This window comes from Pseudomonas sp. S07E 245, from assembly GCF_019599025.1.
Lineage (GTDB): Bacteria > Pseudomonadota > Gammaproteobacteria > Pseudomonadales > Pseudomonadaceae > Aquipseudomonas > Aquipseudomonas shirazensis.
The window spans coordinates 1,761,611-1,818,465 of record NZ_CP080625.1; the positions used below are offsets into that span (position 1 = coordinate 1,761,611).

At 61.8% G+C, this 56,855-nt stretch carries 53 protein-coding genes (2 of these 53 running past the window's edge); 25 read left to right on the top strand and 28 right to left on the bottom strand.

Annotated features, from left to right (window positions below; translation table 11 throughout):
• The 3 genes from K3F44_RS07855 to K3F44_RS07865 all read left to right on the top strand — a co-directional run.
• On the top strand, positions 1–1,663 hold the 3' portion of the coding sequence (locus K3F44_RS07855; protein WP_220634159.1) for a TonB-dependent siderophore receptor. Its footprint begins 461 nt before the window's first position; 1,663 of the gene's 2,124 nt are visible here — the last part of the coding sequence; its start codon lies off the left edge, out of view; its stop codon occupies positions 1,661–1,663.
• Between the two features lie 257 nt (positions 1,664–1,920).
• Entirely contained in the window at positions 1,921–2,514 is a 594-nt protein-coding gene (locus K3F44_RS07860; protein ID WP_220634160.1) for a GNAT family N-acetyltransferase, read from the top strand.
• Complete coding sequence (locus K3F44_RS07865) at positions 2,511–2,870, top strand: cupin domain-containing protein (protein ID WP_101319833.1); 360 nt, start codon at positions 2,511–2,513, stop codon at positions 2,868–2,870. Before K3F44_RS07860 ends, K3F44_RS07865 begins: the two co-directional genes overlap by 4 nt.
• Before the next feature lie 93 nt (positions 2,871–2,963).
• On the opposite strand, the gene K3F44_RS07870 is transcribed toward K3F44_RS07865, so the two are convergent.
• The 11 genes from K3F44_RS07870 to pstS all read right to left on the bottom strand — a co-directional run bounded on the left by K3F44_RS07870 (position 2,964) and on the right by pstS (position 13,720).
• Complete coding sequence (locus tag K3F44_RS07870) at positions 2,964–5,375, bottom strand: TonB-dependent receptor (RefSeq protein WP_220633719.1); 2,412 nt, start codon at positions 5,373–5,375, stop codon at positions 2,964–2,966.
• A gap of 85 nt (positions 5,376–5,460) precedes the next feature.
• Entirely contained in the window at positions 5,461–6,408 is a 948-nt protein-coding gene (locus tag K3F44_RS07875) for a FecR domain-containing protein (RefSeq protein ID WP_220633720.1), read from the bottom strand.
• On the bottom strand, positions 6,408–6,917 hold the full coding sequence (locus K3F44_RS07880) for a sigma-70 family RNA polymerase sigma factor (RefSeq protein WP_220633721.1): 510 nt from the start codon (positions 6,915–6,917) through the stop codon (positions 6,408–6,410). Before K3F44_RS07880 ends, K3F44_RS07875 begins: the two co-directional genes overlap by 1 nt.
• 174 nt (positions 6,918–7,091) lie before the next feature.
• Positions 7,092–8,189 (bottom strand): catalase family protein, encoded by a 1,098-nt coding sequence (locus tag K3F44_RS07885; RefSeq protein ID WP_220633722.1) that lies wholly within the window; start codon positions 8,187–8,189, stop codon positions 7,092–7,094.
• Positions 8,190–8,246: 57 nt separating this feature from the next.
• A complete protein-coding gene (locus K3F44_RS07890) occupies positions 8,247–8,420 on the bottom strand; it encodes a hypothetical protein (RefSeq protein ID WP_220634222.1) in 174 nt (57 codons plus the stop codon).
• 112 nt (positions 8,421–8,532) lie between these two features.
• A complete protein-coding gene (locus K3F44_RS07895) occupies positions 8,533–9,174 on the bottom strand; it encodes a hypothetical protein (RefSeq protein ID WP_220633723.1) in 642 nt (213 codons plus the stop codon).
• Positions 9,171–9,872 carry a hypothetical protein gene (locus tag K3F44_RS07900; RefSeq protein WP_101319849.1) on the bottom strand — a complete coding sequence of 234 codons (702 nt, stop codon included), beginning with the start codon at positions 9,870–9,872 and terminating at the stop codon, positions 9,171–9,173. The genes K3F44_RS07895 and K3F44_RS07900 overlap by 4 nt, the downstream gene beginning before the upstream one ends.
• A 54-nt stretch (positions 9,873–9,926) precedes the next feature.
• The gene (gene pstB, locus K3F44_RS07905) at positions 9,927–10,688 is read right to left on the bottom strand and encodes a phosphate ABC transporter ATP-binding protein PstB (RefSeq protein WP_217862385.1); all 762 of its coding nucleotides are present in this window, start codon (positions 10,686–10,688) and stop codon (positions 9,927–9,929) included.
• Between the two features lie 74 nt (positions 10,689–10,762).
• Positions 10,763–11,656, bottom strand: coding sequence for a phosphate ABC transporter permease PstA (pstA, locus tag K3F44_RS07910; protein ID WP_101319853.1), 894 nt, complete (start codon positions 11,654–11,656; stop codon positions 10,763–10,765).
• Complete coding sequence (gene pstC, locus K3F44_RS07915; RefSeq protein ID WP_101319855.1) at positions 11,656–12,621, bottom strand: phosphate ABC transporter permease subunit PstC; 966 nt, start codon at positions 12,619–12,621, stop codon at positions 11,656–11,658. The genes pstA and pstC overlap by 1 nt, the downstream gene beginning before the upstream one ends.
• Positions 12,622–12,688: 67 nt before the next feature.
• Positions 12,689–13,720, bottom strand: a complete 1,032-nt coding sequence (gene pstS / locus K3F44_RS07920; protein ID WP_150569102.1) for a phosphate ABC transporter substrate-binding protein PstS — start codon at positions 13,718–13,720, stop codon at positions 12,689–12,691.
• A gap of 398 nt (positions 13,721–14,118) precedes the next feature.
• On the opposite strand from pstS, the gene K3F44_RS07925 reads away from it, so the two are divergent.
• The 3 genes from K3F44_RS07925 to K3F44_RS07935 are packed head-to-tail and all read left to right on the top strand — an operon-like array spanning position 14,119 to position 17,166.
• Entirely contained in the window at positions 14,119–15,369 is a 1,251-nt protein-coding gene (locus K3F44_RS07925; protein WP_220633724.1) for an MFS transporter, read from the top strand.
• Positions 15,370–15,376: 7 nt separating this feature from the next.
• Complete coding sequence (locus K3F44_RS07930; RefSeq protein WP_220633725.1) at positions 15,377–16,630, top strand: arsenic transporter; 1,254 nt, start codon at positions 15,377–15,379, stop codon at positions 16,628–16,630.
• Positions 16,631–16,674: 44 nt separating this feature from the next.
• Entirely contained in the window at positions 16,675–17,166 is a 492-nt protein-coding gene (locus tag K3F44_RS07935; protein WP_220633726.1) for a DUF1543 domain-containing protein, read from the top strand.
• Between the two features lie 9 nt (positions 17,167–17,175).
• Here K3F44_RS07935 and K3F44_RS07940 read toward each other — a convergent pair whose 3' ends face one another.
• Together K3F44_RS07940 and K3F44_RS07945 are read right to left on the bottom strand one after the other, a co-directional pair.
• Positions 17,176–18,027 (bottom strand): response regulator transcription factor, encoded by an 852-nt coding sequence (locus K3F44_RS07940; protein WP_150569098.1) that lies wholly within the window; start codon positions 18,025–18,027, stop codon positions 17,176–17,178.
• Between the two features lie 33 nt (positions 18,028–18,060).
• Positions 18,061–19,551, bottom strand: a complete 1,491-nt coding sequence (locus K3F44_RS07945; RefSeq protein WP_220633727.1) for an aldehyde dehydrogenase — start codon at positions 19,549–19,551, stop codon at positions 18,061–18,063.
• Between the two features lie 241 nt (positions 19,552–19,792).
• Here K3F44_RS07945 and K3F44_RS07950 point away from each other — a divergent pair, with 241 nt between their 5' ends.
• Entirely contained in the window at positions 19,793–21,175 is a 1,383-nt protein-coding gene (locus K3F44_RS07950; RefSeq protein ID WP_220633728.1) for an aspartate aminotransferase family protein, read from the top strand.
• Positions 21,176–21,313: 138 nt separating this feature from the next.
• Positions 21,314–22,681: an APC family permease gene (locus K3F44_RS07955; protein ID WP_220633729.1), complete on the top strand. Its 1,368-nt coding sequence runs from the start codon at positions 21,314–21,316 to the stop codon at positions 22,679–22,681.
• A 69-nt stretch (positions 22,682–22,750) separates the two neighbouring features.
• Here the strand turns inward: K3F44_RS07955 and K3F44_RS07960 are convergent, their stop codons facing one another.
• From K3F44_RS07960 to K3F44_RS07970, 3 genes are all read right to left on the bottom strand, one after another.
• A complete protein-coding gene (locus K3F44_RS07960) occupies positions 22,751–23,644 on the bottom strand; it encodes a dihydrodipicolinate synthase family protein (RefSeq protein ID WP_220633730.1) in 894 nt (297 codons plus the stop codon).
• 45 nt (positions 23,645–23,689) lie between these two features.
• Complete coding sequence (locus K3F44_RS07965; RefSeq protein ID WP_150569093.1) at positions 23,690–24,925, bottom strand: SRPBCC family protein; 1,236 nt, start codon at positions 24,923–24,925, stop codon at positions 23,690–23,692.
• 147 nt (positions 24,926–25,072) lie between these two features.
• On the bottom strand, positions 25,073–26,041 hold the full coding sequence (locus K3F44_RS07970; RefSeq protein WP_220633731.1) for a LysR family transcriptional regulator: 969 nt from the start codon (positions 26,039–26,041) through the stop codon (positions 25,073–25,075).
• Positions 26,042–26,370: 329 nt separating this feature from the next.
• Here K3F44_RS07970 and K3F44_RS07975 point away from each other — a divergent pair, with 329 nt between their 5' ends.
• The 9 genes from K3F44_RS07975 (at position 26,371) to K3F44_RS08015 (ending at position 36,593) form a co-directional block, all read left to right on the top strand.
• Positions 26,371–27,525: a glycine betaine/L-proline ABC transporter ATP-binding protein gene (locus tag K3F44_RS07975; RefSeq protein WP_150569091.1), complete on the top strand. Its 1,155-nt coding sequence runs from the start codon at positions 26,371–26,373 to the stop codon at positions 27,523–27,525.
• Positions 27,526–27,554: 29 nt separating this feature from the next.
• Complete coding sequence (gene proW, locus K3F44_RS07980) at positions 27,555–28,508, top strand: glycine betaine/L-proline ABC transporter permease ProW (protein WP_101319881.1); 954 nt, start codon at positions 27,555–27,557, stop codon at positions 28,506–28,508.
• A 63-nt stretch (positions 28,509–28,571) separates the two neighbouring features.
• On the top strand, positions 28,572–29,594 hold the full coding sequence (proX, locus tag K3F44_RS07985; protein WP_259407042.1) for a glycine betaine/L-proline ABC transporter substrate-binding protein ProX: 1,023 nt from the start codon (positions 28,572–28,574) through the stop codon (positions 29,592–29,594).
• Between the two features lie 57 nt (positions 29,595–29,651).
• A complete protein-coding gene (dddP, locus tag K3F44_RS07990) occupies positions 29,652–30,998 on the top strand; it encodes a dimethylsulfonioproprionate lyase DddP (protein WP_220633733.1) in 1,347 nt (448 codons plus the stop codon).
• Between the two features lie 158 nt (positions 30,999–31,156).
• Complete coding sequence (locus K3F44_RS07995; RefSeq protein WP_220633734.1) at positions 31,157–32,167, top strand: GlxA family transcriptional regulator; 1,011 nt, start codon at positions 31,157–31,159, stop codon at positions 32,165–32,167.
• Positions 32,168–32,213: 46 nt separating this feature from the next.
• Entirely contained in the window at positions 32,214–33,530 is a 1,317-nt protein-coding gene (locus K3F44_RS08000) for an FAD-binding oxidoreductase (protein ID WP_220633735.1), read from the top strand.
• Positions 33,531–33,598: 68 nt separating this feature from the next.
• A complete protein-coding gene (locus tag K3F44_RS08005) occupies positions 33,599–34,126 on the top strand; it encodes an MFS transporter (protein WP_220633736.1) in 528 nt (175 codons plus the stop codon).
• Between the two features lie 72 nt (positions 34,127–34,198).
• The gene (locus K3F44_RS08010) at positions 34,199–35,101 is read left to right on the top strand and encodes a dihydrodipicolinate synthase family protein (protein WP_220633737.1); all 903 of its coding nucleotides are present in this window, start codon (positions 34,199–34,201) and stop codon (positions 35,099–35,101) included.
• 1 nt (position 35,102) lies between these two features.
• Positions 35,103–36,593: an aldehyde dehydrogenase gene (locus K3F44_RS08015; RefSeq protein WP_101319896.1), complete on the top strand. Its 1,491-nt coding sequence runs from the start codon at positions 35,103–35,105 to the stop codon at positions 36,591–36,593.
• Positions 36,594–36,652: 59 nt separating this feature from the next.
• Here K3F44_RS08015 and K3F44_RS08020 read toward each other — a convergent pair whose 3' ends face one another.
• Positions 36,653–37,882: a benzoate/H(+) symporter BenE family transporter gene (locus K3F44_RS08020; RefSeq protein ID WP_220633738.1), complete on the bottom strand. Its 1,230-nt coding sequence runs from the start codon at positions 37,880–37,882 to the stop codon at positions 36,653–36,655.
• Positions 37,883–37,973: 91 nt separating this feature from the next.
• On the opposite strand from K3F44_RS08020, the gene K3F44_RS08025 reads away from it, so the two are divergent.
• From K3F44_RS08025 to K3F44_RS08040, 4 genes are all read left to right on the top strand, one after another.
• Complete coding sequence (locus tag K3F44_RS08025; RefSeq protein ID WP_188036103.1) at positions 37,974–39,479, top strand: PLP-dependent aminotransferase family protein; 1,506 nt, start codon at positions 37,974–37,976, stop codon at positions 39,477–39,479.
• 275 nt (positions 39,480–39,754) lie between these two features.
• Entirely contained in the window at positions 39,755–41,641 is a 1,887-nt protein-coding gene (gene mrdA, locus K3F44_RS08030; protein WP_220633739.1) for a penicillin-binding protein 2, read from the top strand.
• Positions 41,642–41,866: 225 nt separating this feature from the next.
• On the top strand, positions 41,867–43,084 hold the full coding sequence (locus K3F44_RS08035) for an acyl-CoA dehydrogenase family protein (protein ID WP_101319904.1): 1,218 nt from the start codon (positions 41,867–41,869) through the stop codon (positions 43,082–43,084).
• Between the two features lie 10 nt (positions 43,085–43,094).
• Positions 43,095–44,198, top strand: coding sequence for a sigma-54-dependent Fis family transcriptional regulator (locus tag K3F44_RS08040; RefSeq protein WP_101319906.1), 1,104 nt, complete (start codon positions 43,095–43,097; stop codon positions 44,196–44,198).
• 33 nt (positions 44,199–44,231) lie between these two features.
• On the opposite strand, the gene K3F44_RS08045 is transcribed toward K3F44_RS08040, so the two are convergent.
• The 6 genes from K3F44_RS08045 to K3F44_RS08070 are packed head-to-tail and all read right to left on the bottom strand — an operon-like array spanning position 44,232 to position 49,664.
• Entirely contained in the window at positions 44,232–46,184 is a 1,953-nt protein-coding gene (locus K3F44_RS08045) for a response regulator (RefSeq protein WP_220633740.1), read from the bottom strand.
• Positions 46,174–47,046: a sensor histidine kinase KdpD gene (locus K3F44_RS08050; protein WP_220633741.1), complete on the bottom strand. Its 873-nt coding sequence runs from the start codon at positions 47,044–47,046 to the stop codon at positions 46,174–46,176. Before K3F44_RS08050 ends, K3F44_RS08045 begins: the two co-directional genes overlap by 11 nt.
• Entirely contained in the window at positions 47,039–48,055 is a 1,017-nt protein-coding gene (locus K3F44_RS08055) for an ATP-binding protein (protein ID WP_409035074.1), read from the bottom strand. The genes K3F44_RS08050 and K3F44_RS08055 overlap by 8 nt, the downstream gene beginning before the upstream one ends.
• The gene (locus K3F44_RS08060) at positions 48,046–48,450 is read right to left on the bottom strand and encodes an anti-sigma regulatory factor (RefSeq protein WP_188036106.1); all 405 of its coding nucleotides are present in this window, start codon (positions 48,448–48,450) and stop codon (positions 48,046–48,048) included. Before K3F44_RS08060 ends, K3F44_RS08055 begins: the two co-directional genes overlap by 10 nt.
• Positions 48,447–48,809, bottom strand: a complete 363-nt coding sequence (locus K3F44_RS08065) for an STAS domain-containing protein (protein WP_101319914.1) — start codon at positions 48,807–48,809, stop codon at positions 48,447–48,449. The genes K3F44_RS08060 and K3F44_RS08065 overlap by 4 nt, the downstream gene beginning before the upstream one ends.
• Before the next feature lie 3 nt (positions 48,810–48,812).
• On the bottom strand, positions 48,813–49,664 hold the full coding sequence (locus tag K3F44_RS08070; protein WP_188036107.1) for an STAS domain-containing protein: 852 nt from the start codon (positions 49,662–49,664) through the stop codon (positions 48,813–48,815).
• Positions 49,665–49,925: 261 nt separating this feature from the next.
• Here K3F44_RS08070 and yghU point away from each other — a divergent pair, with 261 nt between their 5' ends.
• A complete protein-coding gene (gene yghU, locus K3F44_RS08075) occupies positions 49,926–50,765 on the top strand; it encodes a glutathione-dependent disulfide-bond oxidoreductase (protein WP_220633742.1) in 840 nt (279 codons plus the stop codon).
• A gap of 34 nt (positions 50,766–50,799) precedes the next feature.
• On the opposite strand, the gene K3F44_RS08080 is transcribed toward yghU, so the two are convergent.
• Positions 50,800–51,798 carry a bile acid:sodium symporter family protein gene (locus K3F44_RS08080; RefSeq protein WP_220633743.1) on the bottom strand — a complete coding sequence of 333 codons (999 nt, stop codon included), beginning with the start codon at positions 51,796–51,798 and terminating at the stop codon, positions 50,800–50,802.
• A gap of 123 nt (positions 51,799–51,921) precedes the next feature.
• On the opposite strand from K3F44_RS08080, the gene ampC reads away from it, so the two are divergent.
• Together ampC and K3F44_RS08090 are read left to right on the top strand one after the other, a co-directional pair.
• Positions 51,922–53,061 carry a class C beta-lactamase gene (gene ampC / locus K3F44_RS08085; RefSeq protein WP_101319922.1) on the top strand — a complete coding sequence of 380 codons (1,140 nt, stop codon included), beginning with the start codon at positions 51,922–51,924 and terminating at the stop codon, positions 53,059–53,061.
• Between the two features lie 296 nt (positions 53,062–53,357).
• Positions 53,358–53,687: a hypothetical protein gene (locus tag K3F44_RS08090; protein ID WP_101319924.1), complete on the top strand. Its 330-nt coding sequence runs from the start codon at positions 53,358–53,360 to the stop codon at positions 53,685–53,687.
• A 47-nt stretch (positions 53,688–53,734) separates the two neighbouring features.
• On the opposite strand, the gene K3F44_RS08095 is transcribed toward K3F44_RS08090, so the two are convergent.
• From K3F44_RS08095 to K3F44_RS08110, 4 genes are all read right to left on the bottom strand, one after another.
• Positions 53,735–54,028 (bottom strand): hypothetical protein, encoded by a 294-nt coding sequence (locus K3F44_RS08095; RefSeq protein ID WP_150569077.1) that lies wholly within the window; start codon positions 54,026–54,028, stop codon positions 53,735–53,737.
• A gap of 182 nt (positions 54,029–54,210) precedes the next feature.
• Positions 54,211–54,399: a hypothetical protein gene (locus K3F44_RS08100; protein WP_101319928.1), complete on the bottom strand. Its 189-nt coding sequence runs from the start codon at positions 54,397–54,399 to the stop codon at positions 54,211–54,213.
• A 138-nt stretch (positions 54,400–54,537) separates the two neighbouring features.
• Positions 54,538–54,858: a YbjQ family protein gene (locus tag K3F44_RS08105; protein ID WP_101319930.1), complete on the bottom strand. Its 321-nt coding sequence runs from the start codon at positions 54,856–54,858 to the stop codon at positions 54,538–54,540.
• 53 nt (positions 54,859–54,911) lie between these two features.
• Positions 54,912–55,796 (bottom strand): EamA family transporter, encoded by an 885-nt coding sequence (locus K3F44_RS08110; protein WP_101319933.1) that lies wholly within the window; start codon positions 55,794–55,796, stop codon positions 54,912–54,914.
• Positions 55,797–55,989: 193 nt separating this feature from the next.
• Here K3F44_RS08110 and K3F44_RS08115 point away from each other — a divergent pair, with 193 nt between their 5' ends.
• Positions 55,990–56,855, top strand: partial view of a substrate-binding domain-containing protein gene (locus K3F44_RS08115; protein ID WP_188036110.1) — the 5' portion only. It continues 442 nt past the right edge of the window; 866 of the gene's 1,308 nt are visible here — the first part of the coding sequence; it begins with the start codon at positions 55,990–55,992; the stop codon falls past the right edge of the window.

Sequence of the window (56,855 nt, forward strand, 5' to 3'; positions counted from 1 at the left end):
CGGCCAGCTCTCGCCCGGTGGCATGGTAAACGGCGTCAGCAAGCGCCCAACCGAGGCGCCGCTGCATGAGCTGAATCTGCAGGCGGGCTCCAATGACCGCAAGCAGCTCTCCGCCGATTTCAGCGGGCCACTGGCCGGTAGCGACACCCTCAGCTATCGCCTTACCCTGCTCAGCCGCAACAGCGACACCCAGCAGGATCATCTGAACGACGACAGGTTCTACATCGCCCCGGCGCTGACCTGGCGCCCTGACGAAAACACATCGCTTACGCTGCTGTCCTTCTACCAGAAGACCGATACGCGTTTCCCCGCGCCTCTGGCCTATCAGTTGGTCGAAGGTGTGGGCAAAGGTGCTTTCACTATCGGTCGCCACGACTTTATCGGCGAGCCGGACTACGGCGACATGAACGGCGAGATGTCGGCCTTGGGTTACGAGTTCAGCCACAACTTCAACGAGCACTTCACGGTCAATCACAAGCTGCGTTATTCCGAGTCCGATGTGAAGTGGAGATACCTGCAAGCGCAGACGTCCGCGGCTGCTATCCGCAATGCCGCCAATACCGGCATCCTTGCACGGCAATACAGCGATCGCCATGAGCGTGCGCGAACCTTGGCCACCGATACCAACATCGTATCCAAGTGGCAGCTCGGCAGCGTCGAGCACACTGCTCTGGTCGGTTTCGACGGCTACGATATCTCTTACGACTCGCATAACTTCCGAGGGGCAGCCCCCAGCCTGGACTTGAGCCGCTACAACTATGGTCAACCCGTAGTGGTCAACAGAAACCCCGCCACAGACCGTGGCTCGCAGCTCGATACGCTGCAAAAAGGTGTCTATTTCCAGGATCAGATCAAGTTCGACGACAAGTGGGTCTTGCAGTTGGGTGGCCGCCACGACTGGGCCGACCAGCAGCAGAAGGCGCACCGCAATGACGCCAAAGCCAGCCAGAGCGACGAGGCCACCACTTGGCGCGCCGGCCTGGTTTACCTGGCGGACAATGGCCTGGCGCCCTACATTAGCTATAGCGAGTCGTTCTTCCCGGTTTCCGTTGCGGAAGTCACTGGCCAGAGATTTGATCCCACCGAAGGCAAACAGTACGAAGTGGGTGTGCGCTATCAGCCCAAGGACAGCAATCTGCTGCTAAGCGCAGCAGTCTATGAGCTGACCCAGACCAATGTACTCAAGCAGGATCCAGCCACCGAAGAGTACCGCCAGACCGGCGAAGTGCGCTCACGCGGCCTGGAGCTGGAAGCCAAGGCGGATATCACCTCGGCACTCAGCATGATCGCTACTTACGCCTATACCGATGCACGCACCACCAAGAGCGCTATTGCCGCCGAAGTGGGTCAACGTACCGACGAGACCCCATACCACCAGGCAGCCCTGTGGACCAGCTATGACTTCGTCAACTGGGGCATTGCGCAACTGACTGTGGGGGCCGGCGCCCGTTACATGGGTACAACACAGGCCTCGGGCGTCGATTCGGCCACCCCAGCCTATACCCTGTTCGACGCCATGGCACGCTACCGGATCGACGACAACTGGGCCGTGACCGTCAACGCCAACAACCTGACCGACAAGCGTTACGTACAGTGCAGCTTCACCTCCTGCAGCTACGGTGACGAGCGCACCCTGCTGACCTCGGTGAACTTCACCTGGTGATCTGCAGCGCCGCGCGCTGAGCAAGCAACTTGCTGCAGCGCGCGGCCTTACCTGCCTAATGCAAGGCAGCGCGACCGATCAAGAATAGCCAGGCACAGCGACTCCTCAGATAACCATGAGCATGAGCGCAACGTCGCAGGTCGTGCTGACGGTGTTCGCCCAGAGCATGATGGGTAGCGTCCAACTCGCCTACCCTGCCCGCTGCTAAAGGCGCAATCCTTCAAAACTAACCACCCGAGCCCATGGAAGCACCCCACATGTCTATCGACTTCAGACCCGCTCACGCCTCGGACGCGCACGACATCGCGCGCTTCTTTCAACTGACTTCGGAGGGCATGGCCGACTACATCTGGAGCAAGCTCGGCGCACCAGGGGAAGCGTTGCTGAGTGTCGGTGCGGCTCGCTATGCCAGGGAGCAGGGCGACTTTTCTTACAAGAACTGCCTGATGGCCACGTCCGACGGGCGCGTCATCGGCATGATGCATAGCTATGCGTTGCGCGCGAGCCTTGATGCGCCTGCCGAGGCCGACCCGATCCTCGCGCCTTATGCCGACATGGAAATACCCGACACCTTGTACATCTCCAGCCTGGCGCTGGATGAGGCATGGCGCAGCCAGGGGCTGGGCGTCGAGTTTCTGCGCCACGCGCAGCAGCGCGCCGACGACGCTGGGCTGGATGGGCTATGCCTGATCGACTATGCGGAAAACCACGGTGCCCGCCGCTTTTACGAACGTCACGGTTTTCAAATCGTCAAAACCTGCCAGATCGTTGCGCACCCGATGCTGCGCGTGAGCGGTGAAGCCCATTTGATGTATCGCCCTATCCACAACGTGCCCGAGAACAATCAATGAACAAGAGTCTCACCGTATTCCGCGAACTGGATATCCAACCGGTACGCGACCTGCCCTTTTTCGAAGAAGTCCTGGAAGGCACCCCGCACACGTTGACGTCCAAGTACTACCACGATGAACAGCAAGGTCGCATTTGCGGGGAATGGCAAGCCAGCATCGGCGCTTGGCGCATCGACTACAAAGTCTGGGAGTTCTGCCACGTCCTGAGCGGCCGCTGCGTCATCGAGCTTGAGGGCTGCGCCCCGGTCACATTGGCCGCTGGCGACACGTTCATTATCGAACCGGGCGCCAAGGGCAAGTGGACTGTGCTGGAAGACATGAAGAAGAACTTCGTGATTCTGGTGCCGGCGGGCTAGGTTCTGCACGAAAACCAACCTGACCACGACTCGGTCACGGACACCCGCCCGGCGCCACACTCCCGCGCCGGGCCAGCCCTTCAAGCCTATCGATCAAAACCCAACAGTCGCCGAAACCAGATACGTCCGCGGCGTTGACAAGCTCAACCCAGGCTCACTGTCATCCGACGCCCCGGCCGAAACCCAGTAGCGATCATCCAGCACGTTCTCGACGCTGGCTCGCACCGTCACATCCTTGTCCGAAACCTTGAAGGCGTAGCGCGCACCGAGGTCGAAGCGCTCCCAGCCGTCGATCTTCTTGCTATTGGCCTGGTCGAGGTACTGCGAGCTGGAGTGAATAGCGCGCGTGGTCAGGGTCAATCCTTGCAGCGCAGGTACGTCCCATTCGGCGCCCAGGCTGACGTTGTATTCAGGCGTGGCCGGGGCGCGGTTGCCGTCGGCAATGCCGCCGACCGTGCCGGTCAACTCGCTGTCGATGAACATCACGCCACCGAGCAGGCGGACGCCCTCGAGCGGCTCGCCGAACACACTTAGCTCGATGCCCTTGTTTTCACGCTTGCCGTTGGGGCCAAACACGCGCGTGGCAGCGTTGGTTTCGTAGGCAGGTTGCTTGATGCGAAAGGCGCTGGCGGTCAGGCCGAAGGTACCGAGGTCGTACTTTGCGCCTACCTCGATCTGGCGGCTGATGAAGGGCGCGAAGATGTCGTCAGAATTGCGCGAGGTCGAGGGGGCGATCTTGCCCTGGCTCAGGCCTTCCAGGTAGCTGGCGTAAAGCGACAACTGCTCGCTGAGCTTGAACACCACACCACCCGACGGCGAAAGCTTTTCCTCGTCATAGCCGGTGAGGCCCTTCGCACCATTGCGCCAGTCGTCGACTTTGACCCGCTGCCAGCGCGCGCCCAGGGTCAGTAATACACGGTCGTCGAAAAAGCCTAGCGTATCGGCCAGGGCTATGCCGGTGAACCGGTTTTCGGTGTACACCTCGGCATCAGGGCGGGTCGGGGTGCCGGGTGTTGGGATGGCGCCCGGGTTGTACAGGTTGCTGGGGCTTGCGGCGTAGCGTGCGCCGCCGTTGGTGAAGTCCATGTAGAAGTAGCTGGCTGACAGGTTCAGTTCATGGCTGACCGGGCCGGTAGTGAACCAGTTGCGCAGTCCGGCCATTGCAGTGCGCACCGATTCGTCGCGGGTAAAATCGCGCGGCAGCACACTGAAATCGCCGGCGTCATTGCTGACCGGCACGTTGTGGCGCAAAAAATCGTGGTTGCTCTCGCGCGCGCCGAACGCGGCGTAGGCCATCAGCGAATCGCTCAAGTCATATTCGCCGTTCACCGTGCCGAAGGTGTCCTCGGTACGCGCCTTGGTCCAGGCCTGGGCGTAGTTGCGGTGTACATCCCTGGCGTCTGGCACCTTGGCATCGGCACCGATCAGCACTCGCTCCTGCGGGGCGTCGGTGTCGCGCTGGGTGTGGCCGAGGTCGGTGGACAGGCGCAGCCGCTCACCGCGAAAATCCAGGCCCAGCACGGCCATTTCACGGTTGACGCTCTGGTGATCCCAGGTGGTGTCACCGGACTGCTTGACCGCGTTGAAGCGCAAGCCGAACTGATCACCCTCACCAAAGCGTCGGGCGATATCCACGGCGCCGCCCGCCTGGCTGTCCGAGGCGTAGCTGCCGGTAAACTCGGTGAGCGGTTTGTCCCCTGCCCGCTTGGGTACGACGTTGATGCCCCCGCCGACGCTGCCACGCGGCGAAATGCCATTGATCAGTTGGCTGGGGCCTTTGAGGATATCGACGCGGTCGGCCATTTCCATGTCGATGGAATACGTTGGCAATACACCGTACAAGCCGTTGTAGGAAACATCGCTGTTGAACAGGCTCAGGCCACGGATGGTGAACTGCTCGAAGCGGCCACCTGCAGGGTTGGTCGCGCGCACGGAGGGGTCACTGGCGACCAGATCGTTGAGGGTGCGCGCCTGCAGGTTCTTCACCGTCTGGCTGGTGTAGGTGGTCATGCTGAACGGCGTGTCCATGAAGTCACGCGAGCCAAGCAGGCCCTGCGAGTTGCGGCGAGCGACCTGGCCACCGGCGTAGGGCACGCCGTCATCGGCCACGTGCCCACTGCTGATCGTGGTCGGCGCAATTTCCAGGGTACTGGCATCCTGCGTTACTGGCACCACGGTGTACGCATCAGCGCCTGTCGACTGCAGCCGCAATCCGCTGCCTTGCAGCAATTGGGCGAAGCCTTCCTCGACGCTGTAGCTGCCCGAAAGCCCGGCACTGGAGCGCCCATTGACCAACTCAGGGCTCACCGACAGGCTCACCCCTGATTGCGTGGCAAAACGGGTCAGCGCGACACCCAGGCTACCAGCTGACACTGCGTAACTGCGCCGGTCAACGTCATCGGCCCAACTGACCGGGACGAAAAGTGGTGTAGCACTCAGGCTCAGCACCAGGCTTACGCGCAACAAAGACTCACGGCCTGAACGGCCAGGCATCACGACGGACATAGCGGGCAAGCTCTCGTTTTCAGTTCACTTACCTGGAATGACCGGTGAGGCGAAAAAAAGGGACATGGGTTACGCCTGAGTTTTGTTACACATGAGCGTTGAGGGGCAGCAAGGTGACCCAATAGCGGGTGCGTGACTGCACCTCGAGCGGCAGGCTCGCCGCCAGCAGAGACAGCACACGGTCGGTATCGTCCAGGCGAAAGCTGCCGATCACCCGCAGGTTTTCCAGTTCAGGCGCCCAACGCAACAACCCCGGGCGGAAGCGCCGCAGCTCGCGCAGGAAATCGCCCAGCGGCTGGTTCTGGGCAATCAGCACACCCTCGCGCCATCCGGGCAGCGAAGCATCGAAGCGACCGACCTCACCCGCCCCGCCAGGCCGCAACCTGACCTCCTCACCTTCACGCAAGAATAGCGCCGGCCCCTGCAACGGGTGTAATTGGGCTGCACCGCTGGCGACTTTGATCTGGCAGTCGCGGTCATTGAGGCGCACGCACACATCACTGCGGCCAACCACAACCCGACCGTACGGCAAGTGAATGGTCAGCCCAGCGCTGTCATTCACCCTGAGTGCCATCTCACCGCGCACCAAGGTCAGCTCACGCTTACTCAGGTCGACGTTGACCGCGCTGTCGGTGTTCAACTGCAGCAGGCTGCCGTCGGCCAGTTGCAGGGTTTTCTGTTCGCCGATGGCGGTGTGCACATCGGCCAGCCAAACCTGCACGGGCACCTGACGGGCGATCAACCAAGTGGTTGGCAAGACTGCGGCAATACCCAATGCGCGCTTGATTGCGGCACGGCGCGCAAGGTCGGGACGATCCAGTGAAGCCATGGCCAAGGCCGGCGGCAGCGCTTCAAATCGCTGGCGCAGTTGCTGCGCTTTCTGCCAGATGTGTTCATGGTTGGCGCTGCTGTTGCGCCAGTGCTGGAGGCGAATGTGATCTGCTTCGGTAGCCGTGCCTGACTCCAGCAACGCCAACCAGCGCGCCGCTGCGCGGGCAACCTCTTGCATCTCGCTGGTGGACGCCGTGCGCATCAAAGCTGCACCAGCAAGCAGTGTTTGTAGGCTTGTGCCATATAGCGCTTGACCGTGCGCTCCGACACGTCGAGCCGCTCGGCGATCTCGCGATAGCCCAGGCCGTGCAATTGGCTCCAGAGAAATGCCCGGCGCACCAGCCGTGGCAGGCCATCCAGCAGTTCGTCCAGCGCCTGTAGCGTTTCCAGCAGCAGCCAGCGCTGTTCTGGAGACGGCACGCACTCCTCGGGCAGTTGCGCCAGCGCTTCGAGGTAGGCCGCCTCCAGGCTACGCCGGCTGTAGAAGTTGCTCAGCAGACGCTTGCCCACGGTCAGCAGATAGGCCCGTGGCTCGCGTAACTCCTCGAGTTTTTGCGCGCTGGAGAGTACCCGCAGGAAGGTATCCTGACTCAGATCGGCCGCATCCCAGCTATTGCCGACGCGGTGGCGCAACCAGTTCTCCAGCCAACTGCGATGCTCGCGGTACAGGACGCTCAGGCGCTGATCGGGTGGCGTTACGGCGTCAACCATGGAGTGAGGCTCTGCACTTCAATGAATGGTATTGATTCTATTTAACAATAGAGTCGGTTACCAGATCATTTCCTCCACCGGGTCAGCTACTCAACCAGGGCGGTAAGCCGGATGCTCATGCGCTGCTCGCTGGTAGCCCGCACTGATGCAGTGCTACCAGCGCGTACAGCACTTCTAACGGGGTTCGTGAATAGGACAGCCGTTATGGCTACCCCTGAACTCCGACGACATCTCGTACGAAGGCTTGCGCACTCGCATTACGCCCCCGAGCGGACGATGGGCAGCCAGACCATGCCAAGGACTGAAAGCCATGCCATCGTCGATTTCATGAACCTTGGCGTCATCCCACGAAGGCTGCGCTTCGACCTCCAGTCGAGCGACCGTGAGATACGGGCTGAGATCCTCAGGCCATTCAACCGAAGCGTCCTCGATGGGCATTTTATCCAGATCGGTCGCCAGTTGGACACGGATCTCCCAGACCCCGCCGTGTGTATTGAAGTGCTCGGCAACAGCCGCACGCAGGCCGTCAGGGTTGTCGTCCAGATCTACCTTCAGATCGGTCAATGCCGTCAACTCGGGCGAAACAGGCACTATGGCAAGCTTGGCATAATAAGGACCGTACAGCACAGGCACCACAGTGGTGAAGGTCTCACCGAGGACATGAGTCTGCGGATGGCCGCCGAGGCTCTTTAGTGTGCCGCTCTCCCCGCCCATGGCCTCGACCACCGACTCGACGCCGCGCAAAACCGCTGAAAGCGCTTTCTTCATGCCTGGCGCTCGGTCAGTAGTCTTGGCCAGAAGTTTCAGCGTCTTGAGAAACGCCTTTGGGTCAGCCGCAGTGAAAGCCTTGGCGTTCTGCATCACGAAATCCTGAGTCACCTCGCCCTCACTACCAGGCAAACGAGGTCCATCAACGCCGACAATCTTCAGCGCCAACCCCCTGGGAGTGGACACCTTGTCGTCGAGGATATCGCCGGGGTTGGTCGAGAACCGTAGATAGGCAGAATAACTGCCAGCGCGAGCGAATGCGCCTTGAGCCAAGGCAGGCGGTAAGTCGCCAATTACGACCACACGCCCGCGCAGCAAGCCATGGGCCTTGGCGTGGACACTGCGGTTGGCGTGGCCCTCATCGGCGAAGGTTTTTTCCATGATGTCGTGAAGCGTCTGCGCCAGTTCCTTGCTGGTCTGCGCCTCGTCGTCGGGGATCTGCTCGAACGAGGGCTGGAACATGAGCGGCGCAGTGGCGACAGTTACTTTGGATTGATCACTCATCACAATTCTCCGGCCAAGCTCACGGCTGAAACTTGGCATTTTCATAGAGCCAAAAGTTTACTTGCCCAGATCAGCCTCCAACCGCTGCCCAGCATAGGCCTGCGCCTCGGCGGCATTTTTCACCACTGCAGCGGTGCCGAAAAACTCGTGTGTCACGCCATCGGCGTATTTCTGGTAGGAAGGCGTATTCGTACTGGACTGAGCTGCAGCCAGCAAAAGCTTGTTCTGCATGGTGACCTCCAAGGTTGAGGCGAAAATGTTCGCCTCTACTAACCTCAGGGCCATAAGCGGGAATGACGTTCAATTATCCGACGTTGGCTCAGACGAATGGATGCTGCTCGATCTACTGCCCAAGCGACTGATTTGCAGACCACTGCGGCTCCACACTTTGGCGAGTCAGCTGGCCGTAGCGCTGCGGTTGATGCCAAGCCAGCTGCGCATGCACCTTGGCAGTGGCCTCCAGGACCTTCTGCGTCCAGTTGTCATCCTGCGGAGAGACGACCACGACGCGGAAACCGTGATCGATACCCTCAGCCCGAACTCCGTCAGAATCATCCACATGCAGATCGATGTCGAACAGGCCCGGATGCTTGGACGGTGGCCGTGACAGCCCATGCTCGGCCATCACATGCAAATGCCGGTCATTGTTGACCACGCCGTCGACGCGGATGCCATACAGCAACAGCCAGCGCTTGATATAGGCCGGGGTGCGGCCAGACGAGGTATAGATCCACACGCTGCAATTCTGCCGGCGCAGATCGCGAATCAGCTCACGAGTACCAGCGCGCAGCGGTTCACCCAGCCAATCATGCATGAACCCTGGCAGCTTGCTGCTCTCGGCTGGGCAATTGTGGTGGTGGCAGGCCAAGGTGTCGTCGATATCAAACGAAATACGAACCTGTGGGCGGCCCAGCAGGCGCGTTGCCGCTTGCCAGCCACGAGAGATGCCGGCCTGGCACTGTTGCAGCACTGGCGAGCGGCTCATCGGTGAGTCCCCTGATAACGGCGCGCAGGCGGCGTGTTGAGGAAGAACACCGTAGCGGCCGGTGCTTTGGCCTCGAGGAAGGCGGCGTACTTCTTTTTGATCTTGGGCAATTCGTACAAGGCTTTGACACCGTGTTTGGCGGAGTTGCGGATGACCGAGGACGGGTTGAAATAACCCTCGGCGTTGTCCAGCGTCAGCACAAACGGCGGCAGCCCTTCGCGCATCAACAGGTAACTGACCAGGAGCGAGCCCGTGCGGTTGTTACCTTCGATAAACAGCTGCGGCTTGCTGAGGATGCGCACATACACACCGGCTGCGCGCTTCCACACCGAATCGCTGTGGTACGAGCAGTACCAGTTGTACAAATCCTTGATGCCGCCTTCGACGTTGTTGAAGAAATGTTCTTCAGTTGCAGCCAGGTGCTGAGCGAACTCCACCCGCCGTGCCGGGTCACTGCCACAAAGCACGGTGGCGTTGATCTCGAGCATCAGGTTCAGCTGCTGCAGGTCGAACAGGTCGATGCCGCGGGCAACATAATCGTCTACCAGGGCATAGCCTTCCAGCACATTCTGCAGCACCTCGTCGGTGAACGGATCGCGCTGCTCGGTGAAGTGCTGGCTGAGCTCGCCGAAGCGGCTCTGCACCTCCCGCAGTGCGCGCTCTATAGCGCGTAGATCAAGACGACGTGTTGCAGACATTGGCAATCCCGAGAAACAATTTAACAAAGGCGACAGCGCTGAGACTGGCTCGAATCAACTGAACTTGCCGCTGATGTAGTCATTGGTCAGCTGCTCACGCGGGCTTTCGAAGATCTGCGTGGTCGGCCCCATCTCGACCAGATAACCAGTGCGTGTGCCTTGGGAAATGTCCACCGAGAAGAACGCCGTGGTATCAGCCACACGGATCGCCTGCTGCATGTTGTGGGTCACCAGGGCGATGGTGTAGTCCTTCTTCAGCTCGACCATCAACTCTTCCACCCGGCGGGTTGCAATCGGGTCCAGCGCCGAGCACGGTTCATCCAGCAGCAGCACTTCAGGCTCTGTGGCAATGGCACGGGCAATGCACAGCCGTTGTTGCTGGCCACCGGACAGCGACAGGCCGCTGGCCTTTAGCTTGTCCTTGACCTCGTCCCACAGCGCAGCGCCCTGCAGCGCGTGCTTGACGCGATCGCCGAGGTCACCCTTGTAACGATTCAAACGCAGACCGAAGGCAACGTTGTCGAAGATGCTCATCGAGAACGGGTTGGGCTGCTGGAACACCATGCCGATGTAACGGCGCACTACCACCGGGTCGACGCCTTTGCCATAGACGTCCTGGCCAAGGAAGTGCACGTGGCCTTCGAAGCGGAAGCCTTTGACCAGGTCGTTCATGCGGTTGAGGCTACGCAGCACAGTACTCTTGCCACAGCCAGACGGGCCGATGAAACCGGTGATCTTGTTCTTCTCGATCGGCACGTGGCTGTCGCGCACAGCGAGGAAGTTGCCGTAGAAAATCTTGTCCAGTTTGCAGTCCATTACCACGGGTGCCTGGCTGACAAACGGAGCGGCTTTTCGCGCAGTGGATACGTTCAATTCAGTTGCTCCTGAGTTCAGTACTTGGGCTTGCCGAAGATACGGCTGACGACATTGACTACCAGCACGATCATCACCAATACCAACGAGGCGGCCCATGCCAGTTCGAGCTGATTGTCGAAGGGCATGCCGGAGAAGTTGTAGATAAGTACGGCAAGCGATGCCGTCGGGTTCATCACGGCCAGGCTGCCGTCATGGTAGATCCAGTAGTTGCTGAACAGCGCCGTGAACAGCAGCGGTGCGGTCTCGCCGGCAGCGCGGGCAACCGCCAGCATGACGCCGGTGAGGATCGCCGGCAGGCCGGTGGGCAGGACGATCTTCCAGACCACCTGGGCGCGGGTGCAGCCCATGCCGTAGGCGGCGTCTTTCATGATCTTGGGCACCATCTTCATGGCTTCTTCAGCGGTCAGCACCACGATCGGCAGCATCAGTACCGCCAGTGCCACGCCACCGGCAGGCGCCGAGTAGGTGCCAGTGGTCATGACCACCAGCGCATAGGCAAATACCCCAGCCAGGATCGACGGCAGGCCGGTGAGCATCCGCGCAGCAAAGCGCGAGGCGTTGGCCAACTTGCTCTCAGGGCCAAGCTCGGCGAGAAACACAGCGGCGATGATGCCCACTGGCACTGCGATGGCTGCGGCGATGCCGACCATGACAAAGGTACCGGCCATGGCGTTACCGAAACCACCGCCCATTTCGAAACCGGTGGGTGGCAGCTCGGTGAACACTTCAAGATTCAGGCGAGCACCGCCACGCATGATCAGCATGTACAGCACGGAAATCAGCGGCACGCTGGCCAGAAACGCTGTGCACCAGACCAGCGTGGTCAGGCTCAAGCTGCGCAGGGCGCGCCCTTCGAACCGGCGTTGCAGGCTTGGCACTGCAGCTGTTGGCGACGAGAGGTCAGTCATTATTTGTTACCCCGTTGCGCGTAGAGCATGATCATCGAGCCGAGCACGTTCACCAGCAGGGTGATGAACATCAGCACCAGTGCGGCGTACATCAGCACCTCGACCTCGTTCGGCCCGGCTTCCGGGAAGTTCAGCGCGAGCAAGGCGGCCAGGGTGTTGGCCGGGGCGAACAGCGACAGGGTGATGGTGTTGGCGTTGCCCACCAACATCGCCAAAGCCATGGTTTCACCCAGGGCGCGGCCCAGACCAAGCACCAGCGAGCCAAAGATGCCGGTTGCAGCGGCTGGCACCATCACCTTGAGGATGGCCTCCCAGTGGGTGGTACCCATGCCGTAGGCGGCCTGCTTGGTTTTCATCGGCACGCTGGTCAGGGCGTCCTGGGACACAGCGGCAATGGTCGGCAGAATCATGATGGCCAGTACCAGCGCCGCAGGCAGCAAGCCTGGGCCGCTCAGGGACGAGCCGAAAAAGGGGATCCAGCCCAGTTCGCTGTTCAGCCACGCGGTCAACGGACGGATCGCCGGGATCACCACGTAGATGCCCCACAGGCCGTAGACGACGCTGGGGATCGCGGCGAGCAGCTCGACGATGGTACGAAACACGGCTGCAAGCTTTGCAGGGAGGAAGTCCTGGGTCAGGAAAATGGCCATGCTGACGCCGAAAAAGCCTGCGATCAGCAAGGCGATCAGGGCGCTGTAAAGCGTGCCCCAAATAGCGGGAAGAATGCCGTACTTGCCTTGGTTGACATCCCAGACGGTGCCGAACAGCACGTCGAAACCGTGCTTCTCCATGCCGGGCAGTGCCTTGCGGCCGACTTCGAAAACCAGCGCAACCACCAGCGCCAGGATCAGCACCACGCCGATGCGGGCGAGCGCACGGAAGGCGCGGTCAACCAGAAAGTCCTTGGTGGACGGTGGCCGGCACGCTGAGTCGGGGTTATCCGGTATGGCAAAAGGTGTGTTCATTGGCGAGTTCCGGGACAGGGAGCAAACGCTGCGGGCTGAACGCTCAGTCCGCAGCGACCTGGCAGTGTTACTGGATGTTTGCGGAAGCTTTGCGTACTTGCTCTACAACCGACGGCGGCAGCGGGATGTAGCCCATCGAGTCAGCAATCTCCTGACCCTTGGTCAGGCTGTACTCGACCATTTCACGCATCGCCTTGGCCTTAGCCGGGTTGCCGTTGTCCTTGCGGAACAGCATCCAGGTGTAGGAAGTGATCGGGTACGACTTGGCACCGTCCGGATCCGGCAGCCAAGCGACCAGGCTTTCCGGCATTTTCACCGCAGCCAACGCTTCGGCACCGCTCTCGGCGTTTGGCACGACGTATTTGCCGGCTTTGTTTTCCAGCTGGGCGAAGTCGACCTTGGCCAGTTTGGCGAAGCCATATTCGATGTAGCCAATGGCGCCTGGGGTCTGACGAACAGTAGCGGTTACGCCGTCGTTTTTCGGCGACTTGATGAACTTGTCAGTGGCTGGCCAGTTGACGGTGTTGCCTTCACCCAGTGCTTCTTTGAACGCAGGGTTGATTGCCGACAGGTGTTTGGTGAACACCGCGGTGGTACCGCTGGAGTCAGCACGAACAACTACGGTGATCGGCGTGGCAGGCAGCTTCAGATCCGGGTTGGCGGCAACGATCTGTGGGTCGTTCCACTGGGTGACCTTGCCGAGGAAGATGTTCGAATACACTTCACGCGACAGTTTCAGCCCCTTGGGATTGCCTGGCAGGTTGTAGGCCAGAACGATTTCGCCGGCGGTCATTGGCAGCATTTGTACGCCTTCGCCGACCTTGGCGATGTCTTCGTCTTTCATCGCCGAGTCACTGGCGGCGAAGTCGACGGTCTTGTTCAGGAAGTCCTGAACCCCTGCCCCGCTCCCCTTGGATTGGTAGTCAACGGTGACGCCAGCAGTGTTCTTGCTGAAATCCTTGAACCAGGTCAGGTAGATCGGTGCTGGGAAACTGGCGCCGGAACCGGTCAGGCGCACGTTTTCTGCGGCGAAGGTTGCCGAAGTGGCGCTAAGAGATACCGCAACGGCAAGTGCAGCAGACTTCATCAGGCGTATCATGGAAAAGCGCTCCGTGTGATGGCCCGCACACATTGCAGCACTCTTGTTACAGCTTTGTGACGGTTGAGTGGCATACGAAGTGTTTATCGCTGAAACAGGCGTTTCAGAGGTGCTGGTGTAGGTCGAGACTCGCGCCATCACGCAGACCTGTGTAGGAGCGGCCTTGCCGGGGCGCCGGACCGGTCGCGAAAGGCCCGCACAGCGGGCCCGGAGATTTCGGCGGCGAAGCTGAGATCTGGGGCCGCTGCGCAGCGCTTTCGCGACACAAGGCCGCTCCTACAGGCGCTGTGGGTCTGGAACCTATTGCTCATTACACCAGTCATTCTGCTCAAGTGAGGTGTGATCTGACGGGTGTCGATAACGCTTCATCCCCACGCCCCCCCTGCGAGACTCAAACCTTGGACAACCTCCGGCAAACCGACTCTCATGATCGTGCGCTCGACTGGCTGAACTTCTTTCTGGCTGATGTTCGCGATGGCCTGGGGCCGTATCTGGCGATCTATCTGCTCGCGGTGCATCAATGGCAGCCGGCAAGCATCGGCCTGGTTATGACCATCGCCGGGGTCACCGCGCTGCTGGCGCAGACACCGGCGGGTGCATTGATCGACCGCACGCCCGCCAAGCGCGCCGTGGTGGCGATTGCGGCACTGCTGGTTACCGGGAGCTGTTTGCTGCTGCCGCTGATCTCATCGTTCGGGCTGGTGGCCTTGACCCAGACCATCAGCGCGATCGCAGGCTCCGTGTTCGCCCCGGCAATTGCCGCCATTACCCTGGGTATCACCGGCCCGAAGGCTTTCACCCGACGCGTGGGGCGCAACGAAACCTTCAACCATGCCGGCAACGCCTGCTCGGCGTTGCTCGCCGGCGGCCTGGCCTACCTCTATGGACCAGTCGTGGTGTTCTACCTGATGGCCGCGCTGACCATCGCCAGCATTATCGCCGTCAAACGGGTGCCAGCAGCGGCCATCGACCACCAACTGGCCCGTGGCCTGCCCCACACGCCAACCGGCGACACTCAGCCAGCCGGACTGAGCCTGCTGCTGCACAACCGCACACTGCTGCTGTTCGCCGTGTGCTGCGCGCTTTTCCACCTGGCCAACGCAGCAATGCTGCCGCTGGTAAGCCAGAAGCTGGCCCAGGTGGACCTGCGCCTGGCCACACCGCTGACCTCGGCCTGCATTGTCGCGGCGCAACTGGTGATGGTGCCGATGGCACTGCTGGTTGGCGCCAAGGCCGAGCAGTGGGGGCGCAAGCCGTTTCTGCTGGTGGGATTCTTGATCCTGCCTCTACGAGGCGCGCTGTACGTCCTCTCGGACAATCCCTTCTGGCTGGTCGGCGTGCAGCTGCTCGACGGCATCGGCGCAGGGATCTTCGGCGCGCTGTTCCCGATCGTGGTCAAGGACCTGACCGAGGGTACCGGGCGCTTCAATGTCAGCCTCGGCGCATTGACCGCGGTGTTCAGCCTCGGCGCTGCACTAAGCCCGGGCATCGCTGGTTTGGTGGTACAGTCGGCCGGTTATGACGCAGCCTTCCTGACCCTGGCTGGCATCGCCGCTGCGGCGTTCGTGCTGGTACTGGTCGCGCTGCCGGAAACCTCCTCCCGCTCGGCCGAAGCGCCGACGGTCGTCCCTACTGTGGCAGGAAGCTGAATCCACCATGCCTGTTGTTGATACTGCGCTGATCATCTGGTTGGTGGCGGCCCTCGCCACTTGTGGCGTCATCCTGCGCCCCTGGCGTATCCCCGAATACGTCTGGGCCATGGGCGGCGCGCTGCTGCTCACCGTGCTCGGCCTGATTGCGCCACAAAAAGCCTTGGCTGCGATGGCCGAAGGGGGTGATGTATACCTGTTTCTGATCGGCATGATGGTGCTGGCCGAACTGGCGCGTCAGGAAGGCTTGTTCGATTGGCTGGCGCGCTATGCCGTAAGCCACGCCCGCGGCTCCGGGCAGCGCTTGTTCGACCTGGTGTTTCTGGTCGGCACCCTAGTCACCGTATTCCTCTCCAACGATGCCACCGCCGTGGTGTTGACCCCGGCGGTGTATGCGGCGTGCAAGGCGGCCAAGGCCGAGCCCCTGCCCTATCTGTTCATCTGCGCATTCATCGCCAACGCCGCAAGCTTCGTTCTGCCGATTTCCAACCCGGCCAACCTGGTGGTCTTCGGCAGCCAGATGCCGCCGCTGCTGGAGTGGCTGAGGCAGTTCAGCCTGCCGTCGCTGGCAGCGATCAGCCTGACCTACATAGTGCTGCGCCTGACCCAGCGTAAACAGATCATGCAGCCACTGGCCCTGACCGTTGACTCGCAGCCGCTGACTCCCGGGGCCAAGCTGTGCGCGCTGGGCATTGTCCTGACCGGGGCACTGCTGCTGACCGCCTCGGCGCTGGACACTGCGCTGGGCCTGCCAACCTTCTGCGCTGGCCTGACCACCACCGCCTTGATTCACCTGAGCCAGCGCCGCAGCCCGATGCCGGTGCTGCGCCATGTCGCGTGGGGCGTACTACCTTTGGTGGCCGGGTTGTTCGTGCTGGTCGAAGCCGTGGCCCAGACCGGCGTCATCGATCATCTGGCGCATGCCCTGGCGGCACTCGCCGAACAGTCGCCAGCGCAAGCCAGCTGGGCTGCCGGGGTCGCTGTGGCGATTGCCAGTAACCTGATGAACAACCTGCCCAGCGGGCTGATCGCAGGCTCGATGGGGCACATGGTGCAGTTGCCTGGGCAAACCACGGCGGCGCTGCTGATTGGCGTCGACCTGGGCCCCAACCTGTCGATCACCGGTTCGCTGGCGACCCTGCTGTGGCTGGTAGCCATCCGCCGTGAGGGGGAGAATGTCAGCGCCTGGCGCTTCCTGCGGCTGGGCTTGCTGGTCATGCCGCCGGCATTGGCGGCTGCGCTGTGGGCCGTGAAGTTTTGAGCGGGCGCTGGCGAAAGCCGCAGCGCCCAGCACGAGGATAATTCATGCTTTACGTTGTCATGCTCGGCGGGCGCCATCCGCGCGCCAGCATCGAAGTTCACGATGTAGTCTTTGCCCAGGGCGACTCGCTCGAGCAGCTCTACCCTGAGCTACGCAATGCCTGGTTCGGCAGCCTGAAAGGGCTGCACATCGACTCCTGGCTGGAAGTGCACGGCATCGACAATTACCGCGTCGAGTTCAGCCAGGCAGCGCCGCAACCCGGCGCAGTGCGCTTGTTCTTCCTCAATCTGGGCGGTTACGAGCGGCAGGTATTCGGCGAAGCGCACCGTTATCTGCTGGTGGCTGCCAGGGACAAAGCCGAGGCCAAGCAGTTGGGTAAACGGCGCATGGCCGCTGGCTGGTTGAAGCCGCATACCGACGCAATACTCGACGTTGATGATTGCCTGCCGATCGACCTGTTGGCTGGGCGCTATGTGCATCTGGTCGAGGGCGAGCATCAGGGCATTCGCCAGCGCAGCGACTACATCCTTATCTAAGCCACCCGCTCAGGGCCGGCGGCGCAGATAGCTTTCCAGCGGGTCTTTGCTCAACCCTTCCTGCGCCTGCGCGACCGAGGCGATAAACAGCGAGAACAGCTCGGACTGCTTGCCGATGTCGAGCTTGGCGTACAAGTGTTTGCGATGGGTCTTGACCGTGTCCTCGCTGATACCCAGTCGCTCTGCCAATGAGCGTATCGAGTGCCCACGCAGCATGTACTGCGCGACCAGGCATTCGCGCTCGGTCAGCAACGACGAGCCAAACTTCACCAACGCTGCATTGATCTGCCGCCCCAGCGCACTCTCGAACCGCCCGCCAAGCATGTGCGCATCCAGGTCGCCCCAATGCCGACGCACCACCGCCAGCACCCACGGTGCGATGCGCTTGAGTTCGGCAACTTGCTGCCTGCTCAATCGCGAGGTGCTGGCCAGCGCAACGGCGATGGTCAGCTTCGGCCCGAGTGGCACCAGGTAATTGATCTCTTCCTCCAGCCGCGCATGCTGATAGAACGACAGGTAGTACTCACTGCGCTTGAAGTGGTCCGGCGCGACATCGCTGAGGCGATAGCAGCCGGGCGCAATGCCCTCCAGGCTCGCGCGGTAGAACGGGCACAGCAGATAGAAGCCTTCCAGATACTTGCGCACGTTGCCCTCAGGCATCCACGGCCCCTCATCGTCGCGCTCGAACAGCGTCGACGGCAGGCCTTCATGGGGAAACAGAAACACCGTGATGGCATTGGCCGGCGCCAGCAGGTTCAGCGCCGAATACAGCGACTCGACAAAGGCCGAGGTGCCGATGCAATCGGTCACCTGTGCCATGTGCTGAAACCACTGTTCGGATCCAAGCCGGTCTGTACTCATCACGGGCGTCTCGTGTGCGCCTTGGGCCAGCGCTTAACGCAGCTGGAACCAGGTGGTTTTCAGGTGGGTGTACTTGTCGAATGAATGCAGCGACAGGTCACGGCCAAAGCCGGACTGCTTGCCGCCACCGAACGGCACGCTGACATCCAGCGCGTCCATGGTGTTGACCGACACCGTACCAGCCTTCAGCGCCTTGGCAACCCGGTGCGCGCGGTTGAGGTCGTCGCTCCACACCGAGGCCGCCAGGCCGTAGACACTGTCATTGGCCAGCGCTACCGCCTGCGCCTCATCGTCAAAGGCGGTGACGGCCAGCACCGGGCCGAAAATCTCTTCACGGACCAGCTTGCTGTCCGGATTTACCTCGGTAAATACGGTGGGCTGGATAAAGTTGGATGAGCCGTTGAACGTCAGTTGCTGGCCTCCGCAACGCAGCTGCGCGCCCTCCTCCTGCGCTTGCCCGATAGCACGCATGATCCGCGCGGTTTGCTCGCTGTCGACAATGGCCCCGGCGGCACTCGCGGGGTTGAGCGGATCACCCGGCAGCCACGCCTGCGCCTTGGCCATCACCCGCTCGACGAACTCGTCGTGGATAGCTCGCTGCACGTACAACCGTGAATTGGCCGAGCACACTTCGCCTTGATTGAAGAAGATCCCGAACGCAGCTTTTTCAGCTGCCAGATCGAGATTCTGGCAGTCGGCAAACACCAGATTCGGGCTTTTGCCACCGCACTCAAGCCAGACCTGCTTGAGGTTGGACTGGGCCGAATACTGCATGAAGTACTTGCCCACCTGAGTCGAGCCGGTGAACACCAGGCAATCGACATCCGGGTGCAGCCCCAAGGCTTTGCCGGCTCTCTCGCCGAGGCCCGGGACAACGTTGAGCACCCCTTCTGGAATGCCCGCCTCCAGCGCCAGCTGGCCAAGACGCAAGGCGGAAAACGGCGACTGCTCGGCAGGCTTCAACACCACGCTGTTCCCGGCAGCCAGTGCCGGCGCCAGCTTCCAGGCCGCCATGTCCAGGGGGAAGTTCCAGGGCACCACCGCAGCGATCACGCCCAGTGGCTCGCGGGTGATGGTGGCCAGCGTGTTGGCAGCCGTCGGCGCGACCTGATCGTAGAGTTTGTCCAGCGCCTCGCCATACCAGGCAAACACCCCGGCTGCGCCCGGCACATCAATGTTGTAGGCGTCCATCACCGGCTTGCCCATGTTCAGCGAGTCGAGCAAGGCCAACTCTTCACGGTGCACCAGCAGCAGCTCGGCCAGTTTCAGCAGGATCTTCTTGCGCTCACCTGGCGCCATGCGTGCCCACGGCCCCTGGTCGAAGGCCTGGCGCGCAGAACGCACTGCCAGGTCCACTTCACGCTCACCGCAGGCGGCAACCTGCGCCAACACCTGATTGGTTGAGGGGTTGATAGCGGTAAAAGTCGCACCTGTAGACGACTGCACCGCCCGGCCGCCGATGAGCGCGGTGTCGATGAAGGTTTGGCGCTGGGCCCGCTGTTGCCAGTAGTTGAGGTCGAACACGCTGCACTCCTCTTGCGACCGTTTGCCGGTCCGTTGTTATTGACTGGAGACAATCGTGCGCCACTCGCAGCGGCAGGCAAATTCGCAAAAATGTGGTCCGGACCCATGAAAAAGCTCTGCAGCCACACCAGCTCGCAGCTCACCCCAAAGGGTGATTTCGGTGGTTTTCGAGGTGTGGGAGCATTTCCGGGACTTCAGTTGCATCCGCCCTGCGCGACTCCCAAAAAAGAGAACAAACGTCATGAACGCACCCTTCATCCCGCAACGAAACACCCAGGACTATCAAAAGGCCGACGCGGCCCACCACATCCATGCGTTTCTCGATCAAAAGGCCCTCAACGCCGAAGGGCCGCGGGTGATGGTCCGCGGCGAGCGTTTGAATTTGTGGGACAACGACGGCAACCGTTATCTGGATGGCATGTCCGGCTTGTGGTGCACGCAACTGGGCTACGGCCGCAAGGACCTGACCAGCGCCGCTGCCGCGCAGATGGATCAGTTGGCGTACTACAACATGTTCTTCCACACCACTCACCCGGCGGTAATCGAGCTGTCCGAACTGCTCTTCAGCCTGTTGCCGGGCCATTACAGCCACGCGATCTACACCAACTCCGGCTCCGAAGCCAACGAAGTACTGATCCGCACCGTGCGCCGTTACTGGCAGGTGCTGGGCAAGCCACAGAAGAAGGTCATGATCGGCCGCTGGAACGGTTACCACGGCTCGACCCTGGCCGCCACCGCGCTGGGCGGGATGAAGTTCATGCATGAGATGGGCGGGATGATCCCCGACATCGCCCACATCGACGAGCCGTACTGGTACGCCAACGGCGGCGAGCTGCCCCCCGCCGAATTCGGCCGACGCTGCGCGCTGCAGCTTGAAGAAAAGATCCTCGAACTGGGTGCGGACAACGTCGCTGGTTTCATCGCCGAGCCGTTCCAGGGCGCCGGCGGCATGATCTTTCCGCCTGAAAGCTACTGGCCCGAGATCCAGCGCATCTGCCGCCAGTACGACGTGCTGCTGTGCGCCGATGAGGTGATCGGCGGCTTTGGCCGTACCGGCGAATGGTTCGCCCACCAGCACTTCGGCTTCGAGCCCGACACCCTGTCCATCGCCAAGGGCCTGACCAGCGGCTATATCCCCATGGGCGGGCTGGTGTTGAGCGAGCGCATCGCCGAGGCGCTGGTCGAGCGCGGCGGTGTATTTGCCCACGGCCTGACTTACTCCGGCCACCCCGTTGCGGCGGCAGTGGCGGTGGCCAACCTCAAGGCCTTGCGCGACGAAGGCATCGTGCGCCAGGTCAAGGACGACACCGGTCCTTATCTGCAGCAACTCCTGCACGAGGCGTTTGCTGATCACCCGCTTATTGGCGAGATTCAGGGCACCGGTCTGCTGGCGGCGTTGCAGTTCGCCGAGGACAGACCAACCCGCAAACGCTTCGCCAATGAAAACGACCTGGCCTGGCAGTGCCGCACCTATGGCTTTGAGGAAGGCGTGATCATCCGCTCGACGCTGGGCCGCATGATCATGGCCCCGGCGCTGATCGCCAGCCGCAGCGAGCTTGATGAGCTGGTCGAAAAAACCCGACTGGCCGTCGACCGCACCGCGCGCAGCATCGGCCGCCTCTGACCCGAGCGCAACGCCCAGCCCGATCCGGCTGGGCGCCTTGCGTGCAGCGCTGCGCCCCCTCTCGATACGGCTTCATCACCGGTAGCGAGTACACCTCGCCTACTGCAGCGTCCTGTATTCGCCTTCCAGGAGTTCGCAATGACTATAACAACAAGCTCAGCCGACACTCACTGTGCGCAAGCCCCGGCGGCTCGCCGCTTTCGCCAATCCATGGGCCTGCCCGCGCTGGTGCTGTTCGGCCTGGCCTACATGGTCCCGCTGGCCGTGTTCACCACCTATGGCCTGGTCACCCAGATGACCAAAGGGCACTTGCCCACGGCCTATCTGCTGACCCTCGGCGCGATGCTGCTGACCGCCTACAGCTACGGCCGCATGGTCCAGGCCCATCCCTATTCTGGCTCGGTGTACAGCTACACCCGTAAAGCCTTCGGCAGCTACTTCGGCTTCATCGCCGGCTGGACCTTGCTGCTCGACTACATCTTCCTGCCGCTGCTCAGCTACCTGCTGATCGGCATCTACATGTCCGAGTACTTCCCGGCGGTGCCGGCCTGGGTCTGGGTGCTCGGCTCGATCAGCCTGGTGACCTTTCTCAACCTGATCGGCATCGAGTCGATCACTCGGGTCAACTGGATTCTGGTAGTGGTGCAGTTGGTGTTCATCGTGGTCTTCGTGGCGCTGTCGGTCAGCAGCCTGAGTGGCCAGGGCGAGCCAGTGTCGCTGTTCAAGCCGTTCTACCACGACGGTTTCAGTGTGCCGCTGGTGATGACCGGCGCGGCCGTGCTGTGCCTGTCATTCCTCGGCTTCGATGCGGTTTCAACCATGGCTGAGGAAACCAGCAACCCGCAGTACCGCATCCCGCTGGCGATCATGGTAGTTTCGCTGGTCGGCGGCCTGCTGTTCTTGCTGGTGTCGTATTTTGCCCAGCAAGTGTTCCCCGACTGGGCCAGCTTTGCCGACCCCGACTCGGCCTCGGTGGATGTCATGCGCCGGGTCGGCGGCGAGCTGCTGGTCAGCGCCTTCACTGCCACCTATGTCGCCGGCTGCTTTGCCTCGGCGATGGTGTCCCAGGCCAGCGTGTCGCGGGTGCTGTTCGCCATGGGCCGCGACGGCGCGCTGCCGCGGGTGTTCGGCCAGTTGCGGACGAAAAAGCGGGTGCCGGCCAGCGCCATTCTGCTGGTCAGTGTGATGTCGTTACTGGCACTGGTGCTGACCCTGGACACGGTGGCCAACATGATCAGCTTCGGCGCGCTGTTTGCCTTCTCGGCGGTGAACCTGGCGGTGGTCAAACACTACCTGGTCGACCAGCAACTGCGCGGACCGCGCAATTACCTGCTGTTCGGGGTCATTCCGGCACTGGGTTTTCTCAGCACCTTGTGGCTGTGGAGCAGCCTGTCGAGCATGTCATTCGCGATCGGCTTAAGCTGGATGGGGTTGGGCTTGCTGTGCCTGCTTGGGCTGACTCGGGCGTTCCAGGTGAAATTGCCTGAGTTGCAGATGGCTGAATAGCCGAAGGACAAGACTACCAACGGTGCCGTTTAGCGGGCACCGTTGCGATCTCTCTACGACCAGGATGGATCAGCCGTTGACGCGTTCATGCGCCAGCAACGGAGCCACTGCACTTTCCAGCGCGGCAAGCTTGTCGGCAGCCAGCCGCGCCAGTGGCCGACGTGGATCGCCAGCGCCGTAGCCGGTCAGCGCCGATGCCGCATACACCGACTGCACATAGTCGCCCTGCCAGATCAGCGACATCAACGGCTCAAGATCCCGCCACAACTCGCGAGCGAGCTCCCATTGACCCGCCAGCGCAGCGTCGACAAAACGCACACAGGAACGCGGGGCGATATTGGCCCCACCCCAGATCAGCCCAGCGCAACCTGCATACAGCGCATACGGCACCAGCGGGTCGGCGCCGTTCATGGTCGGCAAGCCGGTTCGAATCAGCGAAGCCTGCGCTGCCAGGTCGCCACTGCTGTCCTTGACCGAGACAAAATTGGCGATCTCGTTGAGCTTGGCGAATAGCGCCGGGGTGACTTCTACCCCGACCGCCTGAGGCACGTTGTAGCCAATAATCGGCAGGCCGGCAGTGGCCACGCTGCGATAGAACGCGACAATGCTGTCGTCGTCGGTCGGCCCCTCGAAAAACGGCGGCAGCACCATGACCCCGTCCGCGCCACATTCGGCTGCATGTCGCGTGCGTTCCAGCACCTCGTCAAGCACCAACGCGGAAGTCTGCACGATGATCCGCGCCCGGCCAGCAATCGCCTTGGCGCCGAAAGCGACCAGTTGCCTGGATTCTTCTTTGCTCAGGTACACGTGCATACCGGTGCCGGAGCTGAGCACAAAACCCTTCACCCCAGCTTCGAGGTAAGCCTCGATCAGCTGGGCAAAACGCGGGTAGTCGATCTTGCCATCACCCTCAAAGGGCGTGGTGATCGCAAGGTTGATCCCGGCAAACTGAAATTCCAACATCGAACCCTCCATGGGTGGATGGACCACGTTGAGCAACAGGCCGGTTCAGCCCACGGACTTGAGCGCAGTCGGCCCTTGCAGGCGCGTCAGCATGGTGTCGCAGTACCAGTCATCGAACTGGCAGACGCCATTTTCAGCGTTCTCGGAAAACGGTCCGGGCTCATAAGTCGGCGACGACACGCCGGCCTGGGTGCCTTCAACCAGACGCCGGTCCTGATCATTGGTCGCCAGCCAGACCTTGGTCAGACGCTCGATGTCGTAGTCCACCCCTTCAACCGCGGTAGCCGGCACCAGCCATTTGGTCGTGACCAGGGTTTCAGTGGCGCTCAACGGCAGGATGCGGAAGCTCAAGGCATGGTCGCCGAGAAAGTGGTTCCAGGTAGACGGGTAGTTGAAGTAGAGCAAGGCGCCGATATCGGCCTCTGCGCTCTCGTCGAGCCGGCCAGCGACTGCCGGCTGGCCATCCATGGTGTAGCTTACAGCGCCTGCCGACAACGGGATGCGGGTCATGCGATAGCGGCCCTGCGGATCCATCAGCAGGCGGCTGGGCATGCCGGCCTTCTCGCAACGGTCCCAGTGAGCGGTGAGTTCAGGGTCTTCGGCAGTCGCCACACCCGCCACCGAAAGGTTTTCTACGAAGGAGTTCATCAGTTCCGGATGGGTGCCGTCACAGTGGAAGCACTCGCGATTGTTCTCGAATACCAGCTTCCAGTTGCCCTTCTCGATCAGGTTGGACTCGAACGCCACTTTGCAGTTTTCCAACTGGTGCGGGGCGATAAAGGGGCTTACCGCGTTGCGGAAGCTGGTGAAATCAGGGGCTTTGTCGGCGACGCACACGTAGATATAGCTGTGCACGACTTCACAGTGAACTGGCTTGAGGTTGTATTGGCTTTTGTCGAAATCAGCGCCCATGTTGCCGGCGAACAGCAGGCTGCCATCCAGTTCGAACGTCCACTTGTGATACGGGCATACCAGCTTTGCCACCTTGCCCTGGGCTTGCTCGCAAACTTTGGCGCCGCGGTGCCGGCAGGCATTGTGAAATGCCCGGACCTGGCCGTCCTTGCCCTTGACCACCGCAACGGGGTAGTCGCCGATCTGCAGGGTGAAATACTGGCCTGGCTTGTCCAGTTCGATGGTGTGCCCGGCGAAGATCCAGTCCTTGTGCCAGATATGTTCCAGATCCTGGCGGTAGACCTCGTTGTCGGTATACAGCTCACGCGGTAATGCATGCCGCGCTTTGCGCTTGTGGATCAGGCCAACCACAGATTGCTGACTGTTCATTATTATCTCCATCCACCAGCCCCTAACGGCACTGCTCGCATGCCGTATGAATGAGGCAAGGCTACGGGACGGTCACAACAGCCCACAAACTACATTTTCAGCGAGCAAAGGATAAAGGCAGGTTATCAATCACATGACTGCAGTGCGCTACACGCACCACCGCGAAAACTTCGACAGTACCCAATCGCGCACCCGTCGAGAGGCTTCCTCGCAATTGCTGTTTTCTCTGCAAGCCAGGTAGTGCAGGCTGTTGCGCAGGGTCACCTGCTGTTGCAGCGGCCGCACCAGCAGGCCCTTTTCCAGCAGCCCGCTGACCAGCTGATTCCAACCTAGCGCAATGCCCTGATGGGTCAGCGCCATGTTGATGATCAAGTTGTAGTCATTGGCATGAAACACCGGTGGGCTGGCCGCTGGACGTTCATCGATGTCGACATTCTGAAACGCCAGCCAGACGCTCCAGTCGACGTGCTCGGCGACCCCGGCACGGCCATACGGACTCAGGTCGAGCAAGGCGCAATCGCGCAGGCCTTCGAGGCTGGCGATCTCGGGATGTGCAGCCAGATACGCCGTCGAACAGACTGGATAGATAACGTCATGACACAGCGGGTAGATCTTGTAACCTTCGCCCACGTTACTGATCTTGGAGATGACAATATCCGGATCCACCCCAGGCTCGCGATTGACGAAGTTCTGCGTAGTGATCAAGTTGAGTTCGATGTCGGGGTTGTTGGCGCGAAACTCGGGCAAGTGATCGGAAAACCACAATGCGGAAAACGCCGGCGAGCAACAGATAGTCAGTACATGTTTCTGCGTCGGCGCTGAGCGAATACGGTCGGCCGCCTGGGCTATATTGACAAAGGACAACTGTGCCGCTTCGAAGAAGATCGCACCGGCTGGAGTAAGTTGCACCGTGCGCCCAACCCGCTCGAACAACTGCGCACCGAGAAACTCCTCCAGTTCGCGAATCTGCCGGCTGATGGCCGCTTGCGATACACACAGCGCCTCGGCGGCGCGGGTGAAGCTTGCGTACTTGGCGGCCGCCACAAACGCCTTGACCGCCCGCAACGAAGGCATCCTCATGAGCAAGGTGTCTGGATCAGCGTGTCTGTTAAGCATGGTAGCCAGCCTTCTGTAGGTTTTTATAACGCCACGCAGCCTAACTCAGCACCCCGGTGGCATCCACACAGGTGTCGCAAACGTCGCAGGATGGTCGGCCTGACAGCGATCAATAACCTTAGGTTATCTATAACGCCCTGTAAATGTCGTTGGATTTGCCGTGGGTTAGCTAATAGATTGGATGAAAGCCCAGTTCCTGGGGCTAACAATAAAAAATAGGAAATTGTCATGCATCGATATCCCTCTGGGTACTGCCCTTCCGTATTACCAAGCTGGCGACTCGCACGGAGTACGCAGGCTTGTAATTTCGCACGCACAGGAGGGGCGCAATGAGCCGCGCAGATGAAATAATTTCCGTTAACAACATCTATAAAGTGTTTGGCAACCAACCCGACGTCGCTATGAATATGCTGACGTCGGGTGCAACTAAAAACGAAGTATTTGAAAAGACCGGCCAGGTCATTGGTGTGTTCGACGCAAGTTTCGCGGTCAAGCGTGGCGAGATTTTCGTGATCATGGGTTTGTCCGGATCGGGCAAGTCGACCATGGTGCGCCTGTTCAACCGCCTGATCGAACCCACCGCCGGGCAGATCTACCTCAATGGCCGTGAAATCACCGGGTTGTCCGATAAAGCCCTGCTGGACGTGCGCCGCAAGGAAATGGGCATGGTGTTCCAGTCCTTTGCCCTGATGCCGCACATGAGCGTGCTGGAAAACACCGCCTTTGGCCTGGAGATTTCTGGCGTGAACGAGCAGGAACGCCACAGCCGCGCCCGCGAAGCACTCAGCCAGGTCGGCCTTGCTGGTCAGGAACACAGCTACCCGCACCAGCTTTCCGGCGGCATGCAGCAGCGCGTCGGCCTGGCCCGAGCGCTGGCCAATGATCCCGCCATTCTGCTTATGGATGAGGCGTTCTCGGCGCTGGACCCTTTGATCCGCCACGAGATGCAAGGCGAACTGATCCGCCTTCAGGCCGAGCAAAAGCGCACCATCATCTTCATTTCGCATGACATCGAAGAAGCCATCCGTATCGGCCATCGCATCGCAATCATGGAAGGTGGTCGCGTCGTCCAGATCGGCACCCCGCAGGAGCTGATCAATCAACCGGCCAACGACTATGTACGCACATTCTTCAAGGGCTTCGACAGCTCGCGGGTGCTCAAGGCCGGCGACGTTGCCTCGTTTGATCCGGCAGCGGTGTGCCGGGTCAACGGCAAGGCGCCGCAGTTCCAGCTCGGCGTGCCGTTCGGCTATCTGCTCAACGAGCGTGGCGCTCTGCTGGGCGTAGTCGATACAGCCGCTGCAGGTACACCTGCACCGTGCAACCAGCATCAACTGCAACCGGTTTACACCGACACGCCGCTGCATGAAGTGCTCGATATCGCCGCCAGCCTGCCCTACCCGGTGCCGGTGCTGGACCGCGCAGGTGCCTTCCAGGGCACCGTTTCGAAAAACCAGCTGCTGCAGACCCTGAGCCGCCACTGAGCGACTGCGCCCCAACGAGGTAAGCCACCATGTCCGAGTTCAGTCTGTTGGACCCGTTCCAGTACGCCACTATTCCCTTGGGCGACTGGGTCGAAAGCACCCTGAAATTTCTGGTGCACAATTTCCGTGATGTGTTCCGTGCGATCCGCTGGCCAATCGATCAGGTGCTCAACGGCATCGAGTTCACCCTGCAGAGCATCCCGCCTAGCATTGGCATCATCCTCTCGTCCCTGCTCGGCTGGCAGCTGGCCGGCAAGCGCATGGCCGCGCTGAGCTTCGTCACCCTGACCCTGCTGGGCCTTATCGGCGTGTGGTCGGAGTCGATGACCACCTTGGCGCTGGTGCTGACCTCGGTGTTCTTCTGCGCGGTGATTGGCGTGCCGCTGGGCATCGTCTGCGCCCGCAGCAACCGCCTTGAGCAGGTCATACGTCCGCTACTCGATGCCATGCAGACGCTGCCCGCATTCGTCTATCTGGTGCCCGTGGTGATGCTGTTCGGCATCGGTAATGTGCCCGGCGTGCTTGTCACCATCGTCTTCGCCCTGCCGCCGCTGGTGCGCCTGACCAACCTGGGTATCCGCCAGGTGCCCGAGGACAAGATCGAAGCCGCCCGCGCCTTTGGCTGCACACCGCGGCAGATGCTCACCCGGGTACAACTGCCGCTGGCAACCCCGACCATCATGGCCGGCCTCAACCAGACCCTGATGCTGTCGCTGTCGATGGTGGTGATCGCCTCGATGATCTCCGTAGGTGGCCTGGGCCAGATGGTCCTGCGCGGCATCGGCCGGCTGGACATGGGCCTGGCCACGGTGGGCGGTGCCGGCCTGGTGCTGCTGGCGATCTTTCTCGACCGCCTGACCCAGGCCATGGGCGCCAGAACCAGCGCTGATCCAAGCCTGCGCTGGTACCAGACCGGGCCCGTTGGCGTGGTGCTGCGCCTCTGCGGCAGCGCTAAACCAGCAGAGCGGCGCAAGACCGCATGACCTGACCGATTCGACCTGCCGCACTTGATGCTAATAACCAGAAGAAGGTACGCGACGATGTCCATGCCCATGCTCCCCCGCAGTTTGCTCCAGTGCGCCAGCGCGCTGACCCTGGCCGCCGCTGCGCTGTGCGCGCACGCCTCGGCTGACAAGCCCGGTGACGGCATCAAGGTCACCCCGATCTTCCCGGCGATCGCTGAAGAGCGTTTTCGCGGCGAGGTCGCCATGGAGGGCCTGCGCGAGCTCGGCTACAAGGTTCAGGAGCCCAAGGAAACCGAATATGGCGTGATGATGATGGCACTGGCCAGTGGCGATGCCGACTTCACCGTGCACCTGTGGGACAAGCTGCACGACAAGTTCTACCAGCAGGCCGGTGGCGACGACGTCATGGTCAAGGCCGGCGATATCATGCCCGGTGTTCTGCAGGGCTACCTGATAGACAAGAAAACCGCTGAAGCGCACAACATCAAGTACATCACCGATCTGAAAAAACCGGAGATCGCCAAGCTGTTCGACACCGACGGCGACGGCAAGGCCGACCTGACGGGCTGCAACCCTGGCTGGGGCTGCGAGCTGGTGATCGACCATCACATGAAAGCCTATGGCCTGGACAAGACCGTCACGGTCAACCAAGGCTCGTACTTCGCCCTGATGGCCGACACCATCACCCGCTACAAGGAAGGCAAGCCGATCCTGTACTTCACCTGGGTTCCGCAGTGGATCGCCACCGTGCTGGTCGAGGACAAGGACGTCGTCTGGCTGGAAGTGCCGAAAACCGACCTGCCGGACGGCAACAACAGCGTCGACACGATGTACAAGGGCAAGAACCTCGGCTTTGCCGTGGACAAGATCGTCGCGGTGGTGAACAAGGAATTCGCCGAGGAAAATCCGGCGGCGCTGAAATTCCTCTCGGTGGTGCAGATCAGCACCGCTGATGAGAGCTCACAGAACCTGCGCATGCAGCAAGGCGAGAAGAAGCCGGCTGATATCACCCGCCACGCCAAGGAGTGGGTTGCGGCCCACCGCCAGCAATTCGATGCCTGGCTGCAGACAGCGCGCGCTGCGGCTACCCAGAAGAGCAACTGACCTCAGCCGTGAACGGCGCGGCAGGTTCGCCTGCCGCGCCAAGGATGACCCCAGCGCATGATGACCTCACCCTACTCGATTGCCAGCAACGCCCGCCGTATTGACCCGACCAGGCGAGCTGCCAGTGCCTTCAAGGCCGACGGCTCGGTTGCTGATAACGACCGCGTCGAAACCGGCCCGACTGCATTGGCCTTCGCCGAATGGGCGCAGCTCGGCCTGCAGCCGCCGCACCTGGCACGCATGCGCGAATACCGCTTGCGGCGGGTCCAGGAGCAACTGGTAGCCCGCGACCTGGGCGGTATCCTGCTGTTCGACCCGCTGAATATCCGCTACGCCACAGACAGCAGCAACATGCAGCTGTGGACCACGCACAACCCGGCGCGGGCCTGTTTTGTCGCTGCCAGCGGCCATGTCGTGCTGTGGGACTTTCATGGCTGCGAGCACCTCTCGGCGCACCTGCCGCTGGTCAGTGAACTGCGCAGCGGCGCCTCGTTCTTCTACTTCGAAACGGGCGACCGCACCGACGAACACGCGCGGCGTTTTGCCGATCAACTTGAACAACTGTTGCGCCAACACGCAGGCAGCAACCGCCGCCTCGCCGTCGACCGCATCGAAGTAGCCGGCCTGCGGGCCCTGGATGCGTTGGGTATTGAGGTGTGCAGTGGGCAGCAAGTCACCGAGATGGCCCGCCTGATCAAAGGCCCCGATGAAATCAGTGCCATGCGTTGTGCAGTGGCGTCGTGCGAAGCGGCGGTGGGCGAAATGCACACGGCGATGCGCGCAGGTGTCAGCGAGAACGACGTCTGGGCTGCCTTGCACGCCGGCAACATTCGTCGCGGCGGCGAATGGATCGAGACGCGCATCCTCAGCTCCGGCCCGCGCACCAACCCCTGGTTCCAGGAATGTGGCCCGCGGGTACTGAGCGATGGCGACCTGCTGTCGTTCGATACCGATCTGATCGGCGTATATGGCATGTGCGTCGACATGTCGCGCAGTTGGATTTGCGGCGGCCTGCAGCCAAGCGCCGAGCAGAAACTGCTGTATCGGATTGCCCATCAGCACATCAGCCATAACATGGCCTTGGTCAAACCGGGCGTGCGTTTCAGCGAGTTGAGCGCAAATGCCCATCGCCTGCCCGAAGCCTGCCGCGCCCAGCGCTACGGCGTGCTGTTCCATGGGGTTGGCTTATGCGACGAATACCCCAGTATCCGGTACCCGGAGGACGTCGCTGCGTATGGCTATGAAGGTGAACTGCAAGCCGGCATGACTTTGTGTGTCGAAGCCTATATTGGCGAGGTCGGCGGGCGCGACGGTATAAAACTGGAAAATCAACTACTGGTCACCGAAGCAGGACATGAACTGCTGACCCACTATCCGTTCGATGAGAGTTTCCTCAGCGACTGACTATCTTCCCCGTGCGGATTTATAACGGCGGGTTATCCATAGTTGTCCGGAAATGTCGTTGGACGCTGCATTCCATGAAGCATAACTTTGTCATCAGCCGTAGCGCCTGAGCCAATCGCCTGCGTGCTACTGGCCACTTAGTCTGAGCGTTAGTCATCATGAAAATAATAAAGACCTTCAGCAGTACGTTCGCCGAGCGCAATCTGCAGTCGCTGTCCACGCGCGATGAATGCATGCAAAAGGCCACTGTCGGTTTCCTGCTTCTGGATAACTTTTCCCTGCCGTGCTTCACCCAATCGCTCGACGTGCTGACCACCGCCAATCTGCTCAAACCAGGTTCGGTCAGGGTGCGCACGTTCAGCCATGACAACAGCGCGGTCATGAGCGACCTGGCTATCCCGATCCAGCCGAGCACACCGCTGACCGACGTGCGTATCGCCGACCTCGACCTGATGATCATCTGCGGCGGCCTGCGCACGCCCCGCGTGGCCCCACAGTGGTTGACTGCCTTGCTGCAGACCCTGGCGCGGTTGCCGGTGGCCTTGGGTGGCCTGTGGAATGGCGCGTGGTTCCTCGGCAAGGCCGGCTTGCTGGATGGCTACCGCTGTGCCATCCACCCTGAGCAACGCACAGCCTTGGCCGAGCGCTCGCCGAATACCAATGTGTGCTTCGACAGCCAAGTCTGTGACCGTGATCGCCTGACCGCTGCAAGCCCTGCCGGGGCGTTCCAGATGACTATCCAGTGGTTGCGCCAGTGCACCAGTACAACCCTGACCGATGCTGTCCTCGACATGCTTGATTATGACCAGTCACGCTTTCGCAGCGCGCTCAACAAGCGCCAGCCGCGCCTGAGTGCACCGCTGCGGGAAATCATCAGCTTGATGGAAGCCAACCTCGAAGAACCGTTGGAGCCTGAGCAACTTACTCACTACGTGAAGTTGTCGCAACGGCAAATGCAGCGCTTGTTTCGTGAACAATTGGCGACCAGCCCACAACGCTATTACCTGCAACTAAGAATCACCGAAGCACGGCGCCTTATTCAAAACTCCGGTGGCGCCCTGATTGATATCGCAACGGCCTGCGGCTTTGTCTCATCCAGTCACTTCAGCAAGTGTTACAGCGCCCTGTTTGGCTACCCACCTTCCAAAGAAGCGCGCTTTGAACTTTAACGGAAGGCACCGCCTTCACTCGGTTGAATCAAACAGGATGTCCACCATGAAAGTAGCGTCATTACCGGGCGATGATCAAACCTGTGGCTGGTATCACCTGAGCAAAGGCCGCACGGTGCGCCCTGCCCATACAGGGCACAGCCGCGCCCGTTGGGTAATCGTCGGCGCAGGCTTCACCGGGCTGGCAACCGCCCGCCAGCTGGCGACGCACTTCCCCGACGAACACATCGTACTGGTAGATGCCCAGGAAGTCGGCTTCGGCACTTCGGGGCGCAACGCAGGCTTTGTCATCGACCTGCCCCATGACATCGGCGCGCCGGACTACATCGGCGATATCGCCACCGCAAAGACCACCATGCAGCTCAACCTCAGTGGTAAAAATTACCTGACCGAGCTGGTCGAACGCTTCAATATCGACTGCCAGCTGAGCCACTGCGGCAAGTACCAGGCGGCCGTCGAAGATCGCGGCATCGCCGTGCTCGAGGCCTATCGCTCTGGGCTGGACAAGCTCGAGCAGCCGTATCAGATGATCGACGCCGAGGCACTGCCCGAGCACATCGGCACGCGCTTCTACCGTAAGGCGCTGTTCACCCCAGGCACCTCGCTGATCCAACCGTCGGCGCTGGTCAAGGGCCTCGCCGACAGCCTGCCGAGCAACGTTACCCTGTATGAGAACACGCCAATCAGCGAAGTCGAGTACGGCGCCCGCAGCGTGCTCAAGCACGCAAATGGGTCGATCACTGCCGACAAGCTGATCCTCACCAACAATGCCTTCGGCATGAGTTTTGGGTTTCTCAAGGGGCGCATGTTGCCGGTGTTCACTTACGCCAGCCTGACCCGGCCGATGACCGCCGACGAGCAGGCCCGATTGGGCGGCAAGGCGTACTGGGGGGTGATCCCGGCCGACCCGTTCGGCACCACCGTACGCCGCACGCCTGACCAACGCCTGCTGATCCGCAACAGTTTCAGCTTCAACCCGGACGGACGCAGCGCCCCCAAATATCTGGCGCGTTTCGCTGCCCGCCATCGCGCCTCGTTCGAGCGCCGCTTCCCGATGCTTACGCAATTGCCGTTCGAATTCACCTGGGGCGGCGCCCTCGCCCTCTCTCGCAACCACGCGGGTTACTTCGGCGAGCTGGCTGGCAACGTCTACGGCGCACTGTGCTGCAACGGCTTGGGCGTGACTCGCGGCACGGCTACCGGCAAGTTGCTGGCGGACTGGCTGGCGGGTGAGCGATCCGAGTTGATCGATTTTGTCCTGCGCTCGCCTGGGCCAAGCGCCAACCCGCCGGCCGCGCTGGTGTCGATGGGGGTCAACCTGAACCTGTTGTGGGGCCAGTACCGCGCAGGGCAGGAAGGCTGAGCGCACGCAGTGCGGCGGTGCGTCCGCCGCTGCCGCGGCAAACCGAACACGCATGATCAGGAACAACAATGACAAGCCTTGCTCTCTCAGTTGAAGAAGTCCCGCTCAGCCCGTTCCATACACTGCTCACCTGGCCCTCCGGAGGCGGCTCGTTCGTCGATGGCTATGTGCTCAGCATAATCGGCGTGGCCCTGGCACATATTTCCAGTGCACTGGCCATGACCACGCTGTGGGAAGGCTTGACCGCAGCCTCTGCCCTGATCGGGATATTCTTCGGTGGCTCTCTCGGCGGTTGGCTGACCGATCGCCTCGGCAGGCGGCGGCTGTTCTTCGCTGGCCAGGTATTGTTCGTGCCGGCTTCAGCGGCGCAGTTCTGGGCAGACAGCGCACTGAGCATTCTTCTGCTGCGCCTGGTGATCGGCATCGTGTTCTGGACCTGCTGCCTCATCCCGCTGCCTATCTCGCTGTACACCCTGGGCATAGCCCAAACCATGTACAGCGTGGCGCTGATCACCCTGATCGGATTGCTGCTGTCTTGGCTGCTGGCACCGGAAACACGTTCGCTCAACCTGCAGCAAGCCGCCGCGCTTGGCTGATACCGCATGCTGCGCTGGCCGTATCGGCCCGCGTCGTCTCACCGCTAGTGACACTACCTGGGAGCACCATCAATGAAGTTCGAAGGCATCTATACCCCGGCCATCACCCCTCTGGACGCAGACGGCAACATCGACAAGGCCGCCTTCGCCGAGGTCCTCGAATACCTGGTCGAGGCCAAGGTCCACGGCATCATCATCGGCGGCTCCACGGGCGAGTATTACGCTCACACCGCTCAGGAGCGCTTCGACCTGGCGGCGCAGGCCAAGGATGTTTTGCACGGGCGCCTGCCCTTGATCGTTGGCACCGGCGCTATCCGCACCGAAGACTCGGTGGCCTACGCTGAAGCGGCCAAGGCGATCAAGGCCGACGCCCTGCTGGTCGGCTCGCCACCGTATGCCCTGCCGACCCAGCAGGAAGTCGCCGAGCACGTCCTCGCAGTCGACCGCGCCGCGGGCTTGCCGATCATGCTCTACAACTATCCAGCGCGCATGGGTGTGCACATGGGCCCGGAGCTGTTCGACGCGCTGGCGGGTTGCCGCAACATCGTCGCCATCAAGGAAAGCTCCGGCGACATGGCGCAACTGCACCGCCTGGCGACCAAGCTGCCACATATCGCCCTGTCTTGCGGCTGGGACGATCAGGCCCTGGAGTTCTTCGCTTGGGGCGCGCGTAGCTGGGTCTGTGCCGGCTCCAACTTCATCCCGCATGAGCATGTGGCGTTGTACCAGGCGTGCGTGATCGAAAACGATTTCGTCAAAGGTCGGCAGATCATGGCGGCGATGATGCCGTTGATGGACTTCCTTGAAGGCGGCAAATTCGTGCAGTCGATCAAGTACGGCTGCGAGCTCAATGGCCTGCGCACAGGCGGTGTTCGAGCTCCACTGAAAGGCCTGCAAGACAGCGAAAAGGCCGAGCTGAAAGAAGTCGTTGCCACTCTCAAGCGCGCTGTTGCACACATTACTGGAGGAGTCTGAGATGAGCGAGTTGCTGAGCAAAGAAGAGTACGCCGCGATCGCGGCGGACATGCAATACCGCACCCAGGCGTTCATCGACGGGCGCTTCTGCGCAGCTCAGAGCGGCAACACCTTCGTTACCAGCAACCCTGCGACCGGCGCCAACCTGGCTGAAATCGCCTCTTGTGATAGCCGCGACGTAGATATCGCCGTTGCCGCCGCCAAGGCTGCATTCGCCGATGGCCGCTGGCACAAGCAAGCACCAGCTGCACGCAAACAAGTGCTGCTGCGCTTTGCACAACTGCTGGAAGACAATGCCCATGAGCTGGCTGTTCTCGAAAGCCTGGACAGCGGCAAACCGGTCAGTGAATGCCAGACAGTCGATGTGCCAGAAACCATCAACACTTTGCGCTGGCACGCCGAGCTGATCGACAAGGTCTACGACAGCACCGCACCAACCGGGCATGGCGCGGTGACCCTGGTTGTGCGCGAAGCAATCGGTGTGGTCGGCCTGGTGCTGCCGTGGAACTTCCCGTTGCTGATGCTGGCCTGGAAAATCGGTCCCTCGCTGGCCGCGGGGTGCTCGATCGTGGTCAAGCCGGCCAAGGAAACAACCCTCACCGCTCTGCGCGTCGCCGAGCTGGCGCATCAGGCCGGCGTACCGGCTGGGGTATTCAACGTCACCCCAGGTGGCGGCCGCGAGGCTGGCGAGCCGATTGGTCGGCACATGGACGTTGCCATGGTCAGCTTCACCGGTTCGACCGACACCGGCCGGCTATTCCTGAAGTATGCGTCCGAGTCCAACCTCAAGCGCGTGGTGCTGGAGCTGGGCGGGAAAAACCCGGCGGTGGTGATGAATGACTGCGAAGACCTCGAGCAGGTCGCCGAGTACGTCACTGCCGGTGCGTTCTGGAACATGGGTGAGAACTGTTCGGCAACCTCGCGGTTGATCGTTCATGAAGACGTCAAGGACGAGCTGCTGAGCCTGATTGGCAAGCAGTTGCACAACTGGCAACTGGGCGACCCGCTCGATCCGCAGAACCGGCTAGGTGCGATGGTCAGCAAAGCGCATTTCGACAAGGTGCGCAGTTATCTCGATTACGTTGCCGAGCACAACTTGGAGGTGGTCCAAGGCGGCGCAACACAAGCCGGCGTGTTCGTGCAGCCGACCATCGTCGATGGCGTTGGCCGAGACAGCCCGCTGTTCATCGAAGAGATCTTTGGCCCAGTGCTAAGCGTCACCAGCTTTGCCAGCCTGGACGAAGCCATCGAGCTGGCCAACGACACAGTCTATGGCCTGGCGGCCTCAGCCTACACCGGCAGCCTGCGTAATGCGCTGCGCTTGTCACGGGAAATCCACGCGGGCGTGGTGACCGTCAACTGCTTCGGCGAAGGCGATGCCTCGACGCCGTTCGGCGGCTATAAGCAGTCCGGGTTTGGTGGTCGCGACAAGTCGATCTGGGCGCATGATCAATACACCGAGCTTAAAACCATCTGGATCGATGCATCCTGAGTAGCTGAACCTGCTCACAGCCAAGCGCCGCTGCGAGGCGGAGCTCGGCTGGCAAGTTTTCAACGCGTAGCAGCTGGATTGCTGACCCGCGCGGGCGCATCGGCTTTGTTGAAGCCGTTGAGCAGCGCATGCGCAGCAAGACCAATCAGCAAGCCCCAGAACGCACCGCCAATACCCAGCAAGGTAATGTTGGCGGCAGCGGCCAAAAAGGTGATCAACGCCGCTTCGCGGGTTTTCGCATCGGCGGTAGCGCTGGCCAGGCTGCCGCCGATGGTGCCCAGCAAGGCCAGCCCGGCCAGGGTGGTGATGAAGCTTGCCGGCAAGGCCATGAACAGCGCCGCCAGGGTCGCCCCGAACATCCCTACCAACACATATAGCAAGCCAGCGGCGATGCCGGCGATCCAGCGCTTGGACGGCTGTTCGTGGGCTTCCTTGCCGGTGCAGATGGCCGCGGTGATCGCTGCCAGGTTGAACGCATGCGAGCCGAACGGCGCCATCAACAGCGAACCCAGCCCGGTCACCGTCACGATGGGACTGGCGCTGGTGTCGTAGCCATCGTTGCGCAACACCAGCATGCCCGGCATGTACTGCCCGGTCAGGGTGATCAAAAACAGCGGCAAAGCCACACTCAGCAGCGCATTGAGCGAGAACTGCGGCACGGTGAACACCGGCTCGGTCAGTTGCCAGTGCAGGCCGGACAGGTCAAGCCGGCCCTGCACCAGCAAAAAGCTCAACCCCAGCAGCAGAATGCCGGCCACCGCATAGCGCGCAGTGAAGCGCTTGAGCAGCAGGTAGCAGGCAATCAGCAGCCCGGCCAGCAGCGGATCGAGGCTGACGCTGCTGAACGCACCAATGCCAAACTGCAGCAGAATCCCGGCCAGCAGCCCTGCTGCTACCCCGGGTGGAATCAGTGCAATGACCTTGTCGAACCAGCCGGAACAGCCCAGCAGCACGAAGGCCGCGGCACAGACCATGTAGGCGCCTACCGCTTCGGCATAAGGCGTAGTTGCCAGCGCGACGACCAGAAACGCCGCAGCCGGCGTCGACCAGGCGGTGATGATCGGTGCGCGATAGCGCCAGCTCAGGTACATCCCGGTAACGCCCACGCCAATGGACACCGACCAGACCCACGAGGCCGTCAGCTCAGGGCTCAGGCCGGCCACCTTGGCCGCCTGGAACACTAGGATGAAGGTGCCGCCATAGTTGACGATGACCGATACCAGACCGGCAATGATCGGGTGCAGCAGGTCGCTCGGGCGCAGTGACGAGCGAGAGGCATTGAGTGACATGGTGAACAGCTCCAGGCAGTGGCGAGGCGCAGAGTCTACGGATAGACTGGCCTGCCGCTTCAGGCCAATTCATGCAGTCAGGGCAGACCACATGGCAAAAACGTTCGAACTTGAAACCCTGCAGATGCGCTTGGCCGACAGCGAATTTGCCAGCCTCGATCTGCACCAGCGAATCCAGCGTTCACTGCGTGCACTGATTCTCGAAGGCTCGCTGAGTGCCGGCCTGAAGCTGCCCGCCACGCGAGTGCTGGCGCGCTCGCTCGGCGTGGCCCGCGACACCGTCGAGAACGCCTATGTGCAGTTGCAGCGCGATGGCTACATCAACCGCCGCGGCGGCGCCGGCAGCTACGTCGCGCAAACCCTGGGCAGCGAGTTGCATGGCGCCGCTCGCCGGCGCATGCAACAACGCGACGCACGCCGTGCTCAAGCCGCCACGCAAGCGGCCGGGCTGAGCCAGCGCGGCCAGCAGATCCTCGCCAGCGGCGGCATCCATGACCAGCAGGCGATCAAGGCCTTCGCTACAGGCCTGCCGGAAACCCGCAGCTTCCCCACTGAGACCTGGGAGCGCCTGCAACGCCAGGTCATGAAGGACTACCGCGGCAACGTCTTGCTGCATGGTGACCCGCAGGGTGCCGAGCCGCTGCGCAAGGCCATCGCCACGTACCTCAACCTCGAGCGCGGCGCCAACTGCAAGCCCGAGCAAATTCTGGTGCTGAGCAGTACCCGCCAAGCGTTGTTCCTGTGCGCGCAGTTGCTGGTAGACGCGGGCAAACCCATCCTGCTGGAAAACCCCGGCTATTTTGGCGCGAAAAAAGCTTTCGAAGCGGCCGAGGCCAAGGTCGTGCCGATCGACGTCGATGAACAAGGCGTGCGCATCGACCTGCTGCGTGCCGATCGCAGCGCTGCCAATTGCCTGTACGTGACGCCGTCGCATCAATACCCCACCGGCGCCACCCTGCCGCTGGCGCGCCGGCTGGAGCTGCTCGGCTGGGCGGCCGAGCACGGCAAATGGATCATCGAGGACGACTACGACAGCGAGTTTCACTACGACGGGCTGCCCACCGCCTGCATGCAGGGGCTGGACCGCTACCAGCGCACGATCTACCTCGGCACCTTCAGCAAGACCCTGTTCCCCGGCCTGCGCATGGGCTACATGATCCTGCCCGAACAACTGGTGCAGCCGTTTGCCTGCGCCCGCAGCATCATCGACGGGCATACCCCGCAGATCCTGCAACTGACCCTGGCGCGCTTCATGGAAGACGGCCATTACAACGCCCACGTGCGCGCCATGCGCAAACTCTACAGCCGGCGCCGCCTGTACATGCTAGATGCCATTGCCAGGCACCTGCCAGGCATTGCCACAGCCCTGCACCCGCAAGGCGGACTGCAGATTCCCTGCCTGCTCGATGCGGGCTGGAGCGAGCAGGACACCATCCGCGTAGCCGCCAGCGCCGGCGTGCAGTTGCCTGGCCTGAGCCGGCTCTACGCGGGCGAGCACAAGCAGCAAGGCTGGCTGCTGGGCTACTCGTCCCTGACCGAGCATGAAATCGAGACGGCCATGTCGCGTTTGGCCATGGCGTTGAAGTCAGGTGGCTGACCCAGTGCGCTGTCGCCACCTGGGGCGCAAGTCCGATACGGGGTGATGAACCTGCTGCAAGAGGCCTCGATCAGACGAGCACGCCATGCAGTAGCAGTGCAGTAAGCCGTGCCCTGATGAGTCACATGAATGAATATTCATGCAAGGCTGCGGCTCAGTGCTGCCGGGGCTGACGGGCCATCCGGGCAGGCTCGCCGGGGGCGGCTTGCTTGAGCAGCAGCGGGTGCTTGCGTAGCATCGCCGACCCGGTGACCTCTCCACCCCGAAGAACGCGCATGCCCCAACCCATCCCCCTCAAGGATCACGAACAGGAAAAGCAGCTGGTCAACCGCCGCCTGTTGGTCTGCGCCGTGCTGACCTGCAGCCTCGTTGCGGTGCTGATCGCTCGCCTGTACGTGCTGCAGGTGCTGCAGCACGACCAGCAGAGCGCCGTTTCCGAAAACAACCGCGTGCACGTGCTGCCGATCGCGCCTGAGCGCGGCCTGATCTACGACCGCAACGGCGTCGTGCTGGCCGACAACAAGCCCAGCTTCAACCTGACCATGACCCGCGAGCGCGCTGGCGATTCAGCCAAGGTGCTCGACAGCCTGACGCAGATCCTCGGCCTGGCCGACGACGACCGTCAGCAGTTCAACAAGGATCTGCGCCGTGGGCGTAAACCGTTCGAACCGGTGACCTTGATGGTGGGCCTGAGCGAAGAACAGATCGCCCTGATCGCCGTCAATCAGTTCCGCCTGCCGGGGCTTGATGTAGAGCCGCAGTTTATCCGTGAGTACCCGCTCAATGAGCACTTTGCGCACTCGGTGGGCTATGTCGGCCGGATCAACGAGAAGGAAGCCAAGACCCTCGACAGCACCGAGTACCGCGGTACCCAGTCGATCGGCAAGACTGGCGTCGAGCGCTTCTACGAGGATCAGTTGCACGGTCATGTCGGCTACGAAGAGGTCGAGACCAACGCCCAGGGCCGGGTCATGCGCGTGCTCCGCCATCAGGACCCGATCCCGGGCAAGGACATCATCCTCAGCCTTGACGTGCAGCTGCAGCAGGCCGCCGAAAAAGCCCTGGGCGATCGCCGTGGCTCGGTGGTGGCGCTCGACCCCGCCACCGGCGATGTGCTGGCGATGGTCAGCAACCCAAGCTTTGATCCCAACCTGTTCGTCAAAGGCATCAGCTTCAAGCAATACGCCGCGCTGCGCGATTCGATCGACCGGCCGCTGTTCAACCGGGTGCTGCGCGGTTTGTATGCGCCGGGTTCGACGATCAAGCCGGAGGTGGCCATCGCCGGCCTCGACAGCGGCGTAATGACGCCCGCCAACCGGGTGTTCGACCCCGGCTACTACGAGCTGCCCAACTACGACCACAAGTACCGCAACTGGAACCGCAGCGGCGATGGCTGGGTAGACATGTACACCGCGATCATGCGCTCCAACGACACCTACTTCTATGACCTCGCGCACAAGCTGGGCATCGACCGCCTGCATGACTACATGGCCGAGTTCGGCCTCGGCCAGAAGGTCTCGTTGGACATGTTCGAGGAAGCCGCCGGGCTGATGCCGTCGCAGCAATGGAAGCGCGCTACTCGCCGTCAGGCGTGGTTCCCCGGTGAAACGCTGATCCTGGGGATTGGCCAGGGCTACATGCAGGTCACCCCGTTGCAGCTGGCCCAAGCCACCAGCCTGCTCGCCAGCAAAGGCGTGTGGCACCGCCCGCACCTGGCCCGGAGCATTGGTGGCGAGCCGCCGCGGGATCCGCACCCGATGCCGGATATCGTCCTGCACGACAAGCGCGCGTGGGACCAGGTCAGCCAGGGCATGCAGATGGTCATGCACGATCCGCGCGGCATCGCCCGCGCCTCGGCGGCTGGCGCCCAGTACCGGATTGCCGGCAAGAGCGGTACCGCGCAGGTAGTGGCGATTCGTCAGGGCGAGCGCTATAACCGCAACAAGACCCTGGAGCGGCACCGCGACAATGCCTTGTTCGTCGGTTTCGCCCCTGCCGAGCATCCCTCGATTGTGGTGGCGGTGATGATCGAAAACGGCGAAGCCGGCGGCCGCGTCGCCGGTCCGGTGGTGCGCGAGGTGATGGATGCCTGGCTGCTGGACAGCCAGGGCCATCTGAAGCCCGAATATGCCGGTGGCGAGCACGCTTCGCCGCATTCCTGACTCGCTGCGCAGACGGCCACGCACACAGAAGACCTGTAAAGGAATAAGAGTATTCTTTCTTATTCCTTTTTAAATAAACCCAGTTCTTCTATAACTGTCTGCACTGTACAGCCGCCAACAGCTGGCCAACTGTCTGCAGCGCAGCACCCCATCAACACCGAGCCCCAACAGCCTCGACGATTGCTCAAGCAAAGTCCCCCGCTCAATTGACCTGGAGACTCGCCCATGAGCAACCCGCTCGACAACGCTGCCCTGGCCGGCGGTATTGCCCGCCCCGCTCGCTCCTCGGCCCTTGGCATTGCCCGCGAGCTGGCTGAGCAGTTTGCTCAAACCGCAGTCGAGCGCGACGAACGCGGCGGCACGCCCAAGCGCGAGCGTGACGCCCTGCGCAGCAGTGGCCTGCTCGCGCTGACCATCCCCACCGCCTATGGCGGCCAGGGCGCCAACTGGCGCGAAACGCTCGAAGTGGTGCGCGAATTCGCCCGGGTCGATAGCTCGATTGCCCACGTGTTCGGTTTTCATCACTTGATGCTGGCCACCGTGCGCCTGTTCTCGCGGCCCGAGCAATGGCAACCATGGTTCGAGCAGACGGCGCGCAAGCATTGGTTCTGGGGTAACGCCCTCAACCCTCTGGACACCCGCACCGTGGTCAAGCACTTCGACGGCTGGTGCGAGTTCTCCGGGCAAAAGAGCTTCTGCTCCGGTGCCAGCGATTCAGAGATGCTGATCGCCTCGGCCGTGGACGAACGTGCCGGCGGCAAGCTATTGATCGCGGCCATCCCCAGCGCCCGCACCGGCATCAGCCTGCACAACGACTGGAACAACATTGGCCAACGCCAGACCGACAGCGGCAGCGCCACCTTCGAACGGGTGCGGGTCGAGCAGGACGAACTGCTGCTCGATCCAGGCCCGCTGAGCACGCCATTCGCTGCATTGCGCCCGCTGATCGCTCAGTTGCACTTCGCCAACCTGTTCCTCGGCATCGCCGAAGGCGCCTTTGCCGAAGCCCGCCAGTACAGCCTCAAGGAAAGCCGCCCCTGGTTCCGCTCCAGCGCGGCACAGGTCAGCGAAGACCCTTATGTGCTGCGCCATTACGGCGAGTTCTGGGTGGGCCTGGAAAGCGTGCGTTTGCTGATCGAACGCGCCGCCGACCAGCTCGATGCTGCCTGGCAGCAGGAGCATGCGTTGAGTGCAGAGCAACGCGGCGACCTCGCCCTGGCCATCGGCACGGCCAAGGTCGCGGCAACCCGCCACGGCCTGGATATCTGCAACCGCCTGTTCGAAGTCACCGGTGCCCGCGCCACCCATGCCTCACTGCGCTTCGACCGGCATTGGCGCAACCTGCGCACGCAAACCCTGCACGACCCCGTGGATTACCGCATCCACGAGCTCGGCGAGTGGGCCCTCAACGGCAAGCGCCCTGTCCCGTCCTTCTATTCCTAAAGGCACGCCCATGCAATTGCTCACCCTCCCCCCGTCACCGTCACTGGCCACCTCGATCCGGGCGACCGCGCAGGTCTTCGAAGACCCCCGTTCGCAGGCGCTGCTGGCCCACTTGCAACAGGTTGCGCCAAGTGAGGCCAGCGTGCTGATCATCGGCGAGACCGGCACGGGCAAGGAGCTGGTGGCGCGCCATATCCACGACCTCAGCGGGCGCCGCAACGGGCCGTTCATCGCGGTCAACTGCGGGGCGTTTTCCGAGTCGCTGGTCGAGGCCGAGTTGTTCGGCCACGAGAAAGGCGCCTTTACCGGCGCGCTCGCCGCCAAGGCCGGCTGGTTCGAGGAAGCCAACGGCGGCACGCTGTTTCTCGACGAGATAGGCGACCTGCCCTTGCCGATTCAGGTCAAGCTGCTGCGCGTGTTGCAGGAGCGCGAGGTGGTCAGGCTAGGCTCGCGCAAGAGCATCCCGATCAATGTGCGGGTGCTGGCAGCGACCAACGTGCAGCTGGAAAAAGCCATCAATGCCGGGCATTTTCGTGAAGACCTGTACTACCGCCTGAGCGTAGTGACGCTGTCGCTGCACCCGCTACGTGATCGCCCCGGCGATATCATGCCGCTGGTGCGCCATTTCATCCGCCGCTACAGCGAGCGCTTGGGTTATGGCCCGGTCGAGCTCAGCCCACGCGCGCAGGCCAAGCTGGTCGAATACAGCTGGCCGGGCAATATTCGCGAGCTGGAAAACGTCATCCATCACAGCCTGCTGACCTGCGGCAACGGTGAAATCCAGGCGCAGGATCTGCGCATGTCCAACCTGCGCCTGGAGCGCCAGGAGGATGCCGCCGCCAGCCATGGTGGTTCGGCAGAAGAGCTGCTGGAGCAGGCGTTCAGCCGGCTGTTTGAGGAGCACTCCGGTGAGTTGTTCGAGAAAGTCGAGAACGCCCTGCTGCGTTCGGCGTATCACTTCTGTCACTACAACCAGGTGCATACCGCGCAGTTGCTGGGGCTGTCGCGCAATGTCACGCGCACCCGCTTGATCGCGATTGGCGAACTGGTGGTGAACAAGCGCCGCAATCAGGAGGAAAGCGTGCATAGCCGTGTGGTGGGTTTGTCCATCTGACCTGCAGCCCGGCTCGCCAGGCTGCAGCCAGGGTCAGTCTGGGCTGACCCGCCCGAGTGAACGACAGACCTTGGCCAGCAGCTCGCCAATCTGGAACGGCTTGATCAGCATATCCATGCCCGAGCCGAGAAACGCCTGCCGATCCAGCGCGGTTTCGGCGTAGCCGGTCATGAACAGCACCGGTAAGCCTGGCCGATAAACCCGGGCCATATCAGCCAGCTCGCGACCGCTGATGCCTGGCAGACCGACATCGGTGAGCAGCAGTTCGATACTGCTGTCGTTGCGCAGATGGTCCAGCGCCTGCTCGATGGTTTCCGCCAGCGTGTAGCGGTAACCGGCGTCGGCCATCACCTCAGCCACCGACAGGCGCACCGAAGCCATGTCTTCGACGATCAGCACATGCTCACCTGCGCCTCTTTGATCGACGTGGGCAACCAGTGCTTCACTGACCGCCTCGCGATTGCTCGCAGGCAGCAGCAAGGTCACTTCTGTGCCCTGTCCCTGCACGCTGCGCAACGCAACATGCCCACCAGACTGACGAGCGAAGCCGTAGATGGTCGACAGGCCAAGGCCGGTGCCCTGGCCCAGCGGTTTGGTGGTGAAGAACGGATCGAAGACCTTCTCCAGCACGTCCGGGGCGATACCACTGCCGTCATCGCGCACCGTCACGGCGATGTAAGCGCCATCCTGAAGATTGGGGTCGGCGCGGGCCACGACTGCTGAAGTAGTGACCCAGATATGCCCGCCTTTGATCAACGCATCGCGGGCGTTGATCACCAGGTTGAGCACGGCGCTTTCCAGTTGCACCGGGTCGACCAGCGCGGTCGCCGGGCACTCGCTCAGTTGCAACTGCAGATCGATGCGTTCACCGATGGTGCGGGTCAGCAGCTCTTGCAGCGAACGTATGCGCTCGTTGACGTCGACCGGGTGGGTATCCAGCGGCTGCTGCCGAGCGAAGGCCAGCAGACGATGAGTCAGCGAGGCCGCGCTCATCGCCGAGCTCAGTGCGGCATCGGCATAATGGGGGACTTTCTCGAGGCGGTTCTCGCCGACGCGTTTACGGATCAACTCCAGGCTGGTGATGATCCCGGTGAGCAGGTTGTTGAAGTCGTGGGCGATACCGCCAGTCAGGCTGCCCAAGGCGTCCATTTTCTGCAACTGCAGCAGCTGCGCCTCGGTGCGCGCGCGCTGGGCCATCTCGCGGGCCAGCTGAATGTTGGCATCGTCGAGCTTGGCCAGGTGCGAGCGCTCGCGATGGCGATGCTCGGTAACGTCTTCGACAAATACCAGGCACAGGCCCGGCGTGCGGTACGGCGACAACTGCCAGTCGGTGTCGCGCAACTGGCCTTTCACCGTCATGCCCAAGGTACCGCGCCAGCGCTCGCCGTCTGCCAGGTGCTGACGCAAGGCAGCCAGGGCCAGTTCCTGGCCCGGGGTGAAGCATTCCAGCAGCACTTCAGGCTGCTGATTATCCTGAATCAGCTGAGCGAATGCATGGTTGCACTCATGCACTTTGAACTGGGCATCCAGCACCGCAATCGGCGCCGACACGTTGCTGAAGATCTCGCGAAAACGCGCCTCGCTGTCACGCAGTGCACGCTCGGTGTCACGCACCCGCAGCAAGGTGCGCAGAGTCGCCTGCAGCACATCCGGGTCGACCGGGTGCACCAGGTAGGCATCGGCTCCGGCCTCAAGCCCGGTAATGATGTCGCCGGTCAGGATCGACGCAGCCGAGACATGGATCACCGGCAGCAGCGCTGTCTCGGGATCGGCGCGCAACAGGCGTACGACATCGAAACCGCTCATGTCCGGCAGGTTCACATCCAGGATCAGCGCATCAATCTGTTCATTGCGGATCACCTCCAGGCCGTCGCCGCCAGTGCCTGCCTCAAGTACCTGATAGCCGTGCAGGGCCAGCCGCCGACGCAGCGCGTAGCGCGTGGTGGCGTTGTCGTCGACGATCAGCAGGCGGATCTCAGAGCTCATCGGCGCTCTCCTGGGCGATGGCAAGCGGGATGATTACAAAGAACGTCGAGCCGACCCCGGGTTCACTTTCTACGCCCACTTCTCCGCCCAACAGCGCAGCGAAGCGTTTACACAAGGACAGGCCCAAGCCAGTCCCGCGCAGGCGTTTCTGCAAAGGCGAGTCGACCTGGGCGAAATCTTCGAACAGGGCGCCGAGCAGTTCCGGGGCAATACCGATACCCGAATCACTGACGGCAAAGCGGACGCGGTCAGTACCGTGCAGACGGGCCGACACGCGGATCTCGCCACGCAAGGTGAATTTCAGGGCGTTGGCAATGAAGTTGCGCAGGATCTGCGCCAGCTTCTTGTCATCGGTATACAGCTGCGGCAAGCCTTGCGGCTCCTCGAAGATCAGGTCGACCGCGCCCATGTCGACGATCGGCCGGAACATCCCGCGCAAGGCGGCGAACAGGTCGAGCATATCGAACCAGGCTGGCGAGATATTGATCCGCCCGGCCTCGATCTTGGCCAGGTCGAGCAAGTCGTCGACCATGTCGCTGAGCTCGCGGGCTGCCGAGCTGATAAATCCGACCTGCAACTGCTGTTCTTTGCTCAGCGGCCCGTCGATTTCGTCAGCGAGCAGGCTGGTGATGCTCAGGATCGAGCCCAGCGGCGTGCGGAATTCGTGGCTCATGTAGGCCAGGAAGCGGCTCTTGAGGTCGGATGCCTGGCGCAATTGCTCAGCCTGCACGTCCAACTCGGCATATAGTGCGAGCACGCCCTGATTGGTCTCTTCAAGCTCATCGCGCAACGCTTCGTTGTCGGCTTGCAAGCGGCTGATGAGGGCGGCCTGCTCGGCCGAACCGGGAATCTGTTCAGGCATAAGCAGCCTCCAGGTCAATGACCAATACGGTGACATCATCACGACCGCGGCAAAAATCCCGGTGCAGAACCCCAGCGATGATCGCCGGGTGGCGCGGGGCCAGGCCCGGATAGGCTTGCAGGTTCCAACGCGATTGCAGCCCGTCGCTGTACATGATCAACAGATTTCCCTGTACCTGAGCGTAGTTAAACACCTGACCCTTGCGGTATTGACCGCCGACGATGCCGGGATACGAGGTCAGCCCGCGCGGACGTTCGCCGCCTACCAGCGTCGCACCGATGTTGCCGATACCGATAAAGGCCAGGTTGTCCGCTGCAGCGTCATACTGGGCAATCGCCGCCGCGCCGCCGCGGGTGCCGCCCATGGCGTTGTGCATTTCGGCGAGCAACTGTTCGGGCTCGCTGAATGGGGTTCGAGCAAATTCCGTAGCGCCCGCCATGGCGGCAGAGGCAGCCTCGCTGCCATGACCGAGGCCATCGACCACCAGAGCACTCAGGCGCTGCTGATCGCGGGCGACATACCAGGTGTCGCCACAGGCTGGATCGTTATGCAATGAATGCTGACTGACGCCGATGCGTACGTCGGCGCCCTTGACATCGCGACGATGCAAACGCGCCAGCACTGCCGCGCCGCGCTCGTCCGCATACACGTCGAACACCTGCGCCTGGCGGCTGACCGCGCCAAGGCCGATGCCTTGGGTACCGGCTGTGGAATACCTGTCCGTCAGGCAGGCATGCACGTCAAAGCCAGGGCCTCGGTCGATGGCCAAGATCTCGAGTGCATGCGCCGCGCCATGCGGCAAAACACGCAGGTGCAGTTCGCCGCGTTCGGCATGCTTGAGCACATTGCTGGCAAGCTCAGTGGCAACCAGCGCCGCACGGCCTGCGTCGGCCTGATCAAAACCGTGGTCTTCGGCAAGCTTTTGCACGGTACGCCGGGCATGACCCACCTGGCTGCTGTCATCGAGCGTCAACACCTGGGTCAGGCTGGCGGCAAAAGTCATGTCCATCGAGTTATGGTCACCCGAGTGCCTTGCCCTGGGGCAGTATCCAACTCGAACTCGTCGACCAATCGGCGCGCCCCCGTCAGGCCCAGGCCCATGCCGTTGCCAGAGGTCCAGCCATCGGTCAGGGCCAGCTTGGTATCGGGGATACCCGGACCTTCGTCACGAAACACCAAACGCAGACCCACCCGGCCAAGGCCGTCGATGATCTCCCAGTCCATGTCGCCGCCACCGCCATACACCACGGTGTTACGCGCCAGCTCGCTGACGGCGGTGACCATCTTGGTCAGGTCGACCAGGCGCATGCCGCATTCGCTGGCCAGCTTGCGCGCCAGTTGACGCGCAAGCACCACATCCTGCTCGATGCGTACCGGATGACTGCCGCTATCGCGGACGTTCATGACTGGCCTACCCGCTGGCGCAGCAGATGCATGCCGCGATCAACGTTCAGTGCCGTACTGACACCGGGCAAAGTCAGCCCCAGTTCAACCAGGGTGATGGCCACCGCAGGCTGCATGCCCACCAGCACCGTCTCGGCATCAAGAATGCGCGACAGGCCGGAAATGGTGGCGATCATGCGGCCGATGAACGAATCGACCATGTCCAGCGCCGAGATATCGATCAGCACACCGCGGGCGTTGGTCTGGTCGATGCGGCTGGTCAGGTCATCCTGCAGGCGCAGCGCCAGCTCGTCATGCATGTCTACCTGGATAGTCACCAGCAAAAACTGGCCCATCTGCAGGATCGGGATACGCTCCATCGTTTACGCCCGCTCGCCGATGTCGGTGCCCAGGCGCTTAAGCGCGAGTTTCAGTGCATCGGCCAGGTTCGATTTGGTGGTCAGGGTGCCCAGGTCCAGGCCCAGGTGCACGATGGTCTGGGCGATCTGCGGGCGCACGCCACTGATGATGCAATCAGCGCCCATCAGGCGGATTGCGGTGACGGTCTTGAGCAGGTGCTGAGCAACCAGTGTGTCCACGGTCGGCACGCCGGTGATGTCGATGATGGCGATTTCCGAACCGGTATCGACAATGCGCTGCAGCAGCGACTCCATGACGGTCTGGCTGCGGTGCGAGTCGAGTGTGCCGATCAATGGCAGCGCGAGCACGCCTTCCCATAGTTTGACCACTGGAGTGGACAGCTCGAGCAGCTCTTCCTGCTGGCGCTTGATCACTCCTTCACGGGTCTTTTGATAAGTGCGGATGGTGTGCAGGCCAAACGCATCGAACAGCTCGGAAATTTGCCACAGCTGTTCGGCAAGCTCGGCTGGCTGATCGCGGTACTGGGTTTGCAGCAGCGCAAACAGCGGGCCTTTCAGCGAAAAGATGAACGAGGCAGTCTGATGCGACTCCTGGCCGAGCTGGGCACGGCTGGCGGAGAGTTTGTCGAGGAAGCGGCGGGTTTCTTCCCAGCCCGCAGCCGCTGGATTGTCACTGCCCTCATGGCGCAAGCCATCTACGATCAGTTGCAGAAACTCACGGGTTTGCTGACGCAGGTCGTGCTCTTTGACGTTACGCGAAGCGCCGCTGGCTTCAAGCGCTGTCTGCCAATCATTGAGCAACTTTGGCTGATTGCCGACGATCGCTTCCAGGGTGCTGCCTTGCAGTGCTGCCATATGCGGTTAACTCCGAAAACTTGCTGAGATGCCATCGATCATTCACTTCGCATTGAATGACATCCGCGGATATGAATAGTTGAGAAAAACTGCAATAAATCGCTCGCATGCCCGCTGCGCTGCAGCTAACTCTAGGTCATGTTTGCCATTCATGGGCCAGCACGCCATGCCGACAAGGCACTTGCCCTGAACGACACCGCCGTGGCATAGATCTATAGGTGAGCTTTTTAACAGAAACCGCGCATTCTAGGAGAGTTCTTTGTGAGCGACTCACAGTACGTACCGCCCAAGGTCTGGCACAACGAGCCCGCCAAGGCCGGCAAGTTCTCCAGCACCAACCGTCCGGTGGCAGGCGCCACCCACGAGCAGGCCTTGCCACAGGGCAAACAGCCGCTGCAGTTGTACTCGCTGGCGACGCCCAACGGCGTCAAGGTGACCATTCTCCTTGAAGAATTATTGGCACTCGGCCATAGCGGCGCCGAGTACGACGCCTGGCTGATCCGCATTGGCGAGGGCGAGCAATTTTCCAGCGGTTTTGTGGCGGTCAACCCCAACTCGAAGATCCCGGCACTGCTTGACTGCAGCCAACAGCCACCGGTGCGGGTGTTTGAATCGGGCTCGATCCTGCTGTATCTGGCAGAGAAGTTCGGTGCGCTGCTGCCGAGTGCCCCAGCCGCACGAACCGAGACACTCAACTGGCTGTTCTGGCAGATGGGCGCAGCACCCTACTTGGGCGGCGGCTTCGGCCACTTCTATGTGTATGCGCCTGAGAAGATCGAGTACGCCATCAACCGCTTCACCATGGAAGCCAAGCGCCAGCTGGATGTCCTTGAGCGGCGCCTGGCCGAAAGCCCTTATCTGGGCGGTGACGAGTACAGTATCGCCGACATCGCCGTATGGCCCTGGTACGGCCAGTTGGTGCGCGGCAACCTGTATGACGCGGCGCAGTTCCTCGCCGTCGAGGAATACCCCAACGTGCAACGCTGGGCCGAAGCAATTGCCCAGCGCCCGGCAGTACAACGCGGCACGCGGGTCAACCGCACCTGGGGCGATGAGGCCACGCAGGTTGCAGAGCGTCACTCTGCGCAAGACCTGGATTAACCAGTAACCCGTGCCGGGGCTGCGCCCCGGCCAGTTACGTTGAGGACGAAGCTGCTTCGCCCTCGACCTCTTCCTTGCGGCTGGCATAACGCTGGGCCAGCACTGCACAGACCATCAATTGAATTTGATGGAACAGCATCAACGGCAGGATCATCGCGCCGATCCCGCTACCGACGAACAGCACCTGCGCCATGGGCACACCGGTAGCCAGGCTTTTCTTCGAGCCAGCAAACAAAATGGTGATGCGGTCTTCGACACTGAAGCCGAGCGCTCGGCCGAGCACCCGCACGCCCAACAGCACTACCGCCAGCAGTATCCCGCACACGGCGAACAGGCCGGCCAGATGTTGCGGCGACACGGTGTGCCAGAGCCCGGTGACAACCGCTTCACTGAACGCGGTGTAGACCACCAGCAGAATCGAGCCCTGATCGACGATCTTCAGCCAGCGCGCGTTGCGCTTGACCCAGTCGCCGATCCAGCGCTGGGCGATCTGGCCGGCCACGAATGGCACCAACAACTGCAGGGTGATTTTCAGCACCGCGTCCAGGCCCGAGCCGGTATTGCCGTCGGCACCCAACAGCAGCATCACCAGCAGCGGGGTGAGGAAGATCCCCAACAGGCTTGAAGCCGCTGCGCTGCAGATCGCTGCCGGGACGTTGCCGCGCGCCAGCGAGGTAAAGGCGATTGCCGATTGCACCGTGGCCGGCAAGGCACACAAATAGAGCACGCCCAGGTACAGCTCGTTGCCTACCAACGGCACGAACAGCGGCTTGAACGCCAGCCCCAGCAGCGGAAACAGGACGAAGGTGCAGGAGAACACCAGCAGGTGCAGACGCCAGTGGCCAGCACCCTTGATGATTGCCTCGCGCGACAGCTTGGCCCCATGCAGGAAGAACAGCAGGCCGATAGCCAGGTTGGTCAACCAGCCGAACACCACTGCACCCTGGCCCGAGCACGGCAGCAGCGTAGCGATCAGCACCACGCCGAGCAGGGCCAGGGTGAAGTTGTCGAACAGCATGCGGAGGTACTTCATTACTCATTCCTTGTTGTCATCGTGCAGCGCACGACGATAAGGTCTGCGGCTTATCTGCGCTAACGCTGGAACGCCCGCCAGTGTCGCGCAACGGACACCGCATACGCTGAAGACAGGAATCCCATGCTCACTTCCCGCACACTTCTCACCCTGCTTGGCCTCACCTGCTCGCTGGCCAGTACGCACAGCCTTGCTGATGATCTGCAATCTCGGGTCGATGCCGTGGTCAAACCGTTGATGGAAAAACACGCGATCCCAGGCATGGCAGTTGCTGTGTTCGCCGATGGCCGAGAACATATCTTTACCTATGGCGAAGCTAACAAGGTCGACCACCAGCCGGTAAGCCGCGAGACCCTGTTTGAAGTCGGGTCGTTGAGCAAGACTTACACAGCGACACTGGTGGCGCTGGCCAGTGCCGAGGGTAAAGTCGATCTGGCCGCGCCAGCCAGCCGCTATCAACCTGCGCTGAGCAACACGGCCTTGGGCCAGGCCACCCTGCTGGAGCTGGGCGCGTATAGCGCCGACTGCCTGCCATTACAATTCCCGGATGACGTCGAGAGCGACGCCCAGGCGCTGGTGTTCCTCCAGCAATGGCAACGCAAGGCTGCGCCAGGCACGCAGCGCTGCTATTCCAACCCCAGCCTCGGCTTGTTTGGCGACCTGGCAGCGCGCGCGCAGAAGCTGCCCTTCGCGAAGTTGATGGAAGAGTCGCTGCTGCCAAAGCTTGGCCTCAACCACACCTACCTGCAGGTGCCTGCCAGCGCACAAAGCCAGTACGCCCAGGGTTATGACGCGCAGCAGCGGCCAGTACGGGTCACGCCCGGCGCCTTCGCTGATGAGGCCTACGGCATCAAGACGACGATCGTCGACGCGCTGCGCTATGTGCGCGTGCAGGTACAGCCCGAGCAATTGACTGCACCACTCAAGCAAGCCATCGCCCTCACCCACCAAGGTTACTTTCAGGTGGGCCGCATGACTCAGGGCCTTGGTTGGGAGCGCTACCCTCATCCCGTGACTCTGCCCACACTACTCGCGGGCAACGGTGCCGGTATGGTCCGCGAGCCGCAGGCTGTAACCCGCTTGAGCCCGGCCAGCCCCGCCGACGCTAGCGCTTGGTACAACAAGACAGGGTCAACCAATGGCTTCGGTGCCTACGTTGCATTTATCCCCAGCAAAGGCCTGGGTATCGCCCTGCTGGCCAACCGCAATTACCCCAATGAAGCCCGTGTCGAAGCGGCCTACCAGATCCTTTCCGGGCAGTGACTGATGGATTGTCGGACATTATGTAGTGAGGAAAAATATTCACTACAAAACTGTTGACGCCGTTGATCGGCGTTGGGCATGATTAAGCCGTCTCCCTGATCGGGAGCGGTGGCAAGGGTATTCCAGACGGCTTGCGCGGTAACGCAAGTCGTTCGTGGAGAGGGAACTGTCCAAAAGGCAGCATGTGAAAAGCCCCTGTTGCAATGCTGCGGTAGCAGCCTTGGTAGCGCGCTACATCTGTAGAGCGCCAAGTGTGAAATCACTAAACGACGGGTAATAGGGGCTTTATGATGAACATGAATTTGAACGACAAACCGACTGTTGACCAATTGGCCGAGCTGTTCGCTGCACGCAAGGACAGCCTTGATGATCACCTGCTGTGGATCAGCCAGACTGGCGAGGTTCGCCTTGATCGTCTGCCGCCGAACAGCCTTGAAGACGAGTTTGCAGCGCACCTGCCCAGCACCTGCGCCAGCTTCAGGGTCTACCGCCGCGGCCAGGGCTTTGTTGGCAAGAAGGCTGCAGCCGACACCGAGTTCGTTGGCCGCGTGCTGGAAACGCTGCAACAGGAATGGCCTGCCGCCCGTGAGCGGCAAGCAGCCAAGGTGATCGAGCCACTGAACTGAGCGGCCTCACTATGGTGTTGAGCCCGGCCTGCAAAGGCCGGGCTTTTTCATGCGCGTAGCCGCTGCGGCTGCGGCGCAGCGTCAAGGCTCATGGCCCGCGCCCGATTGACACCCCACACCAGCGCCCGCGTAGTCGTCTCGCCGGGCCGTGTCGGATAGTACTCTTCCAGCAATGCTGTGCCGTTGTCGCTGTACATGCCGATGAACATCTGCGTGGCGCCAAGCCGTGACAGGCGGACCTGCACGTCAATGGTAATACCGTCGCTGAGTTGTTCTTCATGGCTGCGGCTGGGCAGCGGTGACTGGGCCCAATGCCGGTAGGCTTCTTCCCTGATGCGCATTGCAGTCAATCCTCCTTTTGTGAAAGTGCAGCGCAAGCAGACCACAGCATTGTTACATCTGCGAGTGCAACTCACTGTTAACTTGCGCAGAATCAACAAAGCTCATCATAAGCGTGCCGTTGGGCGTAAATCCTGTAGGCCTTCCTGGCTTGGGACCGCTGCACGGTGCCAATGACACTGTTTTACTTGCGCGCCGGAATCCGCGGGGTGAAACGCCCTTTCTTGCAGCGCTGCAACGCCACCGGCTGCATCTGCTCGGAGTCATCCAGGGTCATATGGGCAAAACCCAGGCGAAACGCCGCTTGCCCGCAGCGCACCTGATTGTTGATCGGAAACACGTCATTAAGGTCTTCGACAAAAGCTTCGCTCATCGCCCAACTCCCTGCACAGTTAACCGCGCCGGCAAGCCCCTCGCTTGCCCGATAAAGCCCGGCTGTTGAACTGAGACTAGCCGGTCATTCTCGGACTGCTCGGGCGAAAAGCCCATAACTGACCAGTGGCACTTGGCCTTATCTGAGCCTGACTGCAGTGCCCGTGGCGAACACCACCACCATGCCACCCTGCACCGAGGGCATGCTGATTTCGAAGTCCACGCCGACCACTGCATCGGCATTCATCTGCCGCGCGCGGGCGATCAACTCAGCGGTAGCCTGCTCGCGGGCTTGCTTCAATGCACTTTCAAGGGTCTGCGAACGCCCCCCGAAGAAATCCCGAAAGCGGGCAAAGAAATCGCGGACGAAGTTGATCCCCTGCACCGATTCGGCGCTGACCAAGCCCAGGTATTCACCAATCGGACGGCCATCGAGTTGGCTGGTGGTAGAGATGATCATGCACATACTCCTGCTGCTGCCCGGCCTGCATGGCCGGGGCAAAAGAAGCGATCTTAGCAAAGCGCCGCGCGCAGGCGCTGGCTCAGCCGACTGCCAAACACATTGATCAACAAGCCGACCATTACCAGCAGCGCGCCCCAGCCCTGAATAGCGCTGAGCCGCTCACCCAGCAACCACGCCGATGAGCTCAGGCCAATTACCGGCACTAACAATGAAAACGGCGCAACCTTGCCGGCTGGATGGCGCGACAGCAGCGTGCTCCACAGGGTGTAGCCAAGCATGGTTGCCGCATACGCCAGAAACAGCAGCGCGCCCACTGAACTCCAGCTGATATGGGTCAACGCCTGACTGATTCGCTCGGGACCCTCAAGCATCCACGACAAGGCCAGAAACGGCAGCGGCGGAATCAGCCCGCCCCACACCACCAGCGCCACCAGATTCACCGAGCCAAAGCGCCGCGTGATGATATTGCCCATGCCCCACATCGCACCGCCACATAGCGTCAGCAACAGCGCAATCAGCGGTACATGGCTGCTGTGCTCACTGCCGATCAATACAAGCCCGCCTGCCGCTACCAGCAAGCCAAGGACACTGGCCGGGCGCAAGCGCTCGCCGAGAAACAGCGCGGCAAAGCCCAGGGTGAAGAACGCCTGCGATTGCAGGATCAGCGACGCCAGCCCAGGCGGCATGCCGCTGTGCATGGCCTGGAACAAGAAGGCGAACTGGCCCAGGGAGATCGTCGCGCCATAGGCGATCAACCAGCGCCACGGCAGGTTCGGTCGCTTCACCAGCAGTACGGCCGGGAACGCCACCAGCAAGAAGCGCAAGGCGCCCAACAGCATCGGCGGCAAGCCATCGAGGCCTACCTTGATCACCACGAAATTGACTCCCCAGATGATGATCACCACCAGAGCGATCAACAGGTCCTTGAGCGGCATCATCAGGTCCTTATCCAAACTGTTATAGACATATTTCGTAACAGCATAAGGGTTTTTCGTCGCTCGTGACCCGCACAGTTGCAGGCCAGGGTTGCGCTACAGTCTGGCGGAGCACGGCTGAGCCAGCACCGTCATCTGCCAGTCATGCAACTGTCGTAATCTGCGGCGCATCACTGTGCCCCAGGTCTCCGGCATGCCGCGTCTGCTCTCACTCCTGCTGTTGTCGCTGCCACTGCTCTGCCTGGCTGAGCCGGTGCAACTGCGCATTCAGGGCTCCAACACGATCGGCACTGCGCTTGGGCCTGCGCTGGTTCAGGGGATGCTGCGCAGCAAGGGCGCGACGGCGATCGAGCATTGCGCAGGGGCTGTGCCCAACGAGATCGCCATTACGGCGCAGGGTCGCGATGGCGAACTCCTCAGCGTGCTGATCGCAGCTCACGGCAGCAGTACCGGTTTCGCTGCACTGGGCAGTGGCGCGGCAGACCTGGTTGCGTCCTCGCGACCGATCAGTGACGTCGAGGTAGATCAGTTGCAGGCGTTCGGCGACTTGCGCAGCGGCCGTTCCGAGCAGGTCATCGGCCTCGACGGTGTCGCCGTGATCGTCCATCCAGACAATCCACTGACCAGCCTCACCACAGCGCAGCTGGCCCAGGTGTTTGCCGGCCAGGTAACCCGCTGGGAGCAACTGGGCGTAGCGGGCGGTGCTATCCGACTGTATGCGCGTGATGACCGCTCCGGCACCTTCGAGACCTTCAAGGCATTGGTCCTCGACCCTGTACGTAGCGCACTGAGTGGCGGGGCCCGGCGCTTCGAGTCCAGCGACGCGCTGGTCGAGCAAGTCCAGAGCGACCGCCAAGCGATTGGCTTCAGCAGCCTTGCGGCCGTGCATGATGCCAAGGTCCTGGCCATTGCTGCCGGCGATGCGCCGGCCCTGCCGCCCAGCCGCGCGCTGGTTGCCAGTGAAGATTATCCGCTGTCGCGGCGCTTGTACTTCTACCTGCCGGCCAGTCCGCAGCCGCTGGCCCAGGCGCTGGCTGATTTTGCCCAAAGCCCGGCCGG

Excerpts from the sequence above, each read along its gene's own strand:
- K3F44_RS08110 (WP_101319933.1), bottom strand. The coding sequence starts at position 55,796 with ATGCCGCTCAAGGACCTGTTGATCGCTCTGGTGGTGATCATCATCTGG.
- dddP (WP_220633733.1), top strand. The coding sequence starts at position 29,652 with ATGATGACCTCACCCTACTCGATTGCCAGCAACGCCCGCCGTATTGAC.
- mrdA (WP_220633739.1), top strand. The coding sequence starts at position 39,755 with ATGCCCCAACCCATCCCCCTCAAGGATCACGAACAGGAAAAGCAGCTG.
- K3F44_RS07860 (WP_220634160.1), top strand. The coding sequence starts at position 1,921 with ATGTCTATCGACTTCAGACCCGCTCACGCCTCGGACGCGCACGACATC.
- K3F44_RS07975 (WP_150569091.1), top strand. The coding sequence starts at position 26,371 with ATGAGCCGCGCAGATGAAATAATTTCCGTTAACAACATCTATAAAGTG.
- K3F44_RS08010 (WP_220633737.1), top strand. The coding sequence starts at position 34,199 with ATGAAGTTCGAAGGCATCTATACCCCGGCCATCACCCCTCTGGACGCA.
- K3F44_RS07900 (WP_101319849.1), bottom strand. The coding sequence starts at position 9,872 with ATGTCTGCAACACGTCGTCTTGATCTACGCGCTATAGAGCGCGCACTG.
- K3F44_RS08045 (WP_220633740.1), bottom strand. The coding sequence starts at position 46,184 with ATGAGCTCTGAGATCCGCCTGCTGATCGTCGACGACAACGCCACCACG.
- K3F44_RS08020 (WP_220633738.1), bottom strand. The coding sequence starts at position 37,882 with ATGTCACTCAATGCCTCTCGCTCGTCACTGCGCCCGAGCGACCTGCTG.
- K3F44_RS08025 (WP_188036103.1), top strand. The coding sequence starts at position 37,974 with ATGGCAAAAACGTTCGAACTTGAAACCCTGCAGATGCGCTTGGCCGAC.
- K3F44_RS08095 (WP_150569077.1), bottom strand. The coding sequence starts at position 54,028 with ATGCGCATCAGGGAAGAAGCCTACCGGCATTGGGCCCAGTCACCGCTG.
- K3F44_RS08055 (WP_409035074.1), bottom strand. The coding sequence starts at position 48,055 with ATGGACATGACTTTTGCCGCCAGCCTGACCCAGGTGTTGACGCTCGAT.
- K3F44_RS08035 (WP_101319904.1), top strand. The coding sequence starts at position 41,867 with ATGAGCAACCCGCTCGACAACGCTGCCCTGGCCGGCGGTATTGCCCGC.
- K3F44_RS08050 (WP_220633741.1), bottom strand. The coding sequence starts at position 47,046 with ATGCCTGAACAGATTCCCGGTTCGGCCGAGCAGGCCGCCCTCATCAGC.
- K3F44_RS07880 (WP_220633721.1), bottom strand. The coding sequence starts at position 6,917 with ATGGTTGACGCCGTAACGCCACCCGATCAGCGCCTGAGCGTCCTGTAC.
- K3F44_RS08105 (WP_101319930.1), bottom strand. The coding sequence starts at position 54,858 with ATGATCATCTCTACCACCAGCCAACTCGATGGCCGTCCGATTGGTGAA.
- K3F44_RS07875 (WP_220633720.1), bottom strand. The coding sequence starts at position 6,408 with ATGCGCACGGCGTCCACCAGCGAGATGCAAGAGGTTGCCCGCGCAGCG.
- K3F44_RS07890 (WP_220634222.1), bottom strand. The coding sequence starts at position 8,420 with ATGCAGAACAAGCTTTTGCTGGCTGCAGCTCAGTCCAGTACGAATACG.
- proX (WP_259407042.1), top strand. The coding sequence starts at position 28,572 with ATGCCCATGCTCCCCCGCAGTTTGCTCCAGTGCGCCAGCGCGCTGACC.
- K3F44_RS07960 (WP_220633730.1), bottom strand. The coding sequence starts at position 23,644 with ATGTTGGAATTTCAGTTTGCCGGGATCAACCTTGCGATCACCACGCCC.
- K3F44_RS08005 (WP_220633736.1), top strand. The coding sequence starts at position 33,599 with ATGACAAGCCTTGCTCTCTCAGTTGAAGAAGTCCCGCTCAGCCCGTTC.
- K3F44_RS07895 (WP_220633723.1), bottom strand. The coding sequence starts at position 9,174 with ATGAGCCGCTCGCCAGTGCTGCAACAGTGCCAGGCCGGCATCTCTCGT.
- K3F44_RS07955 (WP_220633729.1), top strand. The coding sequence starts at position 21,314 with ATGACTATAACAACAAGCTCAGCCGACACTCACTGTGCGCAAGCCCCG.
- K3F44_RS08080 (WP_220633743.1), bottom strand. The coding sequence starts at position 51,798 with ATGAAGTACCTCCGCATGCTGTTCGACAACTTCACCCTGGCCCTGCTC.
- pstC (WP_101319855.1), bottom strand. The coding sequence starts at position 12,621 with ATGAACACACCTTTTGCCATACCGGATAACCCCGACTCAGCGTGCCGG.
- pstS (WP_150569102.1), bottom strand. The coding sequence starts at position 13,720 with ATGATACGCCTGATGAAGTCTGCTGCACTTGCCGTTGCGGTATCTCTT.
- ampC (WP_101319922.1), top strand. The coding sequence starts at position 51,922 with ATGCTCACTTCCCGCACACTTCTCACCCTGCTTGGCCTCACCTGCTCG.
- K3F44_RS08060 (WP_188036106.1), bottom strand. The coding sequence starts at position 48,450 with ATGAACGTCCGCGATAGCGGCAGTCATCCGGTACGCATCGAGCAGGAT.
- K3F44_RS07940 (WP_150569098.1), bottom strand. The coding sequence starts at position 18,027 with ATGAGTACAGACCGGCTTGGATCCGAACAGTGGTTTCAGCACATGGCA.
- K3F44_RS08000 (WP_220633735.1), top strand. The coding sequence starts at position 32,214 with ATGAAAGTAGCGTCATTACCGGGCGATGATCAAACCTGTGGCTGGTAT.
- K3F44_RS07870 (WP_220633719.1), bottom strand. The coding sequence starts at position 5,375 with ATGTCCGTCGTGATGCCTGGCCGTTCAGGCCGTGAGTCTTTGTTGCGC.
- K3F44_RS08015 (WP_101319896.1), top strand. The coding sequence starts at position 35,103 with ATGAGCGAGTTGCTGAGCAAAGAAGAGTACGCCGCGATCGCGGCGGAC.
- K3F44_RS08065 (WP_101319914.1), bottom strand. The coding sequence starts at position 48,809 with ATGGAGCGTATCCCGATCCTGCAGATGGGCCAGTTTTTGCTGGTGACT.
- K3F44_RS08040 (WP_101319906.1), top strand. The coding sequence starts at position 43,095 with ATGCAATTGCTCACCCTCCCCCCGTCACCGTCACTGGCCACCTCGATC.
- K3F44_RS08100 (WP_101319928.1), bottom strand. The coding sequence starts at position 54,399 with ATGAGCGAAGCTTTTGTCGAAGACCTTAATGACGTGTTTCCGATCAAC.
- K3F44_RS07935 (WP_220633726.1), top strand. The coding sequence starts at position 16,675 with ATGCTTTACGTTGTCATGCTCGGCGGGCGCCATCCGCGCGCCAGCATC.
- K3F44_RS08070 (WP_188036107.1), bottom strand. The coding sequence starts at position 49,664 with ATGGCAGCACTGCAAGGCAGCACCCTGGAAGCGATCGTCGGCAATCAG.
- K3F44_RS07995 (WP_220633734.1), top strand. The coding sequence starts at position 31,157 with ATGAAAATAATAAAGACCTTCAGCAGTACGTTCGCCGAGCGCAATCTG.
- proW (WP_101319881.1), top strand. The coding sequence starts at position 27,555 with ATGTCCGAGTTCAGTCTGTTGGACCCGTTCCAGTACGCCACTATTCCC.
- K3F44_RS07950 (WP_220633728.1), top strand. The coding sequence starts at position 19,793 with ATGAACGCACCCTTCATCCCGCAACGAAACACCCAGGACTATCAAAAG.
- K3F44_RS07970 (WP_220633731.1), bottom strand. The coding sequence starts at position 26,041 with ATGCTTAACAGACACGCTGATCCAGACACCTTGCTCATGAGGATGCCT.
- K3F44_RS07965 (WP_150569093.1), bottom strand. The coding sequence starts at position 24,925 with ATGAACAGTCAGCAATCTGTGGTTGGCCTGATCCACAAGCGCAAAGCG.
- K3F44_RS07865 (WP_101319833.1), top strand. The coding sequence starts at position 2,511 with ATGAACAAGAGTCTCACCGTATTCCGCGAACTGGATATCCAACCGGTA.
- K3F44_RS07930 (WP_220633725.1), top strand. The coding sequence starts at position 15,377 with ATGCCTGTTGTTGATACTGCGCTGATCATCTGGTTGGTGGCGGCCCTC.
- K3F44_RS08090 (WP_101319924.1), top strand. The coding sequence starts at position 53,358 with ATGAATTTGAACGACAAACCGACTGTTGACCAATTGGCCGAGCTGTTC.
- K3F44_RS07885 (WP_220633722.1), bottom strand. The coding sequence starts at position 8,189 with ATGAGTGATCAATCCAAAGTAACTGTCGCCACTGCGCCGCTCATGTTC.
- pstA (WP_101319853.1), bottom strand. The coding sequence starts at position 11,656 with ATGACTGACCTCTCGTCGCCAACAGCTGCAGTGCCAAGCCTGCAACGC.
- pstB (WP_217862385.1), bottom strand. The coding sequence starts at position 10,688 with ATGGACTGCAAACTGGACAAGATTTTCTACGGCAACTTCCTCGCTGTG.